The sequence below is a fragment of the Vibrio sp. 2CM40D genome (genome assembly GCF_023161825.1).
In the GTDB taxonomy this organism is placed as follows: Bacteria; Pseudomonadota; Gammaproteobacteria; order Enterobacterales; family Vibrionaceae; genus Vibrio; species Vibrio alginolyticus.
In genome coordinates, this window is record NZ_JALNTL010000003.1 from 576,716 (window position 1) to 634,386 (window position 57,671).

The window sequence follows — 57,671 nt, forward strand, 5'->3', positions numbered from 1 at the left end:
TGATTCGTAATATTTGTTTTCTGTGTAGTAGAGAAGGTTTTGTTTGCCGTCGAGGATCGCCATGCTCGCATCGCCTTTGTAACCATGGCTCAATACTTCAGCGGTCTCGTCTAATCGGTTAAACAAGACTCGTTCACGATAGGGGTTGTTATGATTTACCAAATAGTCTTGTAATACATCACTTTTACTGAGCGTATAGGCATAACTATTAAGAAAAATATTCGCTTGTCGAAACTGCCCGGCGAGCTTTTCCATTTGCAACTGAATATAGCTGTCTTCCCGCTTGATGAGCGTCACTTTTTGAATGCTATAAATAATATAGCTAGATACTAACGCGCTTAATAAGATCACTGGCGCGACAAGCAAAATGACTCTATTGCTTAACTTCATTATGGTTCTTAGTTTCCGTTTGTGTCCCTACAAACGTCGCGTACCAGGTAAGGTACTGAACGGATGATGTGTTTTGGCAAATTGTAACCAGATTGTAAGGTGAGCGTTCTCCAAAATCAGGCAGCTATCTAAGAATTGTGATGACGTGAAAGGTTTCGAGCTTATTAACTAGAGGTTTTCTCAGTAGTTGGACGTCTCTTTTCCTTCCTCCCTGTATAAAACCTAACCGTAATGACAGGGAAATACCGTCATCGAAACGTTTCGATGGTAAAGTGTGACTCAAGTGCACTTTTCCTATTCAATGACAATTGAATTACAGATCATTCTCACACCTTATCGATCTCACACTGGTCAAATTGCGATGACGAATTATTATTTCATCGAAACGTTTCGATGAGTTTTCTGTTAATAACGAAAACACTTTAAAACAGGCGCTCATGGTTGTATGAACGTGTAACCGAAAGGTCGATGAGATGAAAAAAAGTACCCTAATTAACTCAGATATTTCTTACTTGGTGGCGACGCTAGGCCACACCGACGAGATCACGATATGTGATGCTGGTCTACCAATCCCAGAGCATGTTCAGCGAATCGATTTGGCGCTAACGCATGGGGTACCAAGTTTTCTTGATACTGTTCGCGTAATTCTATCTGAGTCCCAAATCGAAGGGGTCATCATTGCGGAAGAGTTCTCTGATGCAAGCCCAGTTTTGCATGAAGCGTTGCTCAACGAACTGAGCAAAGAGAGTGAAGAAACGGGCAAATCTATTGAGGTGAGCTACGTGTCACATGAAGCGTTTAAAGCACGCACGGCCCAAAGTCGCGCTATCGTAAGAACGGGCGAATGCTCGCCATATGCGAACGTTATTTTCCAAGCGGGCGTGGTTTTTTAAGCCAGAGATATTGAGGACAGATTATGACTCAAGCCATTCTACAACTAAGCGAAATTGAGAAGGCGTTTCCGGGCGTAAAAGCACTCGACAAAGCAAGCCTGAATGTTTATCCAGGCCGTGTTATGGCGCTGATGGGTGAAAATGGAGCAGGCAAGTCAACGTTAATGAAGGTGTTGACAGGCATTTACCACATGGATGCGGGGAGCATTCAATATCAAGGTCAGCCGGCGGCCTTTAAAGGGCCACGCGATTCACAGGAAGCTGGTATTAGCATTATTCACCAAGAGCTGAACCTGATTCCTGAACTGACGATTGCCGAAAATATTTACTTGGGACGAGAGTTCACTGGATCCTTAGGGCGTATCCAGTGGGGCAAAATGTATGACGAGGCTGACAAGCTTTTAAAACGTCTCAATGTAAAGCATTCATCAAAAACATTGCTTGGCGATTTAAGCCTTGGTGAACAACAAATGGTGGAAATTGCAAAGGCACTTTCGTTTGAGTCGAAAGTCATCATTATGGATGAGCCAACGGACGCATTGACCGATACCGAAACGGAATCACTGTTTAAAGTGATTAATGAGCTTCGTGCTCAAGGATGCGGCATCGTATACATCTCGCATCGTCTTAAAGAAATCTTTGAAATCTGTGATGATATTACGGTGCTTCGTGATGGTAAGTTTATCGGTGAGTGCAAGGTGTCCGACACTGATGAAGATGGCCTAATTGAAATGATGGTTGGCCGAAAATTAGAAGAGCAATATCCACGTATTGATGTCCAACATGGCGAAACTTGTCTTGAAGTCATTGGTTTGACTGGGTCTGGCGTTCAGGATGTGAGCTTTACTCTCAAGCGTGGTGAGATTCTTGGAATTTCTGGCTTGATGGGCGCAGGCCGCACTGAACTCATGAAAGTCATTTACGGCGCATTACCTAGTGAGCATGGTGTTATCAATCTTGATAACAAAACTATTAACCCGGTTAGCCCGCAAGATGGCTTGGCAAATGGTATCGCTTACATCTCTGAAGATCGCAAAGGCGATGGTTTGGTTTTAGGTCTTTCGGTTAAGGAGAACATGTCACTTTGTTCGCTAAACCAGCTGACCAAAGGCTTCCAGATTCAACACAGCGACGAAGTGATTGCTGTGGAAGATTTTATTAAGTTATTCAACATTAAAACCCCAACGCGAGATCAAATCATCGGCAACTTATCTGGTGGTAACCAGCAAAAAGTTGCGATAGCGAAAGGGTTAATGACGAAACCTAAAGTTCTGATTCTGGATGAGCCGACACGTGGTGTTGATGTCGGAGCAAAAAAAGAGATTTATCAGCTCATCAACAAGTTTAAGGCCGAAGGCATGAGCATCATCTTGGTTTCTTCCGAGATGCCTGAAGTGCTCGGCATGAGCGACCGTATTTTAGTGATGCATGAAGGTCGTATCACCGGCGAATTTGATGCGAAAGACGCCGATCAAGAAAAATTACTCGCCTGTGCCGTAGGCAAAGAGATCAATGAGGAAGCAGCATGAGTACGAATACCATGAGCAAACCAACCGAAACTGGCAACAAGAAGTTGTTCACAAAAGAGTGGCTGATTGAGCAAAAATCACTGATAGCTTTGATCTTTCTGATCGTTGTTGTGTCATTTTTGAACCCGAACTTTTTTACGGTCGACAACATTCTCAACATTCTTCGTCAAACCTCCGTGAATGCCATTATCGCAGTGGGTATGACATTAGTTATTTTAACAGCAGGCATCGACTTAAGTGTTGGTTCGGTATTGGCATTGTGTGGTGCCTTTGCGGCAAGCATGATTGCGCTTGAGGTTCCGGTGCTGGTGGCGGTTCCAACTGCTTTAGTCGCAGGTGCAGCGTTAGGTGCGATCAGCGGTATCATTATTGCGAAGGGTAAGGTGCAGGCATTTATCGCTACGCTGGTTACCATGACGTTACTACGCGGTGTGACCATGGTGTACACCGAAGGTCGACCAATCTCGACAGGCTTTACTGACACCGCGGATGCGTTCGCATGGTTTGGTACTGGCTACGCGCTAGGCATTCCAGTTCCTGTTTGGTTAATGGTGGTTGTGTTCGCTGCGGCTTGGTATTTACTTAACCACACGCGCTTTGGTCGCTATGTTTACGCACTAGGCGGCAATGAGTCTGCGACTCGCCTATCAGGTATCAATGTAGACCGAGTGAAGATTGGTGTCTACGCCATCTGCGGTATGTTAGCAGCGCTTGCAGGCATTATTGTAACGTCTCGTCTTTCTTCGGCGCAGCCAACAGCAGGTATGGGCTACGAGCTAGACGCTATCGCAGCGGTTGTTCTTGGCGGTACCAGCTTGATGGGCGGTAAAGGCCGTATCATGGGTACCTTGATTGGTGCGCTGATCATCGGTTTCTTGAACAATGCACTTAACCTACTTGATGTTTCTTCCTACTACCAAATGATTGCAAAAGCAGTGGTTATCTTGCTGGCGGTATTGGTAGACAACAAAAACAAGTAATTCATAACAATCTGTATATATAAAACAGTGAATACAAACCGAGTCAGGGGACGTGTACTGGCTCACCCTACACAAAGGACTAGAACGATGAAAAAACTTGCAACTCTTATCTCTGCTGCACTTCTTTCTTCAACCGTATCGGTAGCGGCGCAAGCTCAAGATACCATGGCGATTGTGGTTTCGACGCTAAACAACCCGTTCTTCGTAACGATGAAAGACGGTGCGGAAGCAAAAGCGAAAGAATTGGGGTACGACTTAATTGTACTGGACTCGCAAAATGACCCGAGTAAAGAACTGTCGAACATCGAGGATTTAAGTATTCGCGGCGTAAAAGCAATTCTTATCAACCCAACGGATTCTGATGCAGTGTCTAATGCAATTCGTATGGCGAACCGTTCTAAGATCCCTGTGTTGACATTAGACCGTGGTGCAAGCCGTGGTGAAGTTGTGAGTCACATCGCGTCGGACAACGTAATTGGTGGTGAAATGGCAGGCCACTACATCATGGAAAAAGTCGGCGAAAAAGCAAAAGTCATTCAACTTGAAGGTATTGCGGGCACATCGGCAGCGCGTGAGCGCGGTGAAGGCTTTATGAATGCCGTGAAGGGCAGCGATATGGATCTTCTTGCTAGCCAACCAGCTGACTTTGACCGCACAAAAGGTCTAAACGTAATGGAAAACCTGCTAGCGGCTAACCCGGATGTACAAGCGGTATTTGCACAGAATGATGAAATGGCGCTAGGTGCACTTCGCGCAGTTCAAGCTTCTGGCAAAGATGTCGTTATCGTTGGTTTTGATGGTACGGAAGACGGCATTGCAGCAGTTAACCGTGGCAAACTAGCGGCAACTATTGCTCAGCAACCAGACCTTATCGGTGCTTTAGGTGTTGAAACGGCTGACAAAGTTTTGAAAGGTGAAGAAGTAGAAGAGTACATCCCAGTACCACTAAAAGTAGTCACTAAGTAAGTTTCAAGTTCCAATAAATCATCCTAATTTTTGCTCTCTCCTCCGTTTATATCTGTCGTTTAGGAGGTGAGGGCAAATTTACCCAAAATACTGCAAAGTGTGGGGTATAGATGCCTTTGGCTTTTTATCGAGACTCCTTCGTCAGGAAGAGAAGTTAAAGTCATCTAATGTATTTTCCTAAACAGTTTTTAAAAAGGGTTCATTCAGAACCGAGGATAACCGTATGAATAAGTTAGTGGTGTTAGGTAGTGTAAACGCTGACCATGTTCTTCAAGTGCCTTCTTTCCCTCGCCCAGGCGAGACGCTGCATGGTCGCAACTATCAAGTTATCCCAGGTGGCAAAGGTGCCAACCAAGCCGTCGCGGCGGCGCGATTAAATGCAGACATCGGTTTTATCGCTTGTGTGGGCGACGACTCATTCGGCATTAACATTCGCGAAAACTTCAAAATGGACGGCATCGATATCACTGGTGTGAAGATGCAGCCAAATTGCCCGACAGGTATCGCGATGATTCAAGTGTCGGACAGTGGGGAGAACAGCATTTGCATTTCAGCTGAAGCGAACGCCAAACTGACAGCAGAAGCGATTGAGCCAGATTTAGAGCGTATTCGCCAAGCAGATTACTTGCTAATGCAATTGGAAACGCCGATGTGCGGCATTGAGAAAGCTGCGCGAATCGCGAAAGATGCCAAAACCAATGTCATTCTGAACCCAGCGCCAGCTCGCGAACTGTCAGATGAATTACTGTCTTGCATTGACGTGATTACACCAAATGAAACGGAAGCTGAAGTTCTGACAGGTATTACTGTAACAGACAACGAAAGCGCGCAAGAAGCGGCGAATGTGCTACATGGTAAAGGTATAGAAATTGTCATGATCACACTCGGTGCAAAAGGCGTTTGGCTAAGCCAAAACGGTCGAGGCGAAATCATCTCGGGTTTCCGCGTTGAAGCGACGGATACTACCGCAGCGGGCGATACATTTAATGGGGCATTCGTCACTGGTCTCCTAGAAGATTTACCTTTAGAATCAGCGATTAAGTTTGCACATGCGGCGGCTGCAATTTCTGTGACCCGCTTTGGCGCGCAAACGTCGATTCCAACCCGCGAAGAGGTGGACGCGTTTCTCGCTGAACAATAAGGCGCACAACGCCTCATTAAAATAGGAGTAGTAACATGGCGACGATGAAAGACATCGCAAAACTGGCAGGGGTTTCCACTTCAACAGTGAGCCATGTTATTAACAAGACGCGTTTTGTGAGCGAAGAGATCTCTGAACGCGTTAACAATGCCGCAAAAGAGCTTAACTACTACGCGCCCTCTGCGTTGGCGCGTAGCCTCAAAGTTAATCGTACCAAAACCATTGGTATGCTCGTGACAACCTCAACCAACCCATTCTTTGGCGAAGTCGTAAAAGGCGTCGAACGCAGCTGCTACCAAAAAGGCTACAGCCTCATTTTATGTAACACCGAGGGTGATAACGAACGTATGCGTCAATCCATTAATACGCTATTGCAAAAGCGTGTCGATGGTTTGATCTTGATGTGCTCGTCGCTAGAAGGAGAGCGTATCGATGTATTTGAGCGTTACCCAGATATCCCAGTTGTGGTAATGGACTGGGGGCCAATGCTATTTACAAGCGATAAAATCCAAGACAACTCACTTCGTGGCGGTTACTTAGCGGCGAAATACTTAATTGATTGCGGCCATACCGAAATTGGGTGCATCACAGGCCCTTTGATTAAACACCAAGCGCAAATGCGATACGAAGGTTATAAGCGAGCAATGAACGAAGCTGGCTTGGAATTTAATGCCAATTGGATCATTGAGTCTGACTTCGAATGTGAGGGTGGGTATCAAGCGTTCAAAAAAATGGCTCAACGTGACGCATTACCTAGCTCGATTTTCGTCTCTAACGATATGATGGCGATGGGGGTGATTAACGCCGCAAATGAGCTCGATATTAAAGTGCCGGACGACCTGTCCATTATTGGTTACGATGACATCCATATCGCGAAATTTATGTCGCCATCGCTAACTACCATTCATCAGCCTAAGTACCGTTTGGGGCAGGCTGCCGTTGAGACTCTTGTCCGAAAGTTGGATGAAAAGTCAACAGAGGCACAGGTCGTACAATTAGAACCGACTCTAGTGGAACGGAAAAGCGTCAAGAGGTTAAAGTCAAACGTCACTGAATGACGTGTGATGTTGAGCTAAAAAATTAAAAAAGTCGTTTCTCTTTATACGATAAAGCCTTACTATCGTCGTTGATTATAAATAAAACTATTAATTGTTGTCTGGCGGATTAGTTAAATGTTATCAAAAGGTTACGCTAAGTTATCTGTAAAACACCCTTGGTTTCACCGAGTTAATGTTATTACAGTTGTATTGATTTTTTTTGTGAGCTGCTATCAGCTACTGGTTAATGAAGCATTTGAGTACGCAATTGGCTTTATTATTACACTTTTGGCGTCAGCTTTATTTGCATCAGCTTCTGCATTCAAAAAACGCTATCTAGGCTTGGATTCATAGGCACGTCTATTTCCAACATCGTTCAATAGCATCATTTATTGCTTTCAAGTAAACATTGAACTGAATTATGATCGAGTGCATCAAGAGGAGGACAAATGTCCTCCTTTTTGTTGGGGATCACGCTCTAATATAAGCGTATTCCAAACAAAATAATAAAGGACATGTTATGGACCTCTTTGCCTTACTCGATATTAATAATACTCTCGTTAACATTCCGATCGGCGACGGCTACGCAATGAGTTGGATCGAAGCTTTCGGTACAGTTTTTGGACTGCTTTGCATTTGGTTTGCCAGCCAAGAAAAAACCATCAACTACTTATTCGGTTTGCTGAATGTCACGCTTTTTGCCGTTATCTTTTTTCAAATTCAGTTATACGGATTATTGCTTCTTCAATTGTTTTTCTTCTGTGCGAACATTTACGGCTGGTATGCGTGGACTCGTCCAAACGCACAAGGTGAAACGCTGGAGGTTCGCTGGTTAAATAAACAGAAACTTATTACTACTGCCTCTATTAGCGTTGCATGTATCGCATTATTAACGATCTATATCGACCCATTTTTCTTTGCGCTAGCAAACATTGCTGTTGATAGCTTGAATCTCTTTGGTGCTGGCTTGGCTGAACCGGTGCTTGAACCTGACGCGTTTCCGTTCTGGGATGCAACCATGACAGTACTTTCTGTTGTTGCACAAATTCTGATGACACGTAAATACGTCGAAAACTGGATTCTATGGGTCGTGATTAACATCATCAGTGTGGGTATCTACGCGACGCAAGGTGTTTACGCAATGTCTGTTCAGTACGCGATTCTTATGTTCATCGCTGCCAATGGCACGCGTGAGTGGGCTCGTAGCGCTAAGCGCAATGGCGATAAAACCTTAGCGCACGCTGCTGCGTAAGGAACGAAAAATGGCCAAACAACCTCATATCGGAGTGGATGAAACACAAATCGCTCCCCTCGTTATTGTATGCGGCGAGCCAGATCGAGCGAATCGTATCGCGGCATTATTTGATGATGCAGAAATGGTGTCGGAAAACCGCGAGTACCGTGTGTTTACCGGCAACTACAAAGGCAAGCCTGTTTCAGTGTGTAGTACAGGTATAGGTGCGCCATCGATGATCATCGCAGTGGAAGAGCTAAAACAGTGCGGTGTGACTCATGTGGTACGCGTTGGATCTGCGGGGGCAATGCAATCAGGCATTCATCTTGGCGAGTTGATCATTGCCGAAGGCGCGGTAAGAGATGAGGGCGGCTCTAAAGCGTATGTCGATTCGTCTTATCCAGCCTACGCAAGCTTTTCACTGTTAAAGGAAGTTGAGCGTTACTTGTCGATGCAAAAAGTGCATTATCATTTTGGTGTGGTGCGTTCTCACGACAGTTTCTATACCGATGACGAGGATGCAATATGCCAACATTGGAACAAGAAAGGCATCTTAGGTGCAGATATGGAAACCTCTGCGCTGTTTACGGTCGGTCGACTACGAGGCCTTCATGTGGCTTCGATATTAAACAACGTGGTGCTGTATCAACAAGATGTGAAAGAAGGGGTTGGTCAGTACGTTGATGAGGCCAAAGTAATGATGCAAGGTGAGAAGAGTGCCGCGATTACGGCATTAGAAGCCTTGGTTGCTCAGCGTTAGCCAGTCTCTATCTCAGTAAGTCACATAAACAGAATAGATGTAAAGCGACAGGTCACTGTCGCTTTTTTATTTGGAGTTACGGGGTACAATCCACCTTAAATAGTTGTCCGTAACTTTTTCTGAGAGAGCAGAAAATGAAAATCAGCCCTTATCCGACTGGTCGCTTCAAAACATACCTTGAAGAAAAGAGTGCCACCTTTCGCGATTTGATTTATCAATGCCAAATAAATTCGCGTTACTTTGATGCTGGGGAAGCAATTCTCCGCCAAGGTGAGCAACTTCAGTACTTGTATGTTGTGCCAGTAGGTCGAGTCTCGATGAACATATTGGCCGCAAATGGACGACGTTTTCAATTAGGGGAAGCTAACTGCGACTATCATATTTATGGTGAAATGGAGTTCTTCACTCAGACCCCTTGTCAATGGAATGTGATAGCAGATGAACATATGCAGGTTGATGTTATCTGTATCCAAAAACTAACCGAAGCTCTGCAAAATCATCCTGAAATGATGGTGTTCTTCGCTTCAGCATTGGCTGAGGATTATCAAGACTCCATGGATATCTACACTAATCGTTTGTTGCATCCCATTACTTACAACATTGCCTATGATCTTCTCGTCCGTAATCAGACGGATAAGCTCCTTGGTGGCTTTGATAAAGTGAACCAAGAGGCTGAGCGGTTTGGCACCTCAGGCCGAGTCTATCGACGTGCAGTTAAGGACTTGATTGAAAAGGGATTGATTACCAAAACAGACAACGGTTTGGAGATTATTGATGAGCTGGCACTCAAAGCGTTTATTGAAGCGCATGAATGATACGCCCAGGTATTGAAACTAATGGGTTTTATAAGTCTTTGATATATCTAAGTCTTGAGTAAACGTAACTAATGTAAAGTACCTTAAATTTTGTTGAATGCATTAAAGAGTAGCGTTATATTGCGAACGCGTATGATAATAGATCTCATTAAGGCTTAACAAAATGAAAAAATTCGTTGGTGCGGCTATGCTGTCGTTATTTACTGTTTCTCCTTCTTTCGCTGCTAAAGTTGTGATTGACCACTACATGGGTCAAACAGAGCTAGAACAATCCCCAGAGCGTGTGGTTGTGATTGGCTTTGGCCCGCTAGATGCGCTGGACAACTTTGGTATCGATCCTGTTGCAGTATCTAACTCTTCTAATCTTCCTAGTTACCTTTCAAAATACAGCAAAGATAACTACACCTCTGCGGGTAGTTTGTTTGAACCTGATTTTGAAACCATCTACATGCAAAAACCGGATTTGATTTTGGTTGGTCCGCGGGCGTCTGCGAAATATGAAGAGCTGAGTGAAATTGCCCCTACAGTTGTTTTTGCGGCGAAAGAGAACCAAGGCTATTGGGAAGGCACGCAAGCGCAATGGCGCAATATTGGTAAGATCTTCAATATCGAAGAAAAAGTAGAGCAGAAAATTGAAGCGCTAGATGCTCAATTCAAAGCAATCCGTGACTACAACCAATCGAACAAAAATGATGCATTAACGATTTTAAGCATGGGTGACAATATCAGCGCGTTTGGTGCCCAGTCGCGATTTGGTGTCATTTATAACGACTTTGGCTTCTTGGAAACGGTTGAGCACGTGAAAACGGGCACTCACGGAGATGTCATTTCTTATGAGTTTATTCGTGAAGCTAACCCGAAAAATATTCTCGTGGTTGACCGAAATTCTCTGACAGGTACGCCGGATAACGATATTCGTAAATCTATGGATAACGACTTAGTCAAAGCGACTGCGGCATATAAAAATCATAAAATCACTTATTTAGATGTGGACGCGTGGTACTTGTCGATGTCTGGTGTGACAGCAACAGAAAAAATGGTCAGTGAGATAAAGCAAACCGTTGAACTGTAATCCAAGATAGCAGAGGTTAACTTTGAAGAAGTTATTGCTAACCCTTGTGGTTTTAAGCACGGTTTCGTTATTTGTTGGGGTGGCAAACATGACACCCCAACAACTCTTTTCAGGTGATGAGAAAGCATTAGAACTTTTCTTTACCAGCCGTATACCACGTTTATTTGCCATATTGCTTGCTGGTGCTGGCTTGAGTATTGCGGGTCTTGTCATGCAGCAAATCAGCCAGAACCGATTTGCGGCACCTTCTACAACTGGTACGATCGAATGTGCCATGCTGGGCTACGTACTGAGCGTGGTTTTCTTTGGTAATGATAATCACCTTTGGCTCGTGTTCGGCATCTCGGTATTTGGGACGCTGGCGTTTGTTTTCTTTATTCAGCGCATTCAATTTAAGAGCGTGGTTTTTGTGCCACTTGTCGGGATTATTTTCGGCAATGTCATCCAATCCATGACTACGTTTATCGCTTACAAATATGATGCACTTCAAAGTCTGAATGCTTGGACAGTCGCAAACTTCGCCAACATCTTGCGTGGTGATTTTGAACTGCTGTACATCGCGGTACCAATGGTTATCCTCAGCTATCTTTTTGCCGCAAGGATCTCTGCCGTAGGTATCGGAAAAGATTTCGCGATTAACTTGGGTTTGAATTATCAGCAGGTTGTGACGATTGGCGTGCTATTGGTGTCCATCATGTCAGCAAGTGTCGTGATGATTGTTGGCCAGTTGCCATTCTTAGGGCTGATTGTACCGAATCTCGTGAGTCACTTTTATGGCGATAACCTCAAAAAGAACATTCCGCTTACGGCCATGTATGGGGCCATTTTAGTGTTGTGTTGCGATTTGGTGAGTCGTTTAATTATTTTCCCTCATGAAATGCCAATCTCTATCGTGATTAGCATATTGGGTGGCGTGGTATTCATCGCAATGTTGTTGCGAGGTAAGCAACATGCGTGATTCAACGAAAATCCTGCTGCTAGGTGGCATTGCGATTCTTTTCGCGTGTCTGTTTATTGGTATTGGGCTAACGGCTGACAACTACCAATATTTTTTGTCTCGTAGAGTTCCTAAAGTATTGGCGATAGTGCTAGCGGGTGTGGCCATTGCTCAGTCTTCACTTGTATTTCAAACCATTACGCACAACCGAATTTTAACGCCAAGTATCATGGGTTTTGATGCGCTGTATGTGTTAACCCAAATTTTGATCGTGTTGATTTTTGGTGGGTTGAGTACCTTAGTTCTTAACTTGTACGTAAATTTCGCGATTGCAGTAATTGTAATGGTGTCGTTTTCGCTACTGCTGTTTGGGTTTTACTTTTCAAAAGGCAGCAAGAACTTGATTACGTTGCTATTGGTCGGCTTGATCTTTGGTCAGCTATTTTCCAATGCGGCGTCATTCTTTTCTTTGCTGATGGACCCAAACACATATGCAATTGTTCAGTCGAAACTGTACGCCAGTTTCAATAATGTCAAAGTGAACTTGGTTTACTTTAGTGCTCCGGCTTTGATGTTTGCATGTTGGTTGTTGTTTAGGATGCATCGCACTTTAGATGTGTTTTGGCTCGACCAAGACAATGCGAAAAGCTTGGGTGTTGATGTACCTAAAGTGACGAGAAATGTGTTTATTATCTCGGCGGTTTTGATTGCTATTTCTACGGCTTTGGTAGGGCCAATCATGTTCTTTGGTTTACTAGTGACCAACTTAAGCCGAGAAATGTTCCGAAGTTACCAACATAAAACGCTATTGGTCGGATGTTCGTTTCTATCCATAAGTTCACTACTTGCTGGGCAATGGATAATCGAAAACGTGTTCAGTTTTGAGACGACGTTGAGTGTCGTAATTAACTTTATCGGCGGTGCGTATTTCTTATACCTGCTGCTGAAAAACAAAGTTGTATAAATATGATAGTAATAGATAAATTAACGAAGGCTTTCGGTTCAAACAAAGTCGTAGACGAGGCCAATACTCAGTTTGAAAAGGGCAAGGTAACATCGATTATCGGTCCAAATGGCGCGGGAAAGAGCACGCTGTTATCTATGGCCTCGCGCTTAACGGAGCGAGATGGCGGTAGTGTTATCATTGATTGCAAGGAAATCGCGGAATGGGACACAAAAGAGCTAGCGAAAAAACTGGCAGTACTTCGCCAAGCTAACTCGATTACAATGCGGTTTACCGTAAAAGAGTTAGTCTCTTTTGGTCGTTTCCCATACTCTAAAGGAAATCTGACTAAAGAAGATCATGAGGTCATAGAACAAGCGATCGACTACTTAGATTTGCAAGATATTCAAGACAAATACTTGGATGAATTAAGTGGTGGTCAGCGACAGCTTGCATTTATTGCTATGGTGATTGCACAAGATACAGATTATGTCTTTCTTGATGAACCTCTTAATAACTTAGATATCAAACACTCTCTTCAGATCATGAAAGTTGTGCAGCAGTTAGCCCATGACATGAATAAAGCCATGGTGGTCGTGATTCATGATATTAATTTCGCGGCGTGTTACTCAGATGTCATATTGGCGCTTAAGAAAGGTAAAGTTGTGGCGAGTGGTGCGGTTGAAGATGTTATTCAAGCGTCTACGCTAGAGGACATCTATGAAACGCCATTTAACATCATAGAGTTAAACGGTAAGCGCATGTGTACTTATCATTAAGCGAGCTAGTTCGTTTTTAACGAGATCAATAGATAGGCGGGCTTACTTGGTGAGCTCGTCTATGATTGGGCATCGGCTCTCTGCATCTCCAGGACAAGAAGAAACCCAACCTTCAAGTTGCGTTTTGATCTCCATGAGGTGTGCAATTTTTTCTTCAACCTCTCTCAGCTTGTCCATGGTTCTTGCTTTTACTTCGCTACTTTTGCGATTGGGGTTATGAGCAAGTTGTACGAACTCTTTGCATTCTTGCAACGAAAAGCCTGCGCTTTTTGCGCGTGATACCAAGTTAAGCTCTTGAATATGATTATCTGAATATTCGCGATAGCCAGAGTCGCTACGCGCTGGTGGAGATATGATCCCTTTGTCTTCATATAATCGAATCGACTTAGATGAAAGCCCAGTGAGCTTCGCGACGGCACCAATATTCATGTTTAACCTCCATAACGTTTAAGGCGAGTATATACCGATGTTGTGGATAAGACACTCCTAAATAACAGTCAGTTACCTAGAGTCCCCTTACTCTTTAATCACTTCATGTGGTGGCACACCAAATGCCTTTTTAAAGGCATAAGTGAAGTTAGAAGGGTGGTGGTATCCGGCTTCATAGGCGGCTTCTGTTATCGTCACTAGGCCACGTTCCAAATGTTGCCTAGCAATCTCAAGACGTCGAAAACGAATGTAGCCGTTTATGGTCATATTAAGTGATTGTTTAAATCGACGCTGCAGGTTTGAAACACTCATTGAGAATTGGCTCGCCAACTTTTCCAAGCGTAGTTCTTGATCAAGGTGAGTTTCAATATAGCTGACAATATCCTCAATTCGACCATCAATGTGTCGTTCAATATTGCTGTTTTTAGCACTGAAATTCTTAGGAATTTGCTTGGTGGCTTGATGTAATATTTGATAGATCAAGCTTTCGACCTCTAGCTTTTCTTGGAACTCTTGCGGTGTTTCTCTATTTGTTAACGTTTCGGCCAGCTCGCATAGCGTCTGGTTAGGCTCCAACTGTTGAAACGCCTGATGAGAGTTAAAAAAGGCTCGATGACTACAATTTTGCTCAAGGCGGGCCTCTAGCCATTGGGGCTTAACCAATATGTTGATCTTATTAATGAGGTTATCTTTGAGCAGTGAACGACGAAAATTTGCAGGTTTGAGTAAGTTCACCACTACACCCTTAGGGCCGTCGCTCGCGTCTAAATCAAATTGCAAATCGTCGTAGCCAAACGAGAGTCTACCTTCTAAAAGAATAGTGACCAGCAGTGAGGCGTGTGCAGTAGAAACAATATTCGAATCAATAAGTTCTAGACAACGCCCGCCATGAACAAAAATTTGATCATTGTACTGATATGATAGGAACTTACCTTCGGCCAGTTGAGTTTGACAAGGTTGGCCTTGCGTGACAATCCATTGTTTCTCTGTCGCCTCTAGTCTTTGGGTTAAAGCTATCTTGGCAATTTTAGTTCGTTTTGTTGTGACTTCCTGCATTTGACACTTCCTCATAACACTTGTGCGATTTCGCATAACCGAATCGCCTTTGTATTTATAAAACTCATGCTTATTATACCTGAGAATTATTATCATTAATATTTAGGAGTTAAGTTATGGAAAGCCCTGCTTGTTCACCTATCAAGCTTTCAAGCCTTTGCCTTGCAGTGGGAATGGCGCTATCAACCCCTGTTTTAGCTCAAGATACTGAGTCACATTTTGAAGAGGTCGTTGTATGGGGAACGAAAGTTTCCAGCAACACTGAGTCGATGTTTGCGGACGACATGTCACTGAAGCAAGCGGATCATATGTCTGATTTACTGCGCGATATTCCCGGTGTGGATGTTGGTGGCACACACTCTGTGAATCAACGTATTACGATTCGTGGTTTGAGCGAAACCGATTTGGACATTCGTCTTGACGGTGCTTCTCAGCATGCGAGCATGTTCCATCATATTGGTAACTTGACGTTGAACCCTGACATTCTCAAATCTGCGGACATTCAGGTAGGTAATAACTCTGTGACTCAAAACGGGTTAGGCGGTTCGGTCTACTTTGAAACGAAAGACGCTCGTGACTTACTTCGTTACGATGAAAAGTTTGGTGCGCGTGTTTATGGCGGCTATGCATCCAACGACAACCAACAAGGTTCGTTGACACTGTACGGACTTTTGTCCGAAAACATTGATGCGATGGTCTATGGCCATTACGTTACGCGTGATGATTTTGAAGATGGTGATGGCAATAAAACCTATGGTGCTGCAGGTGATGTTTACAACATTCTGGCTAAGCTGGGGTATGAACTAAATGACATCCATCGTTTTGAGCTCTCTTATGACATGTACCGAGACAGTGGAGATTACAGTCCGCGTCCTGATATGTCGGGTAGTGCAAATAATAGCCTGTCGAGCAAGTTACTTATCCCTACGGATTATGACCGCGATACCGTTACCTTGAGTTACGAGTTGCGAGGCGAACAACACCAAGGAAACGTCACTCTTTATAATACCGAGACAGAAATTAAACGTGACGAAACGGTGATGGCCCCTCGTTGGCCCTCGAACCGTTTATCAAAGAACACCGCCAAAAACCAAAACTTTGGTTTGAATGGCAAATTCCAGTCAGATGTTATGTTAGGTGAGTTTGATAATCGAGTCACTTATGGCTTCGACTACATGGATAAAACGTCTTCGAGTTACTACGGTAGTCGTAAGTTTATGGACGAATCGGCGATTTCAACCGCACTGTTTGTAGAAGATCAGTTCTTCTTCTCTGATGCCTTCTTTATTACTGCAGGTATGCGCTTTGATGATTACAAACGCAAAGCTGAGACAGGAAACAGTAATTATGATGATGTGACTTGGGCTCTAGCAGCAGAATGGGCGGTGACGCAAGATTGGACGTTGTTTGCGAGTGCACGCTCTCTATTTAAAGGTCCAGAGCTAATGGAAACCTTTATTGCTTACCAAGACGTTGCATTTTTAGAGGATGGGTTAAAGCCAGAAACGGGATTGAACACGCAGGGTGGTGTTCGTTTTGATAAAACCTTTGATAAGCATTTCTTTGGGGCGAATATTACGGTATTCCAAACGGAAATTGATGATTACATTGCAGATCAGTACCAAAACGCGACTCAAACTTACCTGATTTACAACTTAGGTGATGTTGAGATTAAAGGCTTTGAAGCAAGTGCTTCTTATGGTTACGACAAGTTTAACAGCAAACTTTCTTACTCTAAGTCGGACACCAAAAACAAGAATACTGGTGGTCCTGTTGCTGGGGGCAATGGGCGTAGCATTGATATGGGTGATAGCATTGCTCTAACTTTGGATTACCAGTCAGACGCTTTAGAAACGATCTTCGGGTGGAACTCAATGTTTGTTCTAGAGGAAGACAACGTCTTTGATGGTCAGCCAAAGAAAGCAAGTTATGATGTGCATAATCTATACGCTCAATGGGTGCCGTCTGATATTGATGGGCTGTCGGTGACCTTTGGTATTGATAATGTATTTGACGAGTTGTACAGCTCTCATGCGTCTCGTTCGGGGACTGCACGTGGCTTCACGCTTGATGACTACGAGCCGGGTCGCAACTTCAAGCTCTCTGCAGCTTATCAATTCTAACAAGGTTCTTCATAGGACGTTTCAAAGTAACGAGTAAGTTCATGATTAAAGAAAGCACCCGAATAGATAGCGAACACGCTGACAAATACTTAGTGACGCTTTGTCGGCATTTTGGACGAAAAGTTCCTGCTACTTGGAATGAAAATAGCGGTTTGGTGACATTTCCGACGGGAAAAGCTGAGTTTAACCTTTGTGCATCTAGCTTAACTATAACCTGTGAGGCGGATTCAGAAGAGAAACTGAATACGGTGAAGGCGATCATTTCATCGCATGTGGACATGTTTTCTCGTCGAGAAACACTAGCACTTAGCTGGGTTCGTTAGCGCTCGTTTAAGGATGCTGTGATAGAAAGGGAATGTTAAAAGCAAAAGCCCGCAATCTTATGATTTGCGGGCTTTTATTGTTTGAATGCTATTGCGCTTTCTCAGGCTCTAGGCTTTTTTTTTCCTGCTGCATTTTTGCTAGGAAGTAGATGTTAACGCAAGCAATAAAACCGTTAGTTAGTACTACAGGCCAAGAATCAATCATTAGTCCGTAAGCAGTAAATAGCGCACAACCAATAAAGTTAAGGATACGAAGCTTAACAATATCTTTCATAGTTAGCGAAATAGCGACCATGATTGAAGCTGCATAACCTAAAATCTCAACCATATTCATGTCCATTTTTTGACCCTCTTAAAATCTGCCGAATTTTGTCGGTACCAATTCTTCTCATCTTGAGATTAATGAGGAAGCTCCATGCCTCGAATGGTCTTTTTTTGTTGTATGGACGCACTATATCAATGGAAAAACCGTGATAAAAGCCTCAAATCAAGGTTAAGAGAAGGTTAGCGATTACGCAAACGTTTAGGACTGGAATTACTGATAATTTTACTTATTGTGTTGATTGATAATAACGATGACATTAATAGCTCAAACACCATTGAAAGTAAGGGAATATTTACATATGATTGAAAATGATAATTATTTTCAAGTGCTGTGTTTATGTATTTTATTATTAGCTTGCTCGTGTTTTTTTTGCTGTATATCAGAACAAAACCGAACTCGTGGTGTGCGGGGATTCATATCGTAAGCCACTTTTTTATCGTTGCATTTTGTCCTGCAATTTATGTTGTTCAATATTTAATCGTTACGTTTTTTTCGTCACCGATATTGATTAAGATGTCATCACGCTCCGGTGTATACAACATTCTCATTGCTTTTCTTCCATTATTGATCGCAACCGGCAGTCTGGCGTTTAGCTGAATGATTTCATCTCTCTTCTTTTCTTAAAACAACTACACTTAATCAGAATAAGGTATCAATTTCATATAATTATTCGATATCTACGCGTCAGCACATGTGTCACATTTCTGTGACTACGAGTAAGTTTTACTTATGTTGCTTGGTAGTAGGGTATTTATCGATTGTTTAATGATTCAATACTTAGTTTAATCGTATAAAGGTGTGCAGTATGCCGCACTAAATTAATAAGAAATTATCTAAAAAGGTTAATGGGAAACGTAAGCCATTAGCGGAGGTCAGATGAGTACGCACACGGTACCGCAGAGCGCGATTGTAAATGCTGTCAAAGGTGAAGTTTTGGTTTTGGGCCTGGATGGAAACGTTAAGGTCATAAAAGCGGGGGATGAGTTAAGACCTGGCGAGATTATTATCACAGAAAATAATGCTTCTCTCGACGTACAGATAAATAATGAGCTTTATCTGGTCGATGCAAATTGTGTTGCTTGTCTTCCTGTGCCTTCTTCTGAACCGTTAGAACCAGTATTGGTACAATCTCCAGTTAATGGCTTGGTGACTTTTGACCCAACGGCTATTGGAAGTGCTGACTTCGGCGCCAACGATATTGCCGCTATCCAGCAAGCTATTTTAGACGGAGCTGACCCTACCGCTATCTTAGAAGCAACAGCTGCTGGCGCAGGTGCTGAAGGCTCGGCTAATGCTGGCTACGTGACGGTTGAATATAATAACCCGGAAGTACTCGCTTCTACTTTTTTTGAAACGTCTGCGACTCGCAGCGGAGAAGATGATCGCGACGAAGATGACGGTTTGAATGTCACGATTTTTGCTGATGGTGGGCAGTCACTGCAATCTAGCGTAACAGAAGGCTCAATTTCTCTATCAAGCTACCCGCAAACCATTTCGTCTAGTGTGCTGGTTGAAGCAGGGGATCTCGCACTTGATACTGCTTCATTTGTACCCGAAACGTCTTCTTTAGAGTCTTTGTTGACTGAGCTTAACAGTGATATTACCTCTGGTGGTCAGCCAGTGGCGTTCGTTTATGACGAAGCGCAAAATGCCATTATCGGTACTCAAGAAGGTAACGAAGTGCTTCGTATCGAGATCGAAGCGACATCTGTAGGCCGTGATTTAGAGTTAGAAGTCGTTACCACGATTAGCCAGGGCGTTGACCATGTTGCGTCTGTTGCTGATGGCCAAGTATCGATCGTCGGTGATCAAATCAATATTGCTTTTGATATTACAGGTGCAGATATTGGTGGTAACAGCATTCAAGCGCCTATCGATTTTACGACAACCGTTATTGATGGCGATGATCCTGCGCCGCAAAACGTTACTTTTGAAAACGTTGAATCTTCTTCTACACCAATTACTGGCACCTTTGTTGATATTGGTAGTGATCAATTGGCAACGGTCACGTTTAATCAAGAAGGACTTAGTCAGTTCGATGGCCTACTGAGTGATATTCAGGCGACAGAAGCGGTACTCTCTGAAGACGGCAGTACTATCACCTTGTCCATTGCTGGCTCGAATGAAACCGTCTTAACCATCAGTCTGAATACTGATGGTACCTACCAATTTGAGCAATTTAAGCCGTTAGAACAAACAAACGGTGAAGATACGATTGAGCTCTCTTTACCAACCACAATCGTCGACTATGACCAAGATACGGCAAGCAACACCTTTACGATGACCATCCTCGATGGCGATAACCCAGTGATTGAGAACGTGACGGGCTTGTCTTTAGATGAGGCGGGGGTTGACCAAGGTTCACAGGAAGGCGCGGCAGTAACAAGTGGTACTGGGTCGATCACGACAGCGGTCGGAAGTGACATCATTGATCACTATGAGTTGGAACCTACAGAGTTCAATGTTGGTGGAGAACTCCAATCTCAAGGGCAGGTTGTTCAACTAGAACTAGCGTCCGAGAGTAACGGCGTACGTACTTACGAAGGCTTCATCGAGCTGGATGGTGTGCGTATTACCGTATTTGATGTGGCGATTGATGCACCTGCATTGGGCGAATACCAATTCAACTTGTATGAACAACTTGACCATACGGGTGCTAACGATGACTCGCTCACTTTCTCACTGCCAGTTTACGCGGTAGATGCGGATGGTGACCGCTCCTCTATTACCGAAGGTTCGAACACACCAGAAGCTGCGCAAATTGTCATTCAAGTTCAAGATGACGTTCCTTCGATTGATGGCGTTGATGCGCTAGCCGTCGATGAAGACGATTTATCAAGCATTGGCTCCGATCAAAGCGACTCTGTGTTCGCGCAAGGTAGCTTCACGACGACTCAGGGCTCAGACCGTGTTGTAAGTTATCAATTAGAGAGCGGCACTGATCCACTCAATGGGTTGGAATCGCAGGGGCGATCTATCTCTCTGACGGAAACAACCAATTCAGATGGCAGCTTTACCTATTCTGCAACGGCAGAAGGGGACGCTATCTTCACCTTACAAGTGAACCCTGACGGTTCTTATTCATTTACCCTTGAAGGTCCAATCGATCATGCTGTGGGTAGCGATAGCTTAACTCTAGACTTCACTATTGTCGCAACGGACTTTGACGGTGACACCAGTTCACTTGTTCTACCGGTAACCATTGCCGATGATGTGCCAACCATTAATGACGTTGTCGCTCTTACCGTCGATGAAGATGACTTAAGTTTGGTAGGCTCTGACCAATCACAGTCAACGCTGGTCGAAGGTCAGTTTACGACAACTCAAGGTTCTGATGGCGTCGTACAGTATCAGTTGGATGTAAACGCTGATTCTTTAAATGGCCTGCAATCTCAAGGTCAAACCGTTTCCATTGCCGAAACGCAAAATGCAGATGGCAGTTACACCTACAGCGCAACGGCAAATGGCAGTGCAGTTTTCACATTAATTTTGAATACCGACGGCTCGTACAGTTTTGAGCTGCAAGGTCCAATTGACCATGCGGCAAATAGCGACAGCTTAACCCTTGATTTTAGCGTTATTGCTACAGACTTCGATGGTGACACAAGCCAAATCGTATTGCCTGTTACCATCGTGGATGATAAGCCAACTATTACCGATGTTGATGCGATTACTGTTGATGAAGATGATTTAGGCACGATTGGTTCGGACCAGACTGACCCGATTTCTATTGATGGTAGCTTCACCACCACACAAGGCTCTGACCGAGTGGTAAGTTATCAGCTTGATGCTTCTGCAACACCAGTTGACGGCCTTACATCACAAGGCGTGGCAGTTACGCTGACTGAAACCGCAAACGCTGATGGCAGCTTTACTTACGAGGCGACAGCGGGTAGTGAAGCGGTCTTTACGCTGACGGTGAATACTGATGGTAGCTATAACTTCACGCTTGAAGGTCCAATCGACCACGCGGTAGATAGCGATGAGCTGACACTCAACTTCCCAATCATCGCAACAGACTTTGATGGCGACACCACAAATGCCACTATCCCAGTGACAATCGTGGACGATAAGCCTGTTATTACCGACGTCGACACCATTACGGTTGATGAAGATGATCTAGCGTCAATTGGCTCAGACCAAAGCAATCCAATTTCTATTGATGGCAACTTTACTACCACACAAGGCTCTGACCGAGTGGTGAGCTACCAACTCGATGCTTCAGCAACACCAGTGGACGGTTTAACCTCGCAAGGTTTAGCGGTCACGCTAACAGAAACCGCAAATGGTGATGGTAGTTTCACTTATGAAGCGACTGCGGGTGGCAACCCAGTATTTACTCTGACAGTAGATACTGATGGCTCTTACAACTTCACGCTAGAAGGGCCAATTGATCACGCGGTGGATAGTGATGAGCTGACACTCAACTTCCCAATTATCGCAACCGACTTCGATGGCGACACCGTTACTGAAACCATTCCAGTCACGATTGTTGATGATGTACCGACCATCACAGCGGTGGATGCGTTGAGTGTCGATGAAGATGACCTTAGCGGCGTGGGCTCAGACCAAACTGACGCTGTGTTCGTTGAAGGCGCGTTTACCACTATTCAAGGCTCTGACCGAGTGGTGAGCTATCAACTGGATTCAACGGCTGATCCTGTTGCGGGGCTAACGTCTCAAGGTGAGGCGATTACCTTGGTGGAAACCGCCAACGGTGATGGCAGCTTTACTTATGTGGCGACCGCAGACGGCAATCCGGTATTCACGTTAAACGTAGCAACAGATGGCACTTACGATTTTACGCTGCAAGGCCCGATTGACCATGCAGCTAACAGTGACAGCCTGACGATTGATTTCCCAATTATTGCCACCGATTTTGATGGTGATACGACTTCGGCAACCATTCCAGTCACGATTACGGATGATGCACCAATCATCGATAATGTTTTGCCTCTGGCTGTAGACGAAGATGATTTATCAGGTATTGGCTCAGACCAAACTGACGCTGTGTTTGTTGAAGGCGCGTTCACCACTACCCAAGGTTCAGACCGTGTGGTGAGCTACCAACTTGATTCAACTTCTGATCCTGTTTCGGGGCTAACCTCCCAAGGTGAGCCAGTTACTCTGGTAGAGACTGCGAATGCTGATGGCAGCTTTACTTACGTGGCTACCGCGGATGGCAATCCGGTTTTCACCATGAACGTGAATGCAGACGGTACATATGACTTCCGTCTGGAAGGGCCAATCGATCACGCGTTAAACAGCGATGAGCTAGTACTGAACTTCCCAATCATTGCAACAGACTTTGATGGCGATACGACGACCGCGACCATTCCAGTCACGATTACTGATGACGTTCCAACCATTAATAACGTTGTTCCACTGACAGTAGACGAAGATGATCTCGCTACAATTGGCTCAGACCAAAACGATGATGCGTTTATGTCGGGCTCTTTCAGCACAACTGAAGGCTCAGACAGCGTTGTTAAATACCAGCTTGATGCAACGGCAGATCCAGTAGCAGGGTTGACCTCTCATGGTGAGCCTGTCGTGCTTGCTGAGACAGCAAATGGTGATGGCAGCTTTACTTACACAGCCACGGCAGATGGCAATGCCGTATTTGAATTGATTGTGAAGCCAGATGGCAGCTACAACTTTACACTGCAAGGTCCACTAGACCATGCGGTGAATAGCGACAGTCTGCAAATCGACTTCCCGATTATCGCAACAGACTTTGATGGCGACACCTCATCGGAGACGTTACCTGTCACTATCGTTGATGATAAACCAACCATCACTGACGTAGACGCAATCCGTGTGGATGAAGATGACCTAGCGACGATTGGCTCTGACGGCTCAGATCCAATTTCAATCGATGGCAACTTCACTACAACGCAAGGTTCTGATGGGGTAGTAAGCTACCAATTAGATACTGCTGCAACGCCAGTTGATGGCCTAACATCGCAAGGTGTGGCAGTGACGCTGACGGAAACTGCAAACGGCGACGGTAGCTACACTTATGAAGCGACAGCAGGAACTGAAGCCGTATTTACGCTGACCGTGAATACGGATGGTTCATACAACTTCACGCTTCAGGGGCCAATTGACCATGCGACAGACAGTGATGAGCTGACACTGAACTTCCCAATCATCGCGACGGATTTTGATGGTGATACCACCACAGAAACGATCCCAGTCACCATCGTGGATGATAAGCCGACCATTACCGATGTCGATGCGATTACCGTTGATGAAGATGATTTAGGCACGATTGGCTCAGATCAAACTGACCCGATTTCAATCGATGGCAACTTCACCACCACACAAGGCTCGGACCGAGTGGTGAGCTATCAGCTTGATGCTTCTGCAACACCAGTTGACGGCCTTACATCACAAGGCGTGGCCGTCACGCTGACTGAAACCGCAAACGGTGATGGCAGCTTTACTTACGAGGCGACAGCGGGTACTGAAGCGGTCTTTACGCTGACAGTGAATACTGATGGTAGCTATAACTTCACGCTTGAAGGTCCAATCGACCACGCAGTAGATAGTGATGAGTTGATACTGAACTTCCCAATCATCGCGACCGACTTTGATGGCGACACCACAAATGCCACTATCCCAGTGACGATCGTAGACGATAAGCCAGTTATTACTGACGTGGATTCCATTACGGTTGATGAAGATGATCTAGCGTCAATTGGCTCAGACCAAAGCAACCCGATTTCTATTGATGGTAACTTCACCACCACGCAAGGTTCAGACCGAGTGGTGAGCTACCAACTCGATGGCACATCAACACCAGTTGACGGTTTAACCTCGCAAGGTGTGGCTGTCACGCTAACAGAAACTGCAAATGGTGATGGCAGTTTTACCTACGAAGCAACAGCGGGCTCTGAAGCGGTCTTTACGCTGACTGTGAATACTGATGGCTCTTATAACTTCACGCTAGAAGGGCCGATTGATCACGCGGTTGATAGTGACGAGTTGACACTAAACTTCCCAATTATCGCAACCGACTTTGATGGCGACACTGTCACTGAAACCATTCCAGTCACGATTGTTGATGATGTACCGACCATCACAGCGGTGGATGCGTTAAGTGTCGATGAAGACGACCTTAGCGGTGTGGGTTCCGACCCTGGCGGCGATCTGTTCGTTGAAGGCGCGTTTACGACCACTCAAGGCTCTGACCGAGTGGTGAGCTATCAACTGGATTCAACGGCTGATCCTGTTGCGGGGCTAACGTCTCAAGGTGAGGCGATTACCTTGGTGGAAACCGCGAATGGCGACGGCAGCTTTACTTATGTTGCGACCGCTGACGGCAATCCTGTCTTCACGTTGAATGTCGCAACAGATGGTACGTACGACTTTACGCTGCAAGGTCCGATTGACCATGCAGCTAACAGCGACAGCCTGACGATTGATTTCCCAATTATTGCCACCGATTTTGATGGTGATACGACTTCGGCAACCATTCCAGTCACGATCACGGATGATGCACCAATCATAGATAATGTTGTGCCTCTTGCAGTAGACGAAGATGATTTATCAGGTATTGGCTCAGACCAAACTGACGCTGTTTATGTTGAAGGCGCGTTCACGACCACTCAAGGTTCAGACCGTGTGGTGAGCTACCAACTTGATTCAACGGCTGATCCTGTTTCAGGTTTAACTTCTCAAGGTGAGCCTGTTACTTTGGTAGAGACTGCGAATGCCGATGGCAGCTTCACTTACGTGGCTACCGCGGATGGCAATCCGGTTTTCACCATGAATGTGAATGCAGACGGCACATACAACTTCCGTCTAGAAGGGCCAATCGATCACGCGTTAAACAACGATGAGCTAGTACTGAACTTCCCAATCATTGCAACAGACTTTGATGGCGATACGACGACCGCGACCATTCCAGTTACGATTACTGATGACGTTCCAACCATTGACAACGTTGTTCCACTCACGGTGGACGAAGATGATCTCGCTTCAATTGGCTCAGACCAAAACGATGATGCGTTTATGTCGGGGTCTTTCAGCACAACTGAAGGCTCGGACAGCGTTGTTAAATACCAGCTTGATGCAACAGCAGATCCAGTAGCAGGGTTAACCTCTCATGGTGAGCCTGTCGTACTTGCTGAGACAACAAATGGTGATGGCAGCTTTACTTACACTGCCACAGCAGATGGCAATGCCGTATTTGAACTGGTGGTGAAGCCAGATGGCAGCTACACCTTTACTCTGCAGGGCCCACTAGACCATGCGGTGAATAGCGACAGTCTGCAAATCGACTTCCCGATTATCGCAACAGACTTTGATGGCGACACCTCATCGAAGACGTTACCTGTCACCATCGTTGATGATAAACCAACCATCACTGACGTAGACGCAATCCGCGTGGATGAAGATGACTTAGCGACGATTGGCTCCGACGGCTCAGATCCAATTTCAATCGATGGCAACTTCACTACAACGCAAGGCTCTGATGGGGTAGTAAGCTACCAATTGGATGCTGCTGCAACGCCTGTTGACGGTCTAACATCACAAGGTGTGGCCGTCACGCTGACTGAAACCGCAAACGGCGACGGTAGCTACACTTATGAAGCGACAGCAGGAACTGAAGCCGTATTTACGCTAACAGTAAACACGGATGGCTCATACAACTTCACGCTGCAAGGGCCAATCGACCATGCGGTAGACAGTGATGAGCTGACGCTGAACTTCCCAATCATCGCAACGGATTTTGATGGTGATACCACCACAGAAACGATCCCAGTCACCATCGTGGATGATAAACCGACCATTACTGATGTCGATGCAATTACCGTTGATGAAGATGACTTAAGTACGATTGGCTCAGACCAAACTGACCCGATTTCAATCGATGGTAACTTTACCACCACACAAGGCTCGGACCGAGTGGTGAGCTATCAGCTCGATGCTTCTGCAACACCTGTAGCTGGACTCACATCACAAGGCGTGGCAGTCACACTGACGGAAACCGCAAACGGCGATGGTAGCTTTACTTACCAAGCGGCAGCGGGGACTGAAGCGGTCTTTACGCTGACAGTGAATACCGATGGCTCTTATAACTTCACGCTAGAAGGTCCAATCGACCACGCGGTAGATAGTGACGAGCTGACACTGAACTTCCCAATCATCGCAACCGACTTTGATGGCGACACGTCTGCTGAGACAATTCCTGTCAAGATCGTTGATGACAAACCGACACTTGGTGGCATCGAAGCAACAAGTGTGCAAACGGTTGACGAGGACGATATCCCAACAGTCGGATCTGATGGTACGCAGTCGAACAGCATTGCAGGTAACTTCATCGCGACTGATGGCTCTGATGGCATTGTGGAGTACAGCGTTTCTGACCTAACCACGCCAGTACAAGGCCTGACCTCTGGTGGTCAATCTCTGGTTATGGTTGAAGTATCAAACGCAGGTGGCGTTTCAGTTTACGAAGCTCGTATTGATGGCACGACGACACCAGTATTCCGTGTGACTCTCGATGCTTCTGATGATAGCTACACGTTCGATTTGCTTGCTCCTCTCGATCATCCAAATGCTGATGGCCAAAATGAACTGGTCATCAATTTACCGATAAACGCGACTGACTTTGATGGAGACGTGTCGAACAACATCACCTTACCAATTACGGTTGTGGATGATGTTCCGACCATTGACGGTTTACTAGCAGGCAGCGAACAAACCGTTGATGAAGATGACCTACCAGCAGGTACGGATGCTGCAAGTGCAGAAGATACTGTTATTTCAGGTACTTTTGATATCACCGAAGGTGCTGACCAAGTTGCTTCTATTCAGCTGAGTGACCTGACCACGCCTGTTGCGTCACTGACTTCAGATGGTGAAGCTATCACCTTAGTTCTGTCTTCTAGCGCAAACGGCGTGAACGTATACCAAGGTGTCGCAGGCAATCCTGCTGAAGTGGTGTTCGAACTGACGTTGGATGCAACGAACAACACCTACGAGTTCGATTTACAGAAGCCGCTTGATCATCCCGATGGTAATCAGCAAAACGAGATTGTTATTAACCTCCCTGTGACGGCGACAGATAATGATGGTGATACTTCACCAGCCTTCACATTGCCAATTACCGTTGTGGACGATGTTCCAGTTGTTACCAATATTGAAAGTCTACGTGTCGACGAAGATGACTTACCTCTTGGTTCTGATGGAACGAAAGAGCCATTAACGGTATCAGGTGAGTTCGAAGTCACTAGCGCAGATGGTATTGATGCTTTCGAATTGGATCTAAGCTCAAATCCTATCCCGAATCTGAAATCGGGTGGAGAAGAGGTAACACTTTCTCAAGACGTTGGCGCTTCAACTGCTGACGCGCTTGTTTACGTGGGACAAACACCGGGTGGAGTGACGGTCTTCACGTTGACACTTCATCAAGATGGTAAATACGACTTTGAGTTATCTGGTCAGTTAGATCACGCGGTTAACTCTGATGAGATTTTGTTGAATCTACCTGTGAAGATCACGGATGGCGACAACGATACCATCACTGCGACCTTGCCAGTTACGATCGTAGATGACAAACCAACCATTGATGCTATTAGCTCTGGTAGTACCTTGTCTGTGGATGAGGATGATATTCCAAGCCAAGGTTCGGACGACACGCCAGAATCCAATATCATTGGTGGCAACTTTGACGTTACTGATGGTGCCGACTCTATCGTTAGCTTCCAGTTGGATAGTTTAACATCGCCTGTTTCTGGCCTTACCTCAGGTGGTCAACCGCTTGAGTTGGTTGAGTTTTCAAATTCAAACGGTGTGATTGAGTACCGAGCTTATGTACAAGGTACGACGGACACCGTCTTTAAACTGACGCTAAATGGTTCAGCAGACAGTTATGAATTTGAACTGTTGGGTGCACTTGATCATCCTGCGGGTAACGATGAAAACTCGTTGGTCATTAACTTCCCAGTCAACGCGACTGATTTTGATGGCGATGTGTCCAATAACATCACCTTGCCGATCACCGTGGTGGACGATGTCCCAGCTATTGTGAAAGTGACAGATTCTAGCCAACAAACCGTTGATGAAGATGATCTTTCCGGTGGCTCTGACACGACAAGTAGTGATTCAACGGTATTGAACGGCGGATTTGAGGTCGTTGCTGGTGCAGACAAGATTGTCAGCTACCAAGTTTCAGACCTCGATGCAGTCGTGTCTGGTTTAACGTCGAACGGCAGCAGCATCGAGTTGAATCTAGTAAGCACGAATGGTGGAGTAACCAGTTACGAAGCGGTTATTACTGGCACATCAACTAAGATCTTCACGCTGTCTCTTGATGCGAATAATGACAGCTACCAATTTGAGCTGTTGGGACCAATCGACCATGACGCTGTTCAAGGTGAAAACAACCTTGTCATTGATATTCCAATTACAGTAACAGACTTTGATGGTGACACGTCATCATCACTGAATCTTCCAATTACCGTAGTTGATGACATTCCCGAAATTAAATCAGCAGATGCTTTGGCTGTTGATGAGGATGACCTTGCCAACGGCTCTCAGGCAACCAACAAAGACAGCCTAGAAGCAACGGGCAATTTCGATACGGTGGAAGGGGCAGATACCGTTGTCTCTTATCAGCTGGATCTTACTTCTAACCCGATACCAGGAGTAACTTCAGGTGGTTTTGCGGTGACGTTAGTTCAAACCGCGGTAAGCAACAACAACTTTACTTATCAAGGTCAAACACCTGATGGTAACTCAGTGTTCACACTAGTTTTGAACGCTGACGGCTCTTACAAGTTTACGCTTGAGGGTGCGCTAGATCACTCAACTCAAGGCGAAGATACACTCATACTTGATCTCCCAGTCTTTGCGACCGATGTCGATGGTGATACGGCAGGTATTAACTTACCAGTGACGATTACCGATGATGTTCCAACCTTGCACGATGCATCTATTTCGCGTGTTGAGGGGCAAGGCAGCCGCACGGTTCGTTTATTCCGAGACCCTGTAGAGGGGGATGATGACCTTGGTGCTGACGGCGCACAAGTGACTTCATTCTCGGCTGATGATTCAGGCATTTACTTTAAGCAAAATGGTGTTGATTCTGATTCTGTCGATTTGAACGGCAGCGACCAAGTCGTATTTGTTCACAAGGTTCTTGACGGAGTGGATACTGAAATCGGTCGTTTGGTTGTTCGAACCGATGGCAGTGTGTCATTCCGTCCGAATGACGACCTTGACCATACCGAAACCGACTCGATTGATTTCACCATCAACGTTGTTGCAACCGATGGTGATGGCGATATCGCAGATGCCGATGTGGATATCTCGATAAGAGACCGCAATGCGCAAATTGACACGTCTACCGTTACTGCGTTCGAAGACCAAGGGCGTGATGGTGTCGTTGTGGGCGTTGACTCTGCAAATACTCAGGACAACTTGTCGACGCTGGATGTTAGCCCTGCGAAAGTCGACTTGGTTATCAATTTACACGATATCGACCGTAACGAGAGCTTAGGTGACATCACTATTCGAGATGCTGATACTCACAACGGTACGTTCTACTACAGAGACGGCAGTGGCAACTACATTGAATTAACATCTGTGGGCAATACGGTTGTTCTCGACGCATCAAATGTTGAGCAGTCATTCAATGGTGAGCTTGTCTCGTTAGATAACTTGTACTTCGTACCAGATCGTCATACATCAACCGATGCTTCTGGTATCGATCCTCGTATCCGCGTGGAAATTCTTAACAATGGTACGCCAGATCATACGATTAATGGTCGTTTAGACATTGAAGTTGCTGCCGTCGCAGATATTGCAACGTGGACGGCAAGCAGCGAATTTAACTACTCGGTTGATGAAGATGGAAACAATGTCGCACTTAACATCACGGCTGAAACCCAAGACACTAGTAACCCAGAAGGCATTGTGTACGAGCTTGTCTTTACACAAGGAGAAGGTAACGCAGAGTTAGTCTATTCAGATGGTAGTGCGATACCAAAATCCGGTGGTGTTTATCTGGTGGATGCAAGCCGAATTGATGAAGTTCAAGTTGATCCGATAGATAACTTCTCGGGCGAAATCAGAATTGATGTCACCGCTATTACGACGGAAAACAACAATCCACTGCTTGGGAAAGATACCGCTCGCTCAGAAACCGAAACCATCATTATTGATGTAAACCCAGTTGCGGATAAAGGTAGTTTTACTGTAAACCGAATTAATGTGTTTGAGGATAATGCTCGAACTCAAAATACGGTAGACCCTGTCACTGATCACGACCCACTCCAATTAAGTGAAGTGATCACCATGAAACCATCAGCGGACTTAGATGGTTCTGAAGCGTTATTTGTGCGCATTTCTAACTTCTCAATTGATGGGGTTACTTTGGTGTGGCTGGACTCAGCAAACCCAAGTCAGATAGTAGAAGTGACCGATTCAGGCGGCAATGTACTTTATTACGAAGTGCCAGAGTCTGAATTAGCGAACGTCGAAGTTCTTCCTCCTTTGCACAGCAATGATGACTTTACTTTCAATGTCGAAGGAATTGTGAAAGACACAGCATCATTGTCTACCGGTACGACAGAAGATGTGTTGTCACTGGGCAGTAAGACCGTCATCGTTGGTGTAAAAGGTGTTGCTGACATACCAGACACGGTATTAATTGACGCGGGGAACGTTTGGAACCGATTCGTAGACGGAGATGTGGCCGGGATAGAGACGACTATTGAAGAGAATGGTGTTGTAAACCTCAACTTCTCGGTTGTATCAGGTGAAGTTGCCGATAGACCACAGGATGATTCAGAAGCCATTACTGTTATCCTGTCCAACATCCCCGACGGTGTTCGTGTCGTAGATTCAGACGGTTCAAGCGTTGACCTCACCTTTGTTGGCTATGATGGTAACGGTCAACCGATTTACGAAGCAAACATCACTGGGCTGAATTTTAATTCCGGTATTCAAATTATTCCGGAAGCCTCTTCAACTGAAAACATTGCGATTACAGGGACGATCATTGTTACCGAGAATGATGGTCATAGTCGTGTGATTGAAAGAGAGGTAAGGATCAAGGTCGAACCCGTTATTGACGCTCAAGATAACTACGTTGTCCGATCGGAGGGAGATGAAGATACGCGCTTTGACATCGATTGGAAACCGACGCTCGTACAAAGCCCTGATACCGATGAATTCTTTAGTGATGTAACCATCTCTGGATTTCCTCCAGGCAGCACGGTCTATGTAGATGGTGTGGCACAAACGCTTGTTTCTGGAACACTAACGCTTTCACCGCAAGCCGGTGAATCAGAACAAGATTTTTCCGCTAAAATCTCTCAAAGTGGCTATGTTCAAGTTCAGTTGGAGCAGGATTCAAGTACTGACTTTGACTTGACCACAACCGTCACTGTGAAAGAGATTGACCATGAATATGTTGACGCTTCGAATCCCGGTGAAGGTATCGCTGAGAAAACCATCAATGGTACGGTGAATGTCCAAGTTAATCCAATCGTTGAGCCAGAGGATAAGACGGGGGCAATAGACGACCAAACCCGTCTGCTTGTCACTGAAAGTGGTGGTGGTGCTACCGATATCGTGAAGTCAGACGATCAAGGTAACATTGACTTTACGATCAACACTTCTATGGGGGGCGAATCTGGCGCTCATATCATTAAATACCAAGAGTTTGATGCGTCTTCAGATGAAGTGGTGACTCAACTTGTTGTTCAATTTCACAATGTGGACCCTGAGATCCTCAACCAATTGGTTATCGTCGGTGCACTAAATGAAGGTGGAGGTCGTTGGACAGTAACTAATGAAGACAACTTCTCAATTAAAGCGCCGTCTGGACTTGATTTAACACCAAACGATGACAGCGACGATGGCGATAACGGTGGTCTCTCTCAAATTGGCTTAACCATTTACGCAGAAGTGAATGATTTGGGCGAAGATTTGGGCAACGAAAAAGATGCGACGGTCGTGCGTCAAACGGATGTGACACTAGAGTTTCCAACCGTCCTCACACCGAAAATGAGTGTAGCGGCAGAGATTCAGGTGGCTGATGATGTTCAAATTCAAGCGTTGGAAGACAATTCTATTAACCTTGGTGCTCAGTTGACGTCGAAAGTCGATGCGATTAATGCAGATGGTGTGGAGGATGTCTTGACTATTATCGTCGACCCGACAGCTCCTGGCATTCCTCCTGGTTTGGTGATCACGGGGACGGATGTTGATTTTGTCAATGGTAAATACGTGTTCCAAGCCCATATCGATGCGAGTGGAAATATTACTGGCCTTGATGGTTTGACGATGCACTTGGCAGAAGATTACGCAGGTGATTTCGAATTGCCAATTCGGTTTGTCACTAAAGACACTGAGTCCGGTGATGAAAAAGAAAATAATGTCCAGTTTCCAGTTCAGGTTTTACCGGTTGCAGACGTTCCGAGTTCAGCCGGGGATCAGCCGTTGGATAGCGATGTCACACCAAATGTAAGAGTAGATATCGTCGGTACTTTCGGCTTGGATGCAAACAAACAACCTGTGACTGATCTAAATAACGACGTTCCCACGGCGGATGGTGTTGGTTACGAAGATGGCTTAATCCAACTTAACTTGAGTGTTGATTTTGCCGATCAATTTAACAACACTCAAGGTGGTCGAGAAACACTAACGAACATCAAGCTAGAGCTTGATGACACAACATTAGGTGAGTTTGTTGATGCCAATGGTAACAGCTTAGGAACCAGTATTGAGTTTAATGAAGCTGAGATTTTAGCTGGTGCGCTTGACAATGTTCTGTTTAAGCCAAAAGAAAATTACCCCGTAGGTGGTGGCCAAAATACCGTCAAGATTAATATCGAGGGAGAAATTACTGATGAAGCTGTGTTTGATCAGTCTATCTTGAATAACTCTGGCGATAATATAGATGTGAGAACCTTCACTGACGATGTCACATTTGAAGTTACGCCAGTCGTTGATGACATTACCATTACAGGTGCCGATCCGACGCAGCCAATCACGGTGATTGGTGACGAAGATACTTTAATTTCGCTGAATCAATCGGGCTCTGGTGTTTCGATCAGCCTGAACGATAATGACGGTTCTGAGAGTTTCGTTTCACTCAAGTTAACGGGGCTTCCTGATGACTTTATCGTTAAATCCAATTCCTCTGATTATGTTGTTAAGAACAACGGTGGGGGCGAATGGAGTATTCAACTAAAAGATCTCACTCAGACGTCCATTGACCTGAGTGACATCCAAATTAAACCGCCAAAACACTTTAGTGGCGAGGCTGAGATAGGTATTACGGTCTTCATTCAAGAGGAGTTGCTACAAGTTCCAACGGAACGAAACAACAACTTTACGCTTATTGTCAATCCTATTGGTGATGATGTTGATGTGAATCCCGATACTTCGGCTGCAGGTAATGAGGGCGAAGACATTGTTATTAATGTAAATGCGTTAGTGGTTGATAACAAAGAGTCCATCGGAGATGGTGCAAACTACCAGGAAAATGATCCAGAGACGCTGAGAGTTGAGGTCTCCAATGTCCCTGATGGGGCGAGTGTTTCATTACCTGATGGGACAGTGTTTACTGACCAAGGCGGCGGCATTTTTGTCTTAGAAATCAATGCTAAAGACTTGGATCAAGTGGTGTTTAATTCTGGGGATCGCAACGATAACTCATGGGATGGTTCGCTGCATTTCAAAGTGCAAGCCGTTGATACTGGGCTCGATGGCAGTCAAAGCTTGGGCTCCGCAGAGGAGTTTGATGTCACTGTTGATGTTGAAGCAGTGAACGATCGTCCAGAGTTCGTCAATACCGTGGATGTGGAAACACCAGAAGATACGCCAATGCTGCTTGATGGTTTCAGCATTACCGATATTGATGCCGTACTCGATGATCCGAATGCTGAATATGTACTCAATGTGAACGTCGACAGCGGTATCTTGGAGCTTAATCCAACGCTCATCACTACTTACAACCTAACCGTGAGCGGTGATGGTACGGACTCCGTTGAACTGAAAGGCACAGTGGCCGATCTAAACAATGCCATTGCAGACGGTCTGATTGAGTTTAATCCAGACCTGAACTTCTTTGGTGACGTTCAGGTGGACGTGACAGTCGATGACCAAGGTAATGAAGGTATCGTAATTGGTGGGGTAGATGACACCCTAAATACCAACAGCAGCAGCTTCAATATTGAAGTAACAGCGGTGAATGATACCCCAGAAACTACGCCAGTGACGCTACCGGATATTGAAGAAGACAGTGGTGTGTTCTCCATCTCTGAAGCGGATCTTATTGCGAATGCGACAGACGTAGAGAACGATAATCTCACGGTTAGCAATGTTCAGTTAACGGATCCGAATTCGGGCAGCATTACTTTCAACAGTGGCACGGGAGAGTGGGAATTTACCCCAGCACCAGATTACAACGGTCCAGTTGAAATCACGTACACCATTACAGATGATGGCACGACAAATGGTGCATCCGATCCTAAATCGGTTAACGGCAGCGCATCGTTCAACGTAACGGAAGTCAATGATGCTCCAACGACGTCTGAAGTGACACTTTCTGATATCGCAGAAGACAGTACGGCGGTTGATATTACCCAAGCTGATTTGTTGGCGAATGCGTCTGATATTGAAAACGACACCTTGATGGTGAGCAATGTCCAGTTGGTTGATCCAAGCAGCGGCACATTGGATTTCGACAACGTAACAGGTACATGGTCATTTACTCCTGCGCCTGGCTACAACGGCAAGGTCGATCTGACCTACGACATTACCGACAACGGTACAACGAACGGTGTTTCAGATCCTCAAACGGTGTCAGGAACGGCGACCTTCGAAGTCACTGAGGTGAACGATGCACCGGTAACATCAGAGGTAACGTTGAGTAGTACCGAAGAAGATGGTGGTTCGGTAACTATTACGGCTACTGAGTTGCTGAGCAACGCAAGTGATCCTGAGTCAGACAACTTGACCGTCGATAATGTTGCGTTAGTGGACCCAACTTCCGGCACGTTGACTCAAGTGAGTGCGACAGAGTGGACGTTTGAACCCGCAGCAGATTTCTTTGGTGACGTTGATTTCACTTATGAAATCACAGATGATGGAACCACTAACGGCGCTCCAGACCCAATTACAATCGCGGGCACAGCAGTGTTGAATGTTGAAGCGACCAATGACGCACCTGAAATCACTGCAACGTCGGTAACGGATACGATCAACGAAGCCGATGGCCAGAAAATAACGGGTATTAGTGTAAGTGACATCGACTTCACTGGTGCACAGGCGAATGAAATCATGACCGTGACTCTTACAGTTACCGAGGGCGACCTTCGTGTCGAGCCGCCAACAGGTAGTGGTGTGACTGTTGGGGCGGGGATGGCTGGTGAAATAACCCTAATGGGCACACCAGATAATATTAACTCCGTTCTTGGAGCAACAGACGCTTCTGAGGGTGTATTTGTGGATGCAGGAGATGTCAACGCAGCTTCAATCACTTTATCGGTGAAAGTCGAAGACAACGGCGTGTACTTCGAAAATGCATCGGGTACCGCATTGGAAGCGAATCAAGACTTCACTATCAATGTGACACCTGTAGCTGATGCACCTACATTGAGTATCAATCCTCAGTTTAATTACATTCGTCAAATTGCGACTAGCCAAACCGCGAGCAGTCAAGGTTTAGCGATTGTCGGAATCATGGCGGCGCTTACTGATATTGACGAGGTGCTGTCTTTGGAGCTAACGGGCGTACCAGCTAGTGCTGAGGTAACAAGTGGCGTTTCTCCATCAGGTATTAGCTTCGATGGTACCACTTGGACAGTACCAAGCGATGAAATTGATACGCTAGAAATTGTCGCAACAGATACTAACAGTGGTATTGATGTCGGTTCTTACGATATTTCGCTTACGGCGATATCAACGGAATCTAATGGCGATGAAGCGCAGTCTTCACCTGTCCAAATTAGTTTGGATGTGAGTAGTGATAGCGACGATATTGACCAGTCAACCGCAGTGGAAGACAGCTATTTAGTCGGCGGAGACACAGGTATCAACTTGATTGGTGGAGACGGTGACGACGTTATTCTGGGTGGTGATGGTGATGACGTGCTTATCGGTGGCTTAGGTTCAGATATCTTAACGGGTGGAGACGGCAGCGATATCTTCAAGTGGACGGTAGATTCCGTTGATGAAGGGGCAGTGGATACCATTACTGACTTCACTGTTAACGAAGACAGTATCGATTTACGTGAAGTTATCTCTGATCTCAATAACTCAATGATCGACATGGATGATCTGCTTGGTCACATTTCGGCAGACTACGATGCATCGACGGAAAGTGTTTCTCTGAACATTACGACGGATGCAAATGTTCAACAGACTATTGTCGTGGAAAACTTAGGTACTTCAATCGACTTCAACGGTCTTAGCTCCAACGAGATTGTAGAGTCATTGCTCAACAACGGTGTTATTGATAACGGATAAACCTGTATACAACACAAAAATGGGCGGCTCTGATAAGCCGCCCATTTTTTTCGGGAAAGCTTGATTTTAAACAGGAGTATTTGAATCGAAATAGAAATAAAGAGCGAAGCAAAGGGGTTATCTTGTTACGACGTTATAGTGATAGTTGGAAATTAAAATAGCGATAATTTGACGTTAAATCGCCTAAACGTGGATGTCTAGCAAGCTGCCAATGATTTCATTGTTTTTCTCTATGACAGACGCGCCAACTCGGTTATAACCAGCGGCTTGTGCGAGGTTGCTGAGAGATTCAACTTTTTGAGAGGGAAGGCTAGGTGTTGAGGCTGTTATTGCGACATCCGCAACCGCAGCTAAATCGATGTTGTGATCAGAAAGCTTTTCTTTTACCTTACTTACATTATTGCTAATGCCATGTGCAGCTTTCTCGGCCATTTGTTGTGACATCTGAACGATGTGGTATCCAGATTGAATTCCCGATACAGGCATATCACTACTCCCAACATTATGATAGTGAGAGCATAGGTGGAGTTTATAAAACGTTCAAGTGTTTTATATCAATGACTTGATTAGGCAAACAGTTTGGCAAGCATTTCTCTTTCTTCACCAGATAGAACCGGTTTTTGCGCTTTATTTAGTTTCACGCTGATCTCACCTTGTAATGACTTTAACTGACTTGCCGTTAAATCACTGAGCTTTTGCTTAAGTTCATTAAATTGTTGTGCGTTCATCTCAATACCTTCGTCGTGATTCGGTTTATCCGTCGTTGCCCGAAATTCTTCATCCTTTGGATACAACATATTTATTCAACCAAAATAGATTAGAATTTGATCGATTGCTTTTTGTCCGAATATTGTCAAGGTGTGTTAAGTGATACGTCAGATCTTTCCTAAGAAGGTACATAATTACCCACTTTGGGGTAGATGGAAACGTAAAAAGAAAAAGGGAAGCGATATAGCGCTTCCCTCTTACATATGGTTTGAATGTTACTAACTTACCCTGACGGCAAACTTACTAGCAAGTGAATGAAGCTCTGGGAGCATGCGATAGATAAGATGAAGTTGCTGCAATACCATGCGGGCAGAGCTGTCGTCTTCATCGCGCCATTCGTTTAAGCGTTGCTCGAGTCCAGCATCATCAATATTAGATAGGTCACACTCCTCACAATGCTGGTGAAGCTGTTTATGAAGTACATCCAGATGCTGATGAATACAACGGTGAGCATCTAAAACGAGTTTATGAATTGACTCATCTTCGATGCGAGTTCTGTGCGCGCCTAATGCAGAAATATAGTTCAACATTGCGTGATTTAACGTTAGGAAGCGAAAACTTTCATCAACAGCTGCGCGATATTTGCCAGGCTCCGCCAGCATCGTACTAATCGCAGAAGAGAGTGAGGCATCATTATTGTGGGCCTGGCGGCGAGCGATACGGTAACTCAAATTGTCTTTCTTGCCGATTCTATACTGACCAATGATCTGATCGAGATACTGCTTGTTCGCCTCTATCGCATCCGACATAACTTTGTGAAGCCTTCTCGACTGCCAGTCGGGCAAAATAACTAATACAGCTCCTACTGCAAGCACACACCCGATGAGGGTATCTGCTAGTCTAGGAAGGACAACTGCGTAACCTTCACCTAGTTGATTAAATAAGAAGAGGACGAGCAGTGTAATAAAACCAGTCGCGTACCCATAGTTGTTCATCCGGAAGGCGAAAAACATCACACCAGAGATAACGATAAATACTAACTGGCTTTCTTGAGAAGGGAAAAAAGTCAGCAATGGTACACCAATCAACAAACCAGCTAATGTACCTATTACTCGCGCCGTCAATTTTTGGCGAGTGGCACTGTAGTTCGGTTGGCATACGAATAAAGTGGTTAAGAGTATCCAGTAACCTCGGTCGATGTTGAATATTTGAATGATTCCATAGCCAATCGTTAAGGCAATTGACATACGTAATGCATGCCGAAACAGCATCGAATCTTTGTGTAAATTTGCTGATATACGCTGCCACATCGCTTTTAGCGTGTGTGGGTTGGTATCGGCGAGGGTATCTTCTTCGAGGCCTTCAACATCTGGGTTGTTAATGTTATTAAGTTGTTTTTCTACCGTCGCTAAGTTATTGAATAAATATGTTAACTGCATCAGCAGACGTTTCCAGTGCCCTTGCTTTTGTTCTTCTAGATAAGCAAGAGAGTTTTGTACTTCAGCTAATGCCAGAATAGATTGATCGGTATGGGAGTATTCATTTCCTAGCTGAATGGCTAGTGCAATATCACGACACGCTTGGGCTTGAGACTCCAAAAGATATTTAAAACGAAACAGCACATCAGAACGTTCAAATTCGGTCGCTAAATCCTGATAGCGATAATGGCTAGAACTGACGCGTTCGTGAATGTCTTGAGCGATGAAATAAATATTTAAAAATCGGTCACTAGGCCCATCAATGTGACCCCGTTTCGATCGGTTAAGTAATGTGGTTTTACAAGCGTTTAGTGCCGTAACCGTGGCAGCATTGCATTTTGCAGCTTCAATCCGCAGCGGTTGTGGCGTCAAGTTGGTCACAGGGTGAAAAAGCTTGGCTTTCGCATCAAGATAATTCGCCATTTGGAAGAACACATTGGCTAAGCTTTGTTGCACCGGTTGAAGAGGCCAAAATATCTGCCAAATCATGGACATGAAGTAATACCAGGCGGCACCAGTCAAAAGCAGTAGTGGCTGAAACCAAATGTTGGTGCTTTCATGTGCGCCAAGCATAGTATAAATAGCGATCAGCAACGAACCAAAAGCAATACTCGCGTACTTAGGACCTATCGCCCCAAGAATGATGAAGCCGAAGGTTGAGATAAATAATCCCAACGCAAACGCCCATGGGGTATCGAACAAGATTTCAATTGAAAAAGCAGCAAGCGCAAAACAGAGAACGGTGAGAATCAGAGCCTTGATGCGTCCAGTGAAACTGTCATCACTTTCAGCCAAAGCAGCAGCAATAACGCCTAATATTAATGGCGTTATCAGCGTGTTTTGCTCGAAGTACCAAGTTGGGATAACCACACCCAGTAAGGTAATGAGGATAAGAACGCTGTAATTTATCGTCTTGTTTGCCCAATATAGCCGAAATTTAGAAGTTGCTTGCACAATGCGCCTTATGTTTCCGATGAAGAACAGGGGGAATACTACCAGACCCACTATAGCGCGTTTATGATTTACTTTAAGAAAAATTCGTGGTTGCTGATAAAATCAGCAGGGATGTCATTGACTTATATTAAAACTGCCAGGTCATGTATTGAGGATTGTAAAGCCAGCTTCAAATAACCTCAGCTTTAGGTTATTAAATCGACAGTAATGTGAATTTTATTAAAGAATAGAAGAAGAAGCTTACTTAGGTGCTCGCCGTTGCTACAATTTAGCGCCTTAAAATGATATAAATCGACAACTTCTAAACTAAAAGGCGCACGTTTCATGCAGCTTACTGCCACTAGCAAAGCACAGTTTTTTATTCAAAATGAGTACCATCACGTCGAAATAAAAGAGAACAGTGTTTTATTAAGCTCGATAGGCAGTGAAGAACATATTCCTTTTACGATCTGGAATGGCAAAGTTAGCGTAAAGCGTGGGTTATTATGGAGCTCTTTACAGTTTTTTGCTCATGAACACGAAGGCAAACAACAAAGCTGGCTAGTCCAAGGTTTACCGTGGCCACAATGCCGAAAGTTCGCGCTTGAGGCCGTTCGTCAATATCAAGAGTGGCACAACACTCAGTGCCGAAAACTGGCTGAGTATCTACCTAAGTGGGAAGAAGAGCTTTACAAACTAAAGCACTTGCCTGCTTACTTATCGCATTCTCAAGTGGTCTCCTGGGTTGAAAGTCTTAACCAAGAGTTAAGCGAGATGAAAACCACCCTAGAAGAAGCCAAAATGCGAATGCCGAATCGTATGTCGCAAATAGAGCCTTGGCTCATTGATACCTCTGAGGCGCTTGGTGAGCGTAATCGCGATTGGCTAGAAGCAGAACGTCCAAATTGGGAAGTGCTGTTTAATCAAATTGAATCCTCTCCTTTGAATTTATCCCAGCAATATGCGGTATTACTCAACGACGACCACAACTTAGTTCTTGCTGGTGCCGGCTCGGGCAAAACCAGCGTTTTAACCGCACGAGTTGCCTATTTGTTGCAAAGCCATCAGGCTCAAGCAGAAGAGCTTCTCATGTTAGCGTTCGGTCGTGATGCGGCGACTGAAATGAAAGAACGCTTAGTAGATAAAGTGGGCATGGCGGCAGACGGTGTGCGCGTCAACACATTCCATCAGTTGGGCTTGTATATTCTTAAACAAGTCGAACAGCAACCTGTCGAAATTAGCCCTTTAGCGTTGGACGAAAATCAACGAACGGCATGGTGTGTAGACTGGTTGAAAAAACATTGGATGACACCCACCAACTTTAAACGTTGGCAAAAACATTTAGACAAATGGCCGATTGCGTACCTAAAAGGGGATGATGAGTTAGGAAGCCATTCAGAAAATCCAAAACTGATCGCTTGGCTAGATTCGCAGCTGTCTCATTTAGCGGCGGTAGGGTTGACCAAAAAGCAAGTACAAGAAAAGCTCGTAAACCACCAAGACTATACGCGTTTAAATAGTGAACTCGCCTTATGCTGGCCATGTTTTACAGCGTGGCAGAAAATGCTTAAAGAAAGCAACCAAGTGGATTTCCCAACCATGATCAGTCGTGCGACAGATTATGTGAATAAAGGAAAGTTTGTCTCGCCATGGCGCTTTATTATGGTCGATGAGTATCAAGATATCTCTCCAGACCGTCTGGCATTGATTGAAGCACTGTGTGAATCCACTCAGAAACAAGCAGGTGCGACGTTATTTGCTGTTGGCGACGATTGGCAAGCTATCTATCAGTTTGCAGGAGCGGATGTCGATCTTATCACTGGTTTTAAAGAACGCTTTGCTCACTCAACCGTTCATCACTTAGATACAACTTATCGTTTCAACAATCAGATTGGTGATGTAGCGAATACATTCGTGCAGCAAAACCCATCGCAGTTGCCGAAAACACTAAACAGCCACATACAACGCAAGCAGAAGAGCGTACATACCGCGCCGAGCAATCAAGTGGAAAAGATCTTGGATCACTTGAATCAACAAGCCAAGCAAACCAAGTCAGTTTTATTGCTAGGACGTAACCATTATCATAAGCCCGATTTGTTCGACGATTGGTTGCGACGTTTCCCTAATCTCGATATTCGCTTTATGACTTGCCATGCGAGTAAAGGACGCGAAGCTGACTTTGTGATTATTCTTTCTGTGGATGAGGGGCAATTCCCCGCTAAGAAGAAGCAAATTCACATTGATGGTGCGTTGACGGAATCCAAAGACAAATTCCCTTACGCAGAAGAGCGCAGGCTATTTTACGTGGCGATTACACGTGCGAAAGAGAAGGTTTGGATCACGCATACTGGCGCGGGATCTGCATTCGTTCAAGAGCTCGTTAATGGTGATTATCCCATCGTGACTTCCCGTTAAATGCAACGTTTAGAATGTTAAAAGCAGCAAAGGCGATACTTGGTATCGCCTTTGCTTTATTTGGTTGGCATCAAAGCTTACATGCGCTCAGCAAGATAGGCTTCGTAATCCGGAACTTCGATGTCTACTTCTTGCTCAAGAAGAGGGGAGTTAAACAGGAACTTAGCGGTGGCTCGGTTCGTTGCTACAGGAATATTCCAAACACTAGCAATACGAAGAAGCGCTTTAACATCTGGGTCGTGAGGTACGGCATTCAGTGGATCCCAAAAGAAAACGAGAACGTCGATTTTGCCTTCTGAAATGAGAGCGCCTAGTTGTTGATCACCGCCCATCGGACCACTGATCATGCTCTTGATCGCAAGTCCAGTTTCTTTACTCAGCATGTGTCCTGTCGTGCCAGTTGCGTAAAGGAAGTGACTCTGTAGCTTTTCTTTGTTTTCTTTTACCCAGCGAAGTAGCTCAGGTTTGCAGTTGTCGTGAGCGACCAAAGCCACATGTTTATGGGTTGGCATGGTACGAATGGTTTTTTGCATCAAGATGTTTCCGTTTGTATGATTTTAAAATTGTTGTGACTCAATAGAACACGTTTTTGGTCTTTCAATCAACAGCCTTAACACGGAATGTCGGCCTATATTCTGACGGAGATAACGATTCTTCGATCGTGTCACCATGAAGCGTCTTCGGAGTCAGTGGTTTGATGGTTGGTGAGGCATGTTTGTCATAAGCTTCACCTCTTAAGTAATGCGTTGCTTGCATCACGGAAAGCCGACCTTGCTGCACCATTTTATCTGTTGGTGCGAAGAGCACTTTGTTACGTAACAGGCCTCGATATACACCATGACTTAAGTACACAGAAACTAAACCGATCTCCTCAGCTTTGCCTGCACTGCGCAGCTCACTGATGGCCGCTTCAATCGCCACTGCACTGCCAACAATGTAATCTATATTTCCCATATCGATCACACGTTGAACCAGGTTACGTTGTAACTCCTTGTCGTTGTCTGCCCAAAATGAGTCAACAATGTTGATATCACTTCCTTGTATCGCTTCATAAAATCCGGCAGTAACGGGTTTCGTACCACCACGAGTTCGCGGCCCCAAAAGTAAGGCAATGTTGGTTTTTCCTGACCCTTTTGGATGGCGAGCTGCCAAATATTGACCCGCTTCGTATCCCATCCAATGCCAGTCAACACCGACAGTCCCTTTTAGCAACTCACTTTGTTCTTCATCCAAGTCGAGTTGGTTCACAGTAGCAAAAACGGGAGTATTCCCTACCCAATTTTTAAGTGAATGCTCGTAAGCCTGTGGGTCCACGGTCCCAAGGATAACCGCATCTGCTCCCCATTGGTTACACAGTGCGAGTTGTTGTTCTTGACGGGTTTTGTTTGGGTAGCCGCCCGCTTCAAGGACTCGTAGCTCGACACCTTCTCTTTTCGCTTCGGACACCATTCCATAGTTTACTGACAACCAGTATGAATCCTTTAGGTGAGGGTATATTGCACATATTTTCTCTGCGGCAACCGCTGGCAAAGAAGCAACGAGGGTTAAAGTGGCTGCAGAATGTTTGAAAAATGTGCGAAATGCGTGTTGATTTTTAACCATGAAATGAAGTTCGTTGGCATAGATTAAGTAAACACTGCAAAATATAACGTAATATGTCGCTGAACACGAACATTAAGGTCATGAAAATATGCTGCTAGCAACTGCAAGCATCGGTCGTAAACTTTTGTTGTCTTTCATTGCGATGGCAATACTGGTCATGTTATCGGCACTTATTGGTGTGTCTGGATTTTCTTTGGTTGCCAAAACCGAAAGAAATGTCGTGGATTCTGCGATTCCCGCCATGATTGAGGCGAGGCAAGTATCTGAGTTGAGTACTCGTATTATTTCGTCTGTACAAATGTTGTCGAACGCAAGAAACGAGCAGGAAAGAAAGGAGTCAGGGCGAGTGCTGTTCGAACAGCTCGAGTCTTTACTCACTCACATCAAGGAGCTCGGGAGTGAGTCGTTCGATTCTCAATTGTTAGAAGCTTTAGAGAATAACGTCCAGAACGTTATCGACAATTTGGCAGAACTCGGTGTTTCGGTTGAAAAAAAGCTGTGGCTTGCAAAAGAGATAGATACTCGTGTTGAAGAAATGCGTCTGCTCAGTGAAGAGCTAGAACAACTAACTCGTACGCAAGTTCAGAATACAAGCACCATTGCTGTTGCTAACGTCACGCATATTTATGACTTATTAGAATCGAATAAAAAATCGCAAGTTTATCAGGCGCTAGATGCACTGGTGGAGGTCGATCTTGATCTGACTGAGCGATTGCATGAACTGCACTTGTTGGCCTTTAAAATGTTGAATCAGATTGAAGAGGCTCGGACATTAACGAATATTGAGCGAATTCAACAGGTTCAAAGTGATTTCGATAGCAACCTCAAAATCATGCAACGCCGTGTACTCGCTGTGGAAGATCCTACGCGCTCTAAGCAAATGAGCCAACTGCTCATAGAGCTTGGTAAGCGTCAGGTCGTATTTTCTATACTGATGCAGCAATACGAGAATAACGAACAGTCACAACAGCTGATGCAAAAGACATTAGAGTTGTTCTCAGAGCTTAATGGCACGGTCAACAAATTGGTTGATGATTCAAACAAAACCACTACCGTCGCTGTAGACCAATTGACCAGCACATTGAAATTCGCTCAGTGGTCTCTAACCGTTATTTCAATTGTTGGTTTGATTGTATTGGTGCTGATTTTATGGCGTGTGGTGTACCTTTCTGTTGTGAAGCGGTTAGCGGAATATTCCGCTGCGTTGCTGTCTGTGGCGCAGGGTAACTTAGCGGTTGAGTTGGAAGTGAAAGGCAAAGATGAGTTGGCGCATATGGGGCAGGCCATCATCACGGCTCGTAATACCGCGCAAGCACTAAAAGTGGTAGCAGAGGGTGAAGCTCAAGCCAAGCGAGAGCTTGAGGAGCATAAAGAGCATTTAGAAGAGCTCGTTGAGCAGCGCACTTCGCAGTTAAAACAAGCAAACCGCCGTTTGAATGAAGAGGTTTTGAATCACGCTAAAGCTCGCAAGCAAGCAGAGCAAGCGAGCCGAGCAAAATCGGCATTCTTGGCGACGATGAGCCATGAGATAAGAACGCCAATGAACGGAGTGTTGGGGACAGCACGCTTGTTGATTGACTCAGGCCTCAACCCAATTCAAAAGCGTTATGCGGAAATCATTAATCGTAGTGGTAAAACGTTGCTCGCGATCCTTAATGATGTACTGGATTACTCCAAGATTGAAGCGGGGCATTTAGAAATTCGTCACATGGGCTTTGATTTACACCAAATGGTGGAGGACACTTTCCAGTTAATGAACAGTCGAGCACAAGAGAAGAAGCTGCTGTTCTCCTACCATATTGAAAGTGATGTTAGTCGCTACTGGAAAGGGGATGTCACCAGAATCAGTCAGGTGCTGAACAATCTTGTTGGTAACGCGATTAAGTTCACTGACGAAGGAGAAATTGATATCTACGTTAGCCTGAACCCTGAGGACGAGTCGCAAGTCCTGTTTGAAGTATCAGACACTGGAATAGGAATTGCCAAAAAATACCAGAGAACGTTGTTTGATGCCTTCACGCAAGCTGAAGGTGGGATGAGCCAAACTGGAGGTACGGGGCTTGGACTTGCCATCAGTAAGCGAATCATTGAAGCGATGGGCGGTGTTTTAGAAGTCGATTCCGAAGAGGGAAATGGTAGCCGATTCTGGTTCTCTATTCCGTTAGAGGAAAGCGAACCTGTTGAAACAGGAACCGTGGCAACCGCACGTTGCAAAGTGAAAGCAAAGGTCTTGCTGGTAGAAGATAATGAAGTCAACCGAGTGGTCGCGGAAGGTTTTCTAGAAAGCATGGGGCATCAAGTCGTGATGGCGGAAAACGGCTCACAAGCAGAGCAACTGATCAGCACACAGGATTTTGATATCGCTTTAGTCGACATCAACCTCCCTGATTGTGATGGAACTGAGTTGATCCAACGCTTAAAGCGGATTGAGTGTGATAAGCCGGCCAATAAAGCGCTTGCCGTCACGCCAATGATTGCAGTGTCTGCGCACGTTTTTGCGGAAGAAGTTGAGCGCTATCTAGCCGCTGGTTTTGACGGATACTTGCCTAAGCCATTGGCAAAAGAGGCACTCGCGGCATTGATTCAGGATGCGCTAGACGGAAAGCCGTTGTTGTTGCCACAAAATGCCGACTGTACCCCGTTTGATCAAATTTCGCCTCAAGAACAAGAGCTACAATCAAAGGTCGTTCAAGCGCCCCAAAAAAAGGAACCCGATGTGGTTATCATTAATCCGAGCGTGATTGAGTCCGATATGAAAATCTTGGGCAGAGATAAGATGTTGCACATTATTAATCTGTTTAGATCCACCAGCACTGATGTATTAAGCAAACTGCAAGCGTCTGCTGAGGACAATGATAGTAAAGAAGTAAAGAACCTTGCCCATAAATTAAAGGGCAGCGCGGGAAGTTTAGGACTAACTGCATTAATGAACGCTTGCCAAGCAATTGAAGCCGCGGCTCAACCTTTAGATACCTATAATGCGACTAAAGATGATTTAGTTTCTCAAGTGTCTGCATCAATTCAAGCTCTGGATGAGTTAATGGCGAAGTAATCCATCGAGCATTGAAAATAAAAAAACCTCCGGCTTTCCGGAGGTTTTTTCTATTCGGTCATGTCATCTTCCCACTCGAATCGAGTGTCTAGGGCATAAGGGTCATCATCAAAAGGATGTTCCACTTTGCCACGCAAGTATTCGAGTTGATGCTCAAGCATATTGACCGTTTCGTAGTCTCCCTCAGAACAAGCAACGTAAATCTGTTGTTCAAGAGCGGCAATGTTATCTCGGATACCCATGAGAACCCCCTTAAATCATCATCGATTCTCAAAACGATTATAGTCAAGTAATCCAAATTCGATCGGTTGTTTTGTACGGTACCAATTGTGTAAACGATCGCTAAATGACCAGAATTTTTCTGAGCTTCTACGAATCGCAAAATTATCCAATAACTTAACGTAATCGGACTCGTTTTGGATGGCACTAAATTGATCGACAAAATCTTTTACTTGGTTTTCGTTGATCGAGAAAAATGCCGCAGGATAGCTTCCCACAACGCCGCGTACAATGGTCATGTCATCGTTAGCAAAGTCACGGTTACTTTCTTCATCAAACAAGCTAGAGATGTTTGTGTGTGCATTGTTGTGAAGTAAGGTGAACAGTTCATCTTCCCCTGATTGACTTCTCACCATAAGCATAGTGATTTGCGGAACGGTTTTCAGGCCTTCACCACGAACGTGGTCAATGCGTTTTAGTTGTTTTTCATTACTCGCAGAAAGAGCCGTATCTTGAATTTCGTAGCGAGGCAGAAGCACACCTGAGACATGTTCTCTCAACAACTCCACCAACTCCGTTTTTGGATCGTCACTCTTATACTGAACGCTGGTTGGTTGGTTAAACGGCTTCACATTTCGTTGTAAAAAGTCACTCAACTGCGGGCTTTGATCTTTATACCAGCTAGATTGAAGTTCATGGCGCATATCGGCGGGTAACAAAGAGATAAAGTTACTTTCGCCTTCTAGACGCAAGAAGTCCATAAACATTCGTGTCATGAGCTGATGGCCGAAGTTACCGTAAACGTCAAACCCAGCAACAAGCAAATAGTGGATACGCTCTAGTAGCGCGTAGTCAAGAATCCACACTGTTTTAGGCTGCTCACCAACTAACCCTTGAACAACAGAAGCACTATCAAAATGGCGGAATATCGTTAATGCCGCATTATGGTTGGTGCCATTACCATCCCAAATTACATCGGTGGATAGGTTTTCACCTTCTTTAAACCAGTTATTAGTGAACTCAGATTTAGCCTCTAGGTAGCGAGCTTGTTGACGCGCGTACTTGACCCAGTTGGTAACAGGTAGCGTGTTACTTTCTTGCTCTGCCGGTAGTTTTAGATTATCAGCCTGAGATCGGTAAAACTCATTTACTTCTGGGATGTCTGCTTTATCTGGATCAAGGAAAAACACCCAAAAGCGATCATTGATAACATTCAATGCCAGTTGGCCACGACAAACTGGGCCTTTGATGTATGCCATTATTGTATTTTGTGCATTATCTAGCATGAACTTAAAGCGCGACTTCACTGGAAGGTCGATGAATGATGTCATCGGGTTTGCAGCAACTTCTGGTTCATAACTCGGTAGCTGACTAACCATGTAATCAGCATCAATAAACCAAGTTTTCCAGTTCTCTATGCGTTGCTTGTTTAACGCGAATGGCATGTGAGTTTTATCTACTATGGTCCCTTGCTCTGGAATAATTCGATAAAACACACGTTCAACCCCTGGATCATCGTACGGGCGACGCGTTGAAATACGTTTGACGGGCTGTCCTGGTGGTGTAGCAGAGCGGACGAGCGTGAAGAATCGGGGATCTTCATCGAGTTCCGAAAAGTAGAGATGAGATAAAAATAAATGCTCATATATATACCTAGCCATCAGCTGATTTTTCAAATCAGAGTGGTTAAGTAATGCTTCGTACTTATCTATTTGCGCTTGCTCTTTCTCACTAACAGGTCGGTGAACGTTCATTATTGCGCCGTTTTCCAACCAAGTCATGAGTGTGTGGTATTCACTGTTTGATAGGTTTGGCATACCAAAAGGCATTCCCCAGGTCGGGTTATCCTTTTCGTATTGCTCGTATTCTTCAATCGTCGGACAGGTTTGCTCTCGGTCTATCGAAAAGTCAAAGCCTTCTAACTGGACTTGGTCAGGCAATGGGTGGCGCTCTTTTTGTTGTAGCAAACGTGCGATAAGGCCTGCATCAATGTTGGCTGCCATGCTTTGATCACGTTCGTTGAGAACCGGATGAAAACCCGCATCGCGCCACTCCTGGGTTGTTTCTGCATCTTCGAATAAGCGTGTTGGTGCTGCGGCTGTGAGTCTTGTTCCTTCATATACCAGTGCTTTACTCGCACCACGGTCAATGCCCTCAACAGAAGAGAGCTTAAGTTGACATGGTGCATCGTAGCACGCGTGGCAGACGACACAGCGGTTATCCATAATGGGTTTAACTTCGCTTTGGAAGAAGTTTGCTTGAGGGGTTTCCACGTCAACTGTGCGTTCACGCACGAGCTGTGGACCAAACAGTTGGTCATAGTTAAGACCAGCATAGGTTGCACAGCCGGCAAACAAAGTAGCAATGCAAAGTGTAAAAATTAAGCGCAAATTCATTGAGTTATTTTACGTGATTAGAATTTGCATTAATTAAAGCAAAATAAGCGGTCAATTACCAAAAGTTGGGTCAATTAGCGTTAATTTTTCTGTTGATTGTCTGAGCGCTTGAAAATGTAACCCTGGCGGTGGACTGTCTGAATTCTGTCTGTTGGAACGCCTTCGTGAACTAGACGCTTTCTCATTCTGCTCATGTGCATATCGAGTGCTCGATCATGTTCAGTAAATTCACGTTTTAGTACTGTTTCGTAAAGAAAATGCTTACTAAGTACTTGATCTTGATGGTGAGTGAGAGTTTGCAGCAGCTTAAATTGAATGCTTGTTAACTGAACAGATTTCTTGTTTGGCAAGTAATTGAGTACCACAGAGTGAGTGCGCTTATCTAGTAATAGCTCTTCATCATTATGGTGAACGCCGTTGTGTTGGCATTGGGAAGTTTTTCCATTTGAAACCTTGGAGTCAAGCACACGGATACCTTAATTATTAATAGTAGTAAAACGTATTATCATTAATATTTATGTAAAAGCAATCAGGTACTTTATGAGCACTGTGATATGCGTAGACAATCTTAATACTTGAGATTAACAGTAGTGATGAATGGTGCGATGGCGCTCTGAACTAAAGTGCTATTGGAGTGCGTATTAGCTACAAATAACGGTGTAATGTTAGGCAAAGATAGAAAGAATTCTCATTTAGTAAATTCGCTTATCCGCTATTTGTGAACTATACATTCTGTTGCAGGAAGCACTTTTCTAATACACACAGAGGTTTATATGACAGCGAAATATGGCGTTAAACGCCGATTAGCGATTCTTGCCGCCGCTTTAATCGGTGCGACAAGTAGCAGTATCGCAGCAGAGAAACCAAATATTCTCGTCATTTGGGGTGATGATATTGGCCAGTCCAATCTCAGTGCTTACACGTTTGGCTTGATGGGGTACAAAACACCAAATATAGACAGTATCGCCAAAGAAGGCATGATGTTCACTGACTATTACGGTGAGCAATCTTGTACAGCGGGCCGTTCTACTTTCATTACGGGCCAAACCGTTCTTAGAACAGGTTTGAGTAAAGTGGGGCTTCCAGGTGCTGATCTTGGCTTGAAGGAAGAGGACGCAACCATTGCCGAAATGCTGAAGCCGATGGGCTATATGACAGGGCAATTTGGTAAAAACCACTTAGGTGATAAAGATGAGCACCTTCCTACTAATCACGGCTTCGATGAATTTTTTGGCAACCTTTATCACTTGAACGCCGAGGAGGAGCCAGAAAACGTCGATTATCCTAAAGATCCTGAGTTTCGTAAAAAGTTCGGTCCGCGCGGCGTTATCCGTTCGTACGCTGATGGCAAAATTGAAGATACAGGGCCTCTAACTCGCAAGCGCATGGAAACCGTGGATGAAGAGACGTTAGATGCGGCACTCGACTTTATGGATCGTGCCGTCAAGGCTGAAAAACCTTTCTTTGTCTGGTGGAACGCAACTCGTATGCACTTCCGTACTCATGTGAAAGAAGAGAACTCTGGAAAAACAGGTATCAGCGAGTATGCAGATGGTATGGTCGAGCATGATAACCATGTAGGTCAGCTACTGAAAAAAGTGGATGATTTGGGTATTAAAGACAACACAATCGTCTTTTACTCCACCGATAATGGCCCACACATGAACTCGTGGCCAGATGCAGGTACAACGCCATTCCGTGGAGAGAAAAATACCAACTGGGAAGGTGCGTACCGAGTTCCTGCGATGGTACGTTGGCCAGGTAAAATTAAAGCTGGCTCTGTTTCGAATGATATCATGCATCACATGGACTGGATGCCAACGTTTGTTGCTGCCGCGGGTGATGACAATATCAAAGAGAAATTGCTCAAAGGTTATAGTGCGAATGGTAAGAAATTCAAAGTTCACCTAGACGGCTATAACTTCCTACCATATTTGACTGGTAAAGAGGATAAGGCCCCACGAGAAGAAATTTTTTACTTCTCAGATGATGGAGACTTAACTGCACTTCGCTATAACAAATGGAAGCTGGTCTTTATGGAGCAACGAGCAAAAGGCACGTTGCGTATTTGGGCTGAACCATTCACCACACTTCGTGTTCCTAAGATCTTCAACTTGCGTATGGATCCTTACGAAGTGGCTGATATCACTTCTAACACTTACTACGATTGGATGCTAGACCGTGCTTACATGCTTGTTCCTGCGCAAGCTTACGTAGGCAGATTCCTTGAAACGTTTAAAGAGTTCCCACCAAGGCAAAAAGCAGCAAGCTTCTCGCTCGATCAAGTGATGGAGAAACTAAAAGAGAACCCAAATAAGTAGGAAAAGCTAAGTGAAGTATCACATATAGAAAGAGGCTCATTAACGTGAGCCTCTTTTTTATCTGTAAAATTCTATCTATTCAGGTTTGTAGAAAGCTTGATGACGAAAACGCCTAACGCTTCAATTGACAAGAGTTATAAACAAATTGGTTCGTAGTGGGCTGCCGTTAAGTTGGCTTTGATTTTTTCACGTAGAGCGATGTGGGCTGGGTTGTTTACCTCTCGCTTATGGTAAACGAACTTGTAAGGGATAGAGCGTATCGAAATGGGGCAGGGCAAAATTTGAAGTTTGAGCGCTTTGCTCCACTTGTTTGCAAAAGATTGAGAAACGATCCCTAAACTGTCTCTTTGGGCGACATACAGCGCCATGCCCGCTAGCGAAGATGTGATCAAGTCGACTTTTCTTTCTTGAATTGTTTCCTTTGCTAGTTGCTCGAACCCCGACATGTTGTTCCATTTTCCTGAAAATAAACAGTGAGTTTCCTCATAAAATTGCTCTTTTGTGAGCGTGCCGTGTACACGGGGATGGTTCTCACGACAGATAACCACGGCTTCTTCCTCATAGGCATCTTCAATAATAAACGCTGCATCTTTCGTGATCACCGTATCGATTACTAGATCGACTTTTTGTTGTCTTAACAGCTCAAATAATAGGAATTTTTCGGGTGGTGATTCATAAAAAATAGTGTTCTTTATCGGGTCCATAATGTGCAACAAAATTTCCGAACAACACACTTCAAAATGATTTCTATCAGATATCGCATTGTCAATAATACTAACCGCTTGCTGGAATTGCGGCAGTAATTGATAAGCGGTGGAGGTTAGTGCGATACCTCGTCCTTTTTTAACGAATAATTGCTTATCTACGACTTGCTCTAAACGCTTTATTGCAGCGCTCACAGCAGGTTGTGTAAGCCCTAATTGTTCCGCGGCTTTTGTATAAGATTGAAACTCCGCAACAACAAGAAAAGTTTGGATCAAATTCAAGTCCATAACGTCACTCATAAATTTAATTTATAGGTTAACTAATTTTGACTGCATTTATCGCCTGAAATTAGTGCTTTATCTTATATCAACAATGGTATTGAAAAGCGAATACCGTTTTTTACGCACTAGCGAACTCTTGGAGATAATATGAAAAATGCGACCAAAACGAGCAGTAAAAAACTCGTACTTAACGCATGTACGTTAGCTTTGGGCGCTGCATCTGCAGTTGCACATGCAGCGGACAAACCCAACATTCTTGTCATCTTTGGTGATGATGTTGGTTACTGGAACCTTAGTACCTATAACCAAGGCATGATGGCGTACAACACGCCAAACATCGATAGCATTGCTAAAGAAGGTGCGAAGTTCACTAACTTCTACGCACAGCAAAGCTCGACAGCAGGCCGTTCTGCATTCATCACTGGTCAAATGCCAAAACGTACAGGTCTATCAAAAGTGGGCTTACCAGGCGCTCCGGAAGGTATCTCGGAAAAAGATCCGACGATTGCAACCGTGCTTAAACAAATGGGTTACGCAACCGGACAATTTGGTAAGAACCATTTAGGTGACCGAGACGAGCATCTTCCTACCAACCACGGTTTTGATGAATTCTTCGGCAACCTATACCACTTGAACGCAGAAGAAGAGCCAGAGAACGTGGATTACCCTAAAGATCCGGAGTTCAAGAAGAAATTTGGCCCTCGTGGCGTTATCCATTCTTACGCTGACGGCAAAATCGAAGATACCGGTCCACTAACGCGTAAGCGTATGGAAAATGTTGATGGTGAGTTTCTTGATGCCGCAGAGAGCTTCATAGAAAAGCAAGTAAAAGCGGACAAGCCGTTCTTTACTTGGTTTAACACCACTCGCATGCACAACTTCACACATGTTCCTGAAGAATACCAAGGTAAAACAGGTGCCGGTTTCTACGCGGATGGTGTTAAGCAGCACGATGACCAAATCGGTCAGCTACTTAACAAGATCAAAGAGTTAGGTGTGGATGACAATACAATCATTGTTTACACCACTGACAACGGCCCTATGGTTGATTTGTGGCCGGATGCAGGGATGACACCGTTCCGCTCAGAGAAAAACACTGGCTGGGAAGGGAGTTTCCGTGTGCCAATGTTGATTAAATGGCCTGGAAAAATTGAGGCAGGTAAAACATTCAACGGCATGATGTCATTAGAGGACTTTTTCCCGACACTAGTTGCTGCGGCAGGTGATACCAAAGTTAAAGACGAACTGCTAAAAGGCAAAAAAGTTGGCGATATGGACTACAAAGTTCACCTAGACGGTTACAACCAACTGCCATATTTAACGGGTAAGTCAGACAAATCCGCACGAAATGAGTTCGTTTACTGGAGCGACGACGGCGATCTTGTGGCATTGCGCCAAGGAAAGTACAAGTTCCACTTTATGATTCAAGAGAATGAAACGGGTATGGATGTATGGCGTAAGCCGTTCACTAAACTTCGTGTGCCACTGATCTTTGACTTGAGCATTGATCCATTTGAACGAGGCGATCAAGGCATGGGTTATTCTCGTTGGATGTACGAGCGTTCATTCTTAATGATGCCAGCAATGGATACAGTGAAAGAGGTGATGGGTACATTCAAAGAATTCCCGCCTCGTATGGAAGCAGGTTCGTTCGTACCTAAGTCTTCTAAGTAAATTAAGATTATATAGCGCTTTTTGGAGCGCTATATACCCAAATAGCTTCACTTTTGCTGTACAGCGCTCACGAGGTTATTTGGGTATATGTAATAGTGAGAAACGTATGAGTAAGATTTCCCCTCGCCATTCTACTACTATGCCTATTGTTCCTCTTAAAACGGCGTCTAAAGCGCCGGTTTTGGGCGCGTATGACCGTCGATTCCATGTGATGGCAAAGCCAGGCGGAGCAAAGTGCAACATCGATTGTCAGTACTGCTTTTATCTGCATAAAGAAAATCTACTGCACCAAGAAAAGCAGCCAAAAATGGACGACGCAACACTGGAAGCGTTCGTGAAAAGCTATATCGAAAGTCAGGATGGCGAAGAAATTGTATTCTCATGGCAGGGCGGGGAGCCGACGCTGCTTGGGTTGGACTATTTCCGCAATGTCGTAGCTTTGCAAAAGAAATATCAGCCGAAAGGCGTTCGCATTGAAAACGACCTTCAGACCAACGGCATTTTGCTAAACGATGAGTGGTGTGCGTTTTTAAAAGAGCACAACTTCCTAGTTGGCTTGTCGATTGATGGACCACGAGAGCTGCACGACAAATATCGCAAAACCCGCAGCGGTAAGCCAACGTTTGATCTCGTGATGAAAGCGGTAGATAAGCTCAAAGCGCATGGCGTGAAATTCAACGCGTTGGTCACGGTGAATCGTCACAATGCGAAATACCCGCTCGAAGTATATCGATTTTTAACCCAAGAATTGGGTGTGACTTATATTCAGTTTGCGCCGGTGGTAGAAGCCAACAACTTCCAAACAACCGCGCCGCAGTTTTGGAACGAACAGATGATCCCAACCAAAGGCAGTGATCTGGCTAAACCGGGGCATCCAATGTCGATTGTAACGGATTGGTCAGTCGATCCTGAAGACTGGGGACGCTTTTTAATGGCGACCTTTGAAGAGTGGGTGAATAACGATCTTGGCCGTGTGCTGGTTAATCTGTTTGAAACCGCGGTGGCGCAAGTAATGGGGAAACCGTCTCAGCTTTGCGTGACGGCGGAGTTTTGTGGCAAAGGGTTGGCGATTGAGCACAATGGCGACGTGTTCAGTTGCGACCACTATGTGTATCCAGAATACAAACTCGCCAACATTCATGAACACTCACTGAATGAAATGGCCTTCTCTACAAGACAATATACTTTTGGCATGGCAAAACGCGGTTCATTGCCGACGTATTGTAAGCAATGCCCTTACTTGCCTTATTGTTGGGGTGAGTGCCCAAAAAACCGTTTGATCAAAACGCCGAATGGTGAGAGTGGTCTAAACTATTTGTGTTCGGGAATCAAAATGTTCTTTGATTATGCGTTACCGATGTTGGTTGGTCTTGCACAACTTCTCCAATCTCAAGAACCGCAAAGATAACATAGTGAATATAACCTTAAGTTATTTCATTTGTTCTTATACTTAAATATCGAAAAGACGGCTTAAACCATTGAAAAGGTATCCTATGAACCACGCACAACAAGCGATAAAAGAACTCATCGAACAAACAGAAAAAAGCGTCATTGGACAAAGCCACGTGGTTCGAGCTTTAGTCATCGGGTTATTAACAAATGGGCATATTCTGCTAGAAGGTTTACCGGGAACGGCAAAAACACGTTCCGTAAAATCTTTGGCGAACTTGTTAAACACCAGTTTTGGTCGAATCCAGTTTACGCCGGATCTTTTACCATCTGACGTGACGGGTACTGAGGTTTATCAAGAGCTGGATGGTAAGCCGCAACTCCACTTTCAACCTGGGCCCATTTTTAACAGCATTGTACTTGCTGATGAGGTCAACCGTGCACCTGCCAAAGTACAAGCGGCACTGCTTGAAGCCATGGCCGAAGGCACAATCACGGTAGGCGATAAAACTCACGTATTGCCGGACTTATTTATGGTGCTTGCAACGCAAAACCCAGTAGAGCAAGAGGGCACGTACCCACTGCCAGAAGCGCAAATGGACCGCTTTATCATGAAGGTTACCGTCGATTATCCAGAAGATGACGCCGAACGTGACATCATTCGTTTGGTGCGCAGTGAAGAATTGGGTGCGGAAACCAGCAGCGAAATTATTACGCCAAAACACATTGAGCCAGACGTGGTGCTAGAAGCGCGCCGTCAGTTACCAAACATCGTGGTATCGGACCTAGTGGAAAACTACATCGTTACGTTAGTGATGGCGACTCGTAAGCCAGAGCGTTATGCCGATTCAAACTTAGCAAAATGGATTGAGATTGGCTCTAGTCCTCGTGCTTCCATCGCACTCGACAAATGCGCTCGTGCGTATGCGTGGATGCAAGGACGTGACCATGTGACTCCTGACGATGTGCGTGCCATGGTTCCGTCTGTATTGGGCCACCGTTTTTCTTTGACCTACGACGCACTAGCAGACGGAGTCGATCACCAACGAGTCGTACAAGAGCTGCTAGATTGTGTAGAAATTGGGTAAGTGGGAGGCATTATGGCTAAGCCAACTCTTGCGCCAAAATCACAGGGGATGGATCCCCGTTTGTACTGCGATTACGCTCGTTTAGTACGTCTGCAAGCACAAGCAGAATCATTCAGTTTACTTCCTCACCTAAAGGCGGGTAGCGTACTCTCTGGCCGACACAATTCGTTGTTTCGCGGTC

36 protein-coding genes (2 of these 36 running past the window's edge) are annotated in these 57,671 nt (G+C 44.9%); 23 read left to right on the forward strand and 13 right to left on the reverse strand.

Annotated elements, in window-relative coordinates:
* Nucleotides 1-390, reverse strand: partial view of an EAL domain-containing protein gene (locus MTF70_RS09095; protein ID WP_025767875.1) — the 5' portion only. 1,971 nt of this gene lie to the left of the window's left edge; 390 of the gene's 2,361 nt are visible here — the first part of the coding sequence; it begins with the start codon at nucleotides 388-390; its stop codon lies off the left edge, out of view.
* 473 nt (nucleotides 391-863) lie between these two features.
* Here MTF70_RS09095 and rbsD point away from each other — a divergent pair, with 473 nt between their 5' ends.
* The 13 genes from rbsD to vctC all read left to right on the forward strand — a co-directional run bounded on the left by rbsD (nucleotide 864) and on the right by vctC (nucleotide 13,476).
* On the forward strand, nucleotides 864-1,283 hold the full coding sequence (gene rbsD / locus MTF70_RS09100; protein ID WP_005382620.1) for a D-ribose pyranase: 420 nt from the start codon (nucleotides 864-866) through the stop codon (nucleotides 1,281-1,283).
* Between the two features lie 23 nt (nucleotides 1,284-1,306).
* Complete coding sequence (rbsA, locus tag MTF70_RS09105; protein ID WP_025767874.1) at nucleotides 1,307-2,812, forward strand: ribose ABC transporter ATP-binding protein RbsA; 1,506 nt, start codon at nucleotides 1,307-1,309, stop codon at nucleotides 2,810-2,812.
* Nucleotides 2,809-3,792, forward strand: a complete 984-nt coding sequence (rbsC, locus tag MTF70_RS09110; protein ID WP_005382618.1) for a ribose ABC transporter permease — start codon at nucleotides 2,809-2,811, stop codon at nucleotides 3,790-3,792. Before rbsA ends, rbsC begins: the two co-directional genes overlap by 4 nt.
* 87 nt (nucleotides 3,793-3,879) lie before the next feature.
* Nucleotides 3,880-4,758 carry a ribose ABC transporter substrate-binding protein RbsB gene (gene rbsB, locus MTF70_RS09115; protein ID WP_005373143.1) on the forward strand — a complete coding sequence of 293 codons (879 nt, stop codon included), beginning with the start codon at nucleotides 3,880-3,882 and terminating at the stop codon, nucleotides 4,756-4,758.
* Between the two features lie 223 nt (nucleotides 4,759-4,981).
* Nucleotides 4,982-5,899, forward strand: a complete 918-nt coding sequence (gene rbsK / locus MTF70_RS09120; RefSeq protein WP_005382617.1) for a ribokinase — start codon at nucleotides 4,982-4,984, stop codon at nucleotides 5,897-5,899.
* Nucleotides 5,900-5,934: 35 nt separating this feature from the next.
* A complete protein-coding gene (locus MTF70_RS09125; RefSeq protein ID WP_205461059.1) occupies nucleotides 5,935-6,957 on the forward strand; it encodes a substrate-binding domain-containing protein in 1,023 nt (340 codons plus the stop codon).
* A 499-nt stretch (nucleotides 6,958-7,456) separates the two neighbouring features.
* Complete coding sequence (pnuC, locus tag MTF70_RS09130; RefSeq protein ID WP_025767870.1) at nucleotides 7,457-8,188, forward strand: nicotinamide riboside transporter PnuC; 732 nt, start codon at nucleotides 7,457-7,459, stop codon at nucleotides 8,186-8,188.
* Nucleotides 8,189-8,198: 10 nt separating this feature from the next.
* On the forward strand, nucleotides 8,199-8,930 hold the full coding sequence (locus MTF70_RS09135; protein WP_017635382.1) for a nucleoside phosphorylase: 732 nt from the start codon (nucleotides 8,199-8,201) through the stop codon (nucleotides 8,928-8,930).
* Between the two features lie 134 nt (nucleotides 8,931-9,064).
* Entirely contained in the window at nucleotides 9,065-9,745 is a 681-nt protein-coding gene (locus tag MTF70_RS09140) for a Crp/Fnr family transcriptional regulator (protein WP_042522565.1), read from the forward strand.
* A 163-nt stretch (nucleotides 9,746-9,908) separates the two neighbouring features.
* Nucleotides 9,909-10,817, forward strand: a complete 909-nt coding sequence (locus tag MTF70_RS09145) for a siderophore ABC transporter substrate-binding protein (RefSeq protein ID WP_005376635.1) — start codon at nucleotides 9,909-9,911, stop codon at nucleotides 10,815-10,817.
* 22 nt (nucleotides 10,818-10,839) lie between these two features.
* A complete protein-coding gene (gene vctD / locus MTF70_RS09150) occupies nucleotides 10,840-11,775 on the forward strand; it encodes an iron chelate uptake ABC transporter permease subunit VctD (RefSeq protein WP_017820306.1) in 936 nt (311 codons plus the stop codon).
* A complete protein-coding gene (gene vctG, locus MTF70_RS09155) occupies nucleotides 11,768-12,718 on the forward strand; it encodes an iron chelate uptake ABC transporter permease subunit VctG (protein WP_005376631.1) in 951 nt (316 codons plus the stop codon). Before vctD ends, vctG begins: the two co-directional genes overlap by 8 nt.
* 2 nt (nucleotides 12,719-12,720) lie before the next feature.
* Complete coding sequence (gene vctC / locus MTF70_RS09160) at nucleotides 12,721-13,476, forward strand: iron chelate ABC transporter ATP-binding protein VctC (RefSeq protein ID WP_025767868.1); 756 nt, start codon at nucleotides 12,721-12,723, stop codon at nucleotides 13,474-13,476.
* A gap of 42 nt (nucleotides 13,477-13,518) precedes the next feature.
* On the opposite strand, the gene cueR is transcribed toward vctC, so the two are convergent.
* The gene (cueR, locus tag MTF70_RS09165) at nucleotides 13,519-13,905 is read right to left on the reverse strand and encodes a Cu(I)-responsive transcriptional regulator (RefSeq protein WP_005376627.1); all 387 of its coding nucleotides are present in this window, start codon (nucleotides 13,903-13,905) and stop codon (nucleotides 13,519-13,521) included.
* Between the two features lie 87 nt (nucleotides 13,906-13,992).
* Nucleotides 13,993-14,961, reverse strand: a complete 969-nt coding sequence (locus tag MTF70_RS09170; protein WP_025767867.1) for an AraC family transcriptional regulator — start codon at nucleotides 14,959-14,961, stop codon at nucleotides 13,993-13,995.
* A 116-nt stretch (nucleotides 14,962-15,077) separates the two neighbouring features.
* Here MTF70_RS09170 and MTF70_RS09175 point away from each other — a divergent pair, with 116 nt between their 5' ends.
* Both MTF70_RS09175 and MTF70_RS09180 read left to right on the forward strand, forming a co-directional pair.
* A complete protein-coding gene (locus tag MTF70_RS09175; protein WP_025767866.1) occupies nucleotides 15,078-17,084 on the forward strand; it encodes a TonB-dependent siderophore receptor in 2,007 nt (668 codons plus the stop codon).
* A gap of 41 nt (nucleotides 17,085-17,125) precedes the next feature.
* A complete protein-coding gene (locus MTF70_RS09180) occupies nucleotides 17,126-17,407 on the forward strand; it encodes a DUF2218 domain-containing protein (RefSeq protein ID WP_005376622.1) in 282 nt (93 codons plus the stop codon).
* Nucleotides 17,408-17,495: 88 nt separating this feature from the next.
* On the opposite strand, the gene MTF70_RS09185 is transcribed toward MTF70_RS09180, so the two are convergent.
* Nucleotides 17,496-17,747 carry a YgjV family protein gene (locus MTF70_RS09185; protein ID WP_005376619.1) on the reverse strand — a complete coding sequence of 84 codons (252 nt, stop codon included), beginning with the start codon at nucleotides 17,745-17,747 and terminating at the stop codon, nucleotides 17,496-17,498.
* 861 nt (nucleotides 17,748-18,608) lie between these two features.
* Here MTF70_RS09185 and MTF70_RS09190 point away from each other — a divergent pair.
* Entirely contained in the window at nucleotides 18,609-37,229 is an 18,621-nt protein-coding gene (locus MTF70_RS09190; RefSeq protein WP_248393942.1) for a retention module-containing protein, read from the forward strand.
* Nucleotides 37,230-37,412: 183 nt separating this feature from the next.
* Here MTF70_RS09190 and MTF70_RS09195 read toward each other — a convergent pair whose 3' ends face one another.
* From MTF70_RS09195 to yccS, 3 genes are all read right to left on the reverse strand, one after another.
* A complete protein-coding gene (locus MTF70_RS09195; protein ID WP_042520711.1) occupies nucleotides 37,413-37,715 on the reverse strand; it encodes a hypothetical protein in 303 nt (100 codons plus the stop codon).
* An 80-nt stretch (nucleotides 37,716-37,795) separates the two neighbouring features.
* Entirely contained in the window at nucleotides 37,796-38,026 is a 231-nt protein-coding gene (locus tag MTF70_RS09200; protein WP_005376575.1) for a hypothetical protein, read from the reverse strand.
* A gap of 189 nt (nucleotides 38,027-38,215) precedes the next feature.
* Nucleotides 38,216-40,369, reverse strand: a complete 2,154-nt coding sequence (gene yccS, locus MTF70_RS09205; protein WP_042520714.1) for a YccS family putative transporter — start codon at nucleotides 40,367-40,369, stop codon at nucleotides 38,216-38,218.
* A 324-nt stretch (nucleotides 40,370-40,693) separates the two neighbouring features.
* On the opposite strand from yccS, the gene helD reads away from it, so the two are divergent.
* The gene (gene helD / locus MTF70_RS09210; RefSeq protein ID WP_138940154.1) at nucleotides 40,694-42,763 is read left to right on the forward strand and encodes a DNA helicase IV; all 2,070 of its coding nucleotides are present in this window, start codon (nucleotides 40,694-40,696) and stop codon (nucleotides 42,761-42,763) included.
* A 77-nt stretch (nucleotides 42,764-42,840) separates the two neighbouring features.
* On the opposite strand, the gene MTF70_RS09215 is transcribed toward helD, so the two are convergent.
* Together MTF70_RS09215 and torT are read right to left on the reverse strand one after the other, a co-directional pair.
* Entirely contained in the window at nucleotides 42,841-43,296 is a 456-nt protein-coding gene (locus MTF70_RS09215) for a methylglyoxal synthase (protein ID WP_005376571.1), read from the reverse strand.
* Nucleotides 43,297-43,360: 64 nt separating this feature from the next.
* Nucleotides 43,361-44,410 carry a TMAO reductase system periplasmic protein TorT gene (gene torT / locus MTF70_RS09220; protein ID WP_258458599.1) on the reverse strand — a complete coding sequence of 350 codons (1,050 nt, stop codon included), beginning with the start codon at nucleotides 44,408-44,410 and terminating at the stop codon, nucleotides 43,361-43,363.
* A gap of 43 nt (nucleotides 44,411-44,453) precedes the next feature.
* On the opposite strand from torT, the gene torS reads away from it, so the two are divergent.
* A complete protein-coding gene (gene torS / locus MTF70_RS09225) occupies nucleotides 44,454-47,417 on the forward strand; it encodes a TMAO reductase system sensor histidine kinase/response regulator TorS (RefSeq protein ID WP_053307617.1) in 2,964 nt (987 codons plus the stop codon).
* 50 nt (nucleotides 47,418-47,467) lie between these two features.
* Here the strand turns inward: torS and MTF70_RS09230 are convergent, their stop codons facing one another.
* The 3 genes from MTF70_RS09230 to MTF70_RS09240 form a co-directional block, all read right to left on the reverse strand.
* Nucleotides 47,468-47,659: a hypothetical protein gene (locus tag MTF70_RS09230; RefSeq protein WP_005376565.1), complete on the reverse strand. Its 192-nt coding sequence runs from the start codon at nucleotides 47,657-47,659 to the stop codon at nucleotides 47,468-47,470.
* Between the two features lie 18 nt (nucleotides 47,660-47,677).
* On the reverse strand, nucleotides 47,678-50,032 hold the full coding sequence (locus tag MTF70_RS09235) for a fatty acid cis/trans isomerase (protein WP_042520719.1): 2,355 nt from the start codon (nucleotides 50,030-50,032) through the stop codon (nucleotides 47,678-47,680).
* A gap of 80 nt (nucleotides 50,033-50,112) precedes the next feature.
* Entirely contained in the window at nucleotides 50,113-50,499 is a 387-nt protein-coding gene (locus MTF70_RS09240; protein ID WP_005376561.1) for a winged helix-turn-helix domain-containing protein, read from the reverse strand.
* A 306-nt stretch (nucleotides 50,500-50,805) separates the two neighbouring features.
* Here MTF70_RS09240 and MTF70_RS09245 point away from each other — a divergent pair, with 306 nt between their 5' ends.
* Nucleotides 50,806-52,353, forward strand: coding sequence for an arylsulfatase (locus MTF70_RS09245; protein WP_005376560.1), 1,548 nt, complete (start codon nucleotides 50,806-50,808; stop codon nucleotides 52,351-52,353).
* Between the two features lie 134 nt (nucleotides 52,354-52,487).
* Here the strand turns inward: MTF70_RS09245 and MTF70_RS09250 are convergent, their stop codons facing one another.
* Complete coding sequence (locus MTF70_RS09250) at nucleotides 52,488-53,345, reverse strand: LysR family transcriptional regulator (protein ID WP_005376559.1); 858 nt, start codon at nucleotides 53,343-53,345, stop codon at nucleotides 52,488-52,490.
* Between the two features lie 141 nt (nucleotides 53,346-53,486).
* Here MTF70_RS09250 and MTF70_RS09255 point away from each other — a divergent pair, with 141 nt between their 5' ends.
* From MTF70_RS09255 to MTF70_RS09270, 4 genes are all read left to right on the forward strand, one after another.
* A complete protein-coding gene (locus MTF70_RS09255) occupies nucleotides 53,487-55,013 on the forward strand; it encodes an arylsulfatase (RefSeq protein WP_017635363.1) in 1,527 nt (508 codons plus the stop codon).
* 106 nt (nucleotides 55,014-55,119) lie between these two features.
* Nucleotides 55,120-56,421 (forward strand): anaerobic sulfatase maturase, encoded by a 1,302-nt coding sequence (locus tag MTF70_RS09260; RefSeq protein WP_248393944.1) that lies wholly within the window; start codon nucleotides 55,120-55,122, stop codon nucleotides 56,419-56,421.
* Nucleotides 56,422-56,506: 85 nt separating this feature from the next.
* Nucleotides 56,507-57,490, forward strand: a complete 984-nt coding sequence (locus tag MTF70_RS09265; RefSeq protein ID WP_205461055.1) for a MoxR family ATPase — start codon at nucleotides 56,507-56,509, stop codon at nucleotides 57,488-57,490.
* Nucleotides 57,491-57,502: 12 nt separating this feature from the next.
* Nucleotides 57,503-57,671: the 5' portion of a DUF58 domain-containing protein gene (locus tag MTF70_RS09270; protein WP_132937204.1), read on the forward strand. The gene runs 794 nt beyond the window's last position; 169 of the gene's 963 nt are visible here — the first part of the coding sequence; the start codon lies at nucleotides 57,503-57,505; the stop codon falls past the right edge of the window.

What these genes read in the sequence shown, in the direction of transcription:
- rbsK (WP_005382617.1), top strand. Translation starts at nt 4,982, where the DNA reads ATGAATAAGTTAGTGGTGTTAGGTAGTGTAAACGCTGACCATGTTCTT.
- MTF70_RS09170 (WP_025767867.1), bottom strand. Translation starts at nt 14,961, where the DNA reads ATGCAGGAAGTCACAACAAAACGAACTAAAATTGCCAAGATAGCTTTA.
- MTF70_RS09200 (WP_005376575.1), bottom strand. Translation starts at nt 38,026, where the DNA reads ATGTTGTATCCAAAGGATGAAGAATTTCGGGCAACGACGGATAAACCG.
- MTF70_RS09230 (WP_005376565.1), bottom strand. Translation starts at nt 47,659, where the DNA reads ATGGGTATCCGAGATAACATTGCCGCTCTTGAACAACAGATTTACGTT.
- pnuC (WP_025767870.1), top strand. Translation starts at nt 7,457, where the DNA reads ATGGACCTCTTTGCCTTACTCGATATTAATAATACTCTCGTTAACATT.
- MTF70_RS09140 (WP_042522565.1), top strand. Translation starts at nt 9,065, where the DNA reads ATGAAAATCAGCCCTTATCCGACTGGTCGCTTCAAAACATACCTTGAA.
- MTF70_RS09260 (WP_248393944.1), top strand. Translation starts at nt 55,120, where the DNA reads ATGAGTAAGATTTCCCCTCGCCATTCTACTACTATGCCTATTGTTCCT.
- torS (WP_053307617.1), top strand. Translation starts at nt 44,454, where the DNA reads ATGCTGCTAGCAACTGCAAGCATCGGTCGTAAACTTTTGTTGTCTTTC.
- MTF70_RS09145 (WP_005376635.1), top strand. Translation starts at nt 9,909, where the DNA reads ATGAAAAAATTCGTTGGTGCGGCTATGCTGTCGTTATTTACTGTTTCT.
- rbsD (WP_005382620.1), top strand. Translation starts at nt 864, where the DNA reads ATGAAAAAAAGTACCCTAATTAACTCAGATATTTCTTACTTGGTGGCG.
- MTF70_RS09185 (WP_005376619.1), bottom strand. Translation starts at nt 17,747, where the DNA reads ATGGACATGAATATGGTTGAGATTTTAGGTTATGCAGCTTCAATCATG.
- MTF70_RS09250 (WP_005376559.1), bottom strand. Translation starts at nt 53,345, where the DNA reads ATGGACTTGAATTTGATCCAAACTTTTCTTGTTGTTGCGGAGTTTCAA.
- MTF70_RS09235 (WP_042520719.1), bottom strand. Translation starts at nt 50,032, where the DNA reads ATGAATTTGCGCTTAATTTTTACACTTTGCATTGCTACTTTGTTTGCC.
- MTF70_RS09215 (WP_005376571.1), bottom strand. Translation starts at nt 43,296, where the DNA reads ATGCAAAAAACCATTCGTACCATGCCAACCCATAAACATGTGGCTTTG.
- MTF70_RS09265 (WP_205461055.1), top strand. Translation starts at nt 56,507, where the DNA reads ATGAACCACGCACAACAAGCGATAAAAGAACTCATCGAACAAACAGAA.
- MTF70_RS09245 (WP_005376560.1), top strand. Translation starts at nt 50,806, where the DNA reads ATGACAGCGAAATATGGCGTTAAACGCCGATTAGCGATTCTTGCCGCC.
- MTF70_RS09175 (WP_025767866.1), top strand. Translation starts at nt 15,078, where the DNA reads ATGGAAAGCCCTGCTTGTTCACCTATCAAGCTTTCAAGCCTTTGCCTT.
- cueR (WP_005376627.1), bottom strand. Translation starts at nt 13,905, where the DNA reads ATGAATATTGGTGCCGTCGCGAAGCTCACTGGGCTTTCATCTAAGTCG.
- vctC (WP_025767868.1), top strand. Translation starts at nt 12,721, where the DNA reads ATGATAGTAATAGATAAATTAACGAAGGCTTTCGGTTCAAACAAAGTC.
- MTF70_RS09125 (WP_205461059.1), top strand. Translation starts at nt 5,935, where the DNA reads ATGGCGACGATGAAAGACATCGCAAAACTGGCAGGGGTTTCCACTTCA.
- rbsA (WP_025767874.1), top strand. Translation starts at nt 1,307, where the DNA reads ATGACTCAAGCCATTCTACAACTAAGCGAAATTGAGAAGGCGTTTCCG.
- rbsB (WP_005373143.1), top strand. Translation starts at nt 3,880, where the DNA reads ATGAAAAAACTTGCAACTCTTATCTCTGCTGCACTTCTTTCTTCAACC.
- MTF70_RS09135 (WP_017635382.1), top strand. Translation starts at nt 8,199, where the DNA reads ATGGCCAAACAACCTCATATCGGAGTGGATGAAACACAAATCGCTCCC.
- helD (WP_138940154.1), top strand. Translation starts at nt 40,694, where the DNA reads ATGCAGCTTACTGCCACTAGCAAAGCACAGTTTTTTATTCAAAATGAG.
- MTF70_RS09195 (WP_042520711.1), bottom strand. Translation starts at nt 37,715, where the DNA reads ATGCCTGTATCGGGAATTCAATCTGGATACCACATCGTTCAGATGTCA.
- MTF70_RS09255 (WP_017635363.1), top strand. Translation starts at nt 53,487, where the DNA reads ATGAAAAATGCGACCAAAACGAGCAGTAAAAAACTCGTACTTAACGCA.
- MTF70_RS09180 (WP_005376622.1), top strand. Translation starts at nt 17,126, where the DNA reads ATGATTAAAGAAAGCACCCGAATAGATAGCGAACACGCTGACAAATAC.
- vctG (WP_005376631.1), top strand. Translation starts at nt 11,768, where the DNA reads ATGCGTGATTCAACGAAAATCCTGCTGCTAGGTGGCATTGCGATTCTT.
- MTF70_RS09190 (WP_248393942.1), top strand. Translation starts at nt 18,609, where the DNA reads ATGAGTACGCACACGGTACCGCAGAGCGCGATTGTAAATGCTGTCAAA.
- rbsC (WP_005382618.1), top strand. Translation starts at nt 2,809, where the DNA reads ATGAGTACGAATACCATGAGCAAACCAACCGAAACTGGCAACAAGAAG.